This window comes from Curtobacterium sp. VKM Ac-1395 (assembly GCF_015350975.1).
Taxonomy (GTDB): domain Bacteria; phylum Actinomycetota; class Actinomycetes; order Actinomycetales; family Microbacteriaceae; genus Curtobacterium.
On sequence record NZ_JADKRX010000003.1, the window covers coordinates 348,577 to 405,868 of the forward strand.

Here is a 57,292-nt window from a genome sequence, read left to right on the forward strand (position 1 = left end):
TGGCCCACGGGGACGGAGCTGTGCGAGCGGGCGTCGGCGGCAGCGCGGGACCGAGCGCCCTCGACGGCACGTCCGACCTCGCCCATCTCGAGGCCGAGCCACCCAGCGAGTTCTCGGACGTAGCCCTGGGTGAGCGAACGGTCGCGGATGCCGGCGAGCACCGGCGCTGCCGACCGGAGTGCGGCGACGCGGCCTTCCACGGTCTCGAGGTCGTGGCCGTCGAGCGTGCGGCGGATCATGAACTCGAACATCGGACGCTTGTTCGTGACCAGCCGGCGGATCGCGTCGTCGCCCCGCGCCAGGCGGAGGTCGCACGGGTCGAGGCCGCCGGGGGCCACCGCGACGAAGGTCTGCGCGGCGAAGCGCTGCTCCTCGGCGAAGGCCCTGGACGCGGCGCGCTGGCCGGCCTCGTCCGGGTCGAAGGTGAAGACGACCTCGCCGTTGGCGTTCGGGTCGCCCCCGCTGACGTCCCCGAGCATCGGGCGCAGCACCTTGATGTGGTCGACGCCGAAGGAGGTGCCACACGTGGCGACCGCGGTGGTGATCCCGGCGAGGTGGCAGGCCATGACGTCGGTGTAGCCCTCGACGATGACGACCTGCTTCTGCTTCGAGATGTCGCGACGGGCGAGGTCGAGCCCGTAGAGCACGTGGCTCTTGTGGTAGATCGGGGTCTCGGGGGTGTTGAGGTACTTCGGGCCCTTGTCGTCGTCGAGCAGACGGCGGGCGCCGAACCCGATCGTGGCACCGGTGACGTCGCGGATCGGCCACATCAGGCGCCCACGGAAGCGGTCGTACGGGGACCGGTCACCCTGGCTGACGAGCCCGGCCGACGTGAGTTCCTCGATCGTGAAGCCCTGCCCCTTGAGGTGGTCCTTCAGCGCGTCGAAGGACTTCGGGGCGAACCCGACGCCGAAGTGCGCTGCGGCGGCCGGGTCGAAGCCGCGCTCCCCGAGGAAGCGTCGGGCGGGCTCGGCCTGCGGCGTGGTGAGCTGCGCGACGTAGTACTTCGCCGCGGCCTCGTTCGCTGCGATGAGCCGCGCACGGGTGTTGTAGTCGGTGCGGGGCCCGTCGCCCTCCTCGTAGTGGAGGGTGAACCCGATCTTGGCCGCCATCCGCTCGACGGCCTCGGAGAACGTGGTGTGGTCCTGCTTCATGATGAAGCTGAAGACGTCGCCGTCCTCACCGCAGCCGAAGCAGTGGTACCGACCGACCTGGGGGCGGACGTGGAACGACGGGGAGCGCTCGTCGTGGAAGGGGCAGAGACCCTTCAACGAGCCGACACCGGCGGACTTGAGCGTGACGAAGTCACCGACGACGTCGGCGATGTTCACGCGTGCGCGGACCTCGTCGATGTCGTTCCGCGCGATGAGTCCAGCCACCCCTCGATCCTAGTTCGCGGGGCTGACCGCGCCGACCGGTCAGGCGGGGATGTGGACGGTCTCCCGTTCACCGACGACGAGACGACGGTGCCACGCGAGCGCGCCCTGGTCGGTGAGGTTCGCGACCTGGTCCACGACGGCCCGCAGCCGCCCGGTGTCGTCGTCAGCCTGGCGCCAGTCAGCGGCGAACCCGGGCTCGAGGGCGTCGTCACCGCGGTCGGCCAGCACGTCGAGGAGCTCGGTCAGCACGCGGCGCTGGTCCTCGTACACGGGCTGCCGGTTGCCCTGGGTCATCACGAAGGCCGCGACGATGCCCTTGAGCACCGCGATCTCGCCGATGATCTCCGGCGGGGTGACGACCGACGCGGCGAAGCGCACGAGCGACCCGGAGGCGTAGGCGTCCCGCGTGGCTGTGGTGGCCGTGCGGGCGAAGCGGCCGATGAGCTGCGAGGTGAGGTTCTTCAGCCGGGCGGAGTCTCGTCGGGAGCCGTCGTAGGAGGTCATCCACAGCGGCAGTGCCCGGAGGCGGTCGAAGGCCTCGAGGAGCTCGTCACGGCTGAGGTCGTCCCCGACCCACGCGTGCATGGCGGACACGATGTCGTTCTCGCCGACCCGGTCCCCCAGCGCGGCGACGTCGATGAACCCGGCGACGACGGCGTCCTCGAAGTCGTGGACGGAGTACGCGATGTCGTCGGAGAGGTCCATCACCTGTGCCTCGATGCAGCGCTGGCGCCGGGGAGCCCCGGCGCGGAGCCACTCGAAGGCGTCGTGGTCGTCGTCGTAGAACCCGAACTTCGTGCGCCCGGAGGATGCTTCACCGACACCCTGCGACGCCGGCCACGGGTACTTGCACGAGGCGTCGAGCGACGCCCGGGTCAGGTTGAGGCCGTAGGCACGGTCCTGGTCCGGCCCGGAGCCGTAGACCTTCGGCTCGAGCCGCGTGAGCAGCCGCAGGGTCTGCGCGTTGCCCTCGAACCCGCCGATCCCGGCGGCCCAGGCGTTCACCGCGGTCTCGCCGTTGTGGCCGAAGGGAGGGTGGCCGATGTCGTGCGCCAGGCAGGCGGTGTCGACGACGTCGGGGTCGAGCCCGAGCGAGTCGGCGAGCTCGCGGCCGACCTGGGCGACCTCGAGCGAGTGCGTCAGCCGGTTCCGGGCGAAGTCGAGTCCGGTCGTCGGGCTGAGCACCTGGGTCTTGGCGGCCAGACGCCGGAGCGCGCTGGAGTGCAGCAGGCGGGCGCGGTCACGGGCGAAGTCGGAGCGGCGGTTGCCGTGCTCCTCGGGCAGCCAGCGCTCGGCGTCGGCGGGCCCGTACGAGGCGGTGGCGCTCATCCGCCGCTGTGGTGCATCTCGGCGGCGGCGAGGACCTTGCGGAACTCGGCGTCCACGTCGTGCGACTCGAGCCAGCGGTCGGGCAGTGCGGTGCGCTTCGGGTTGCCGGCACGACCGCGGGGCCCCTCGGCGTCGGCACCCGGGTAGGGCGCGGACGCGTCCAGCTGGCCGAGCAGGTCGTCGATCTCCTGCAGGCTCGACGCCATGGCGAGCCCGGAGCGGACGTCCCCGCCGATCGGGTACCCCTTGAAGTACCAGGCGACGTGCTTGCGGATGTCCCGGCAGCCGTGCTCCTCGGACTCGAAGAACTCGACGAGCAGCTCGGCGTGCCGACGGAAGCCCTCGGCCACCTCGCCGAGGGACGGCATGTAGCGCAGGCCCTCCCCGCGGAAGGCAGCGGCCAGGTCGCCGAACAGCCACGGCCGACCGAGGCACCCGCGCCCGACGACCACGCCGTCCGCGCCGGTCTGCTCGACCATGCGCAGGGCGTCGGCGGCGGACCAGACGTCGCCGTTGCCGAGCACCGGGATGTCGGTGACGGCTTCCTTCAGGGTCGCGATCGCCGACCAGTCGGCGTGCCCGGAGTAGTGCTCGTTCGCGGTGCGCGCGTGCAGCGAGACCGCGGCGACGCCGGCGTCCCGCGCGATGCGGGCGGCGTCGAGGTAGGTGAGGTGGTCGGCGTCGATGCCCTTGCGCATCTTCACCGTGACGGGGACGTCCCCGGCGGCGCGGACGGCCTTCGTCACGAGGTCGCGGAACAGGTCGGTCTTCCACGGCAGCGCTGCGCCGCCGCCCTTGCGCGTGACCTTCGGCACCGGGCACCCGAAGTTCAGGTCGATGTGGTCGGCACGGTCCTCGGACACGAGCATCGTGACGGCTTCGGCCACGGTGTTGGGCTCGACGCCGTACAGCTGGATGGACCGCGGGGTCTCGGACTCGTGGTGCTGGATGAGCCGCATCGACTCGGGCGTGCGCTCGACCAGGGCGCGGGACGTGATCATCTCGCAGACGTAGAGCCCTGCGCCGTACTCGCGGCAGAGCCGGCGGTAGGCCATGTTCGTGATCCCGGCCATCGGCGCGAGCACGACGGGCACGTCGACCTCGATCGGGCCGATGCGCAACGGCTTCGCCGGGACCCCGAGCGGGGTGCCGGCGTGCGTGTCAACGGGTGCGTGTGTGATCGTCATTGCCCTTCATTGTCCCATGCCCCTCGCGATCCCCGCGGAAGCGCGGACAGCTGTGGAGAACTAGCGTTGTCCCCATGACGACGACCGACCCCATCGCCCGCTTCGACGCCGACGCCACCGCCCGCGGGCTGCACGTCGAGGTCGTCGACCGTCCCGCCGCGGACTCGCTGGCAGAGGCCGCCGAGCTCCTCGGCATCACGGCGGGCGACGTCGTGAAGACCCTCGTCGTGAAGCGCCACGACGGGGACTTCGTGCTGGCGCTCGTCCCCGGCGGTCGGAGCATCGCCTGGAAGAAGCTCCGCGCGGTCGTCGGCGTCAACAAGCTCTCGATGCCCGACGCCGCCACGGCCCTGGCCGCGTCCGGCTACGAACGCGGCACGATCACACCGATCGGTGCGACCGGGGACCTGCCCGTCTACGCCGACGAGCGCATCCTCGGCCGCCGGGTGGCGCTCGGCGCGGGCCGTCACGGCGCGAGCGCGTTCGTCGACGCCGACGAGCTCGTCGCCGTGTACGGCGCGACCGTCGCCGACATCACCGACGAGGAACCGCAGCGCTGAGGAGCGAGCCGGACCTCAGTCCGGGTCCTCGCTCCAGTCCCCCTCGGCGCCGGGCACGAAGCACGCGTCGCCCTCGCAGACCGGCGCCCCACCGGGCGTGACGAGCGTCAGGAGCGCGGGACCAGCCTCCAGACCGGCCGGGAGGCCCGACCCACCGCCCACGGGCACGTCGAGGCCCGTCATCGGGTCGCCGCCACGTCGGCGCTCGCGTCGTCCGTCGCGCGCTCGGTCGCCGAGGCGACCTCCTCCGGCGTCGTGCCGCGGAGCGCGACGACCTGCTGCAGCACCTGCTCGAACGCTGCGGGGTCCTGGGCACCCGAGACGCCGTACTTGCCGTCGATGACGAAGAACGGCACCCCGTTGATGCCGAACGCCTGGGCCTGGGCCTGGTCGGCGCGCACGGCGGCGAGCTGGGCGTCGTCGCGGAGGGTGCGGAGCACCTCGTCCCGGTCGAGCCCGACCTCGGCGCCGAGGTCAGCCAGGGAGTCGTCCTGCCCGACGTGCTCGCCGCGCTCGAAGTAGGCGGTGAAGAGCCGCTCGACCATCTCGAGCTGCTTGCCGTGCTGCTTGGCGAGGTGGATGACCTGGTGCGCCTTGACGGTGTTGGTGTGGCGGAGGGCGTCGTAGTCGTAGTGCAGGTCGACCTGTGCGGCGATGCCGGCGACCCGGTCGATCATCTCCTGGGCCTGCTGCACCGGCAGTCCCTTGTGCTGGGAGAGGAACTCGGCCTCGGTCCCCTCGAAGTCCACCGGGGTGTCGGGGCTCAGCTCGAACGAGTGGTACTCGACCTCCACACTGTGCCCACCACCCTTGGCACCGAACGCGGCGACGCCGGCCTCGAACTTGCGCTTGCCGATGTAGCACCAGGGGCAGGCGATGTCGGACCAGACGTCCACCTTCACAGAGTCGCTCATGCTCAACGACAACGCGACCGTGCACCCGGCATTCCCGGAGTCCCGGAGTCCCGGAGTCCCGGACGCAGGACACCGGTGTTCAGCAGTCGCGCCGCGTCCTTCCGCGGCGCGACCGACGAACACCGGTGTCGTGCGGGCCCTCGGCGACCCGCGAACGACGGGTTCTCGCCCCTGACGCGCTACGCCCCGAGCAGGCGCTCGGCGAGGTACCCCTGCAGGCGGTCGAGGCCCACGCGCTCCTGGCTCATCGTGTCGCGCTCGCGCACGGTGACGGCCTGGTCCTCGAGCGTGTCGAAGTCGACGGTGATGCAGAACGGCGTGCCGATCTCGTCGTGGCGACGGTAGCGACGACCGATCGCACCGGCGTCGTCGAAGTCCACGTTCCAGACCTTGCGCAGGTCGTCGGCCAGGCCTCGGGCGACGGGCGAGAGCTGCTCGTTGCGGGACAGCGGCAGCACGGCGGCCTTGACGGGCGCCAGGCGGGGGTCGAGGCGCAGCACGGTGCGCTTGTCCACGCCGCCCTTCGCGTTGGGGGCCTCGTCCTCGTGGTACGCGTCGAGCAGGAAGGCCATGAGCGCACGGGTCAGGCCGAACGACGGCTCGATGACGTACGGCACGTACTTCTCGTTCGCCGCCTGGTCGAAGAAGCGGAGGTCCTTGCCGGAGGACTCGATGTGGTTGTTGAGGTCGAAGTCCGTGCGGTTCGCCACGCCCATGAGCTCGCCCCACTCGGTGCCCTGGAACCCGAAGCGGTACTCGATGTCGGCGGTGGCGTCGGAGTAGTGCGCGCGCTCGCCGTCCGGGACGTCGAAGCGACGGAGGTTCTCCGGGTCGATGCCGAGGTCAGTGAACCACGCGACCGAGTCGGCGATCCACTGCTCGTAGTGCTCGCCCGCGGTGGCCGGCGGGACGAAGTACTCGATCTCCATCTGCTCGAACTCGCGCGTGCGGAAGATGAAGTTGCCGGGCGTGATCTCGTTGCGGAACGCCTTGCCGACCTGGCCGATGCCGAACGGGGGCTTCATGCGGCTGGTCGTGACGACCTGCGCGAAGTCGACGAAGATGCCCTGGGCGGTCTCCGGGCGGAGGAAGTTCAGCCCCTCTTCCGACTCGACCGGGCCGAGGTAGGTCTTGAGCATGCCGGAGAACTCGCGGGGCTCGGTCCACTGGCCGCGGGTGCCGCAGTTCGAGCAGGCGATCTCCGCCATGCCGCCCTCGGGTGCGCGGCCCTTCTTGGCCTCGAAGGCCTCGATGAGGTGGTCCTCGCGGAAGCGGTGGTGGCAGTGCAGGCACTCGACGAGCGGGTCGGTGAACGTCGCGACGTGCCCGGAGGCCTCCCACACCTTGCGGGGCAGGATGACGGCGGAGTCGAGCCCGACCATGTCCCCGCGTCCGCGGACGAACCGCTGCCACCACTGGCGCTTGATGTTCTCCTTCAGCTCGACGCCGAGGGGCCCGTAGTCCCACGCGGAACGCGAACCGCCGTAGATCTCACCCGACTGGAAGACGAAGCCGCGGCCTTTCGCGAGCGCGATGACCGAGTCGAGACGGGAGGGCTGAGCCAAGGAGAACTCCATCAGTGTCGCCGAGCTGGATGCTCGGGGCGGGGAAGGGACCGGGCAAGCCTAACGGGCGAGCACCCGGGCGACGGCGTCCACGTCCGACTCGTCGTTCCAGTGGTGGAACGCGAGCCGGAGCCGCCCCGCACGGCCCGACGCGGTGATCCCCGCCGCCCGCAGCGCCGCCAGCGCTGAGCCGGACGCGTCGGGCATCGTCACTATGGCCTGCGTCTGCCGGGCCGACCCGAGGGCGTCCGTCAGCCGGTCCGCGAGACCGGTGGCGTGCCTCCAGGCCGATGGCACGTCGAGTGACGCGACGTGCCGCAGGGCGGCGACCGCCCCGGGCCAGGCCTGCCAGGCCGGGGAGACGTCGAAGCGGCGGGCGTCGTCGGCGAGCCGCATGGCCGGTCCGTAGCAGGACGCCCAGACGTCCGCGCCCGCGTACCAGCCGGCCTGGGTCGGGCGCAGCCAGCCGAGCGCGTCGTCCGAGAGCGTCATGAAGGCGACGCCGCGCGGCGCACAGAGCCACTTGTAGGCGTGGGTGACCGTCACGTCGTAGGGGTCGGCCGACACCGGCAGCACCCCGGCCGCCTGGGTGAGGTCGCAGAGCGTCCTGGCACCCACCGCGCGGGCTGCCGCCACGACGCCCGCCGAGTCCGCGACGACGCCGGTGGCCGACTGCACGGCGGACCACGCGACGAGCGCGGTGTCGGACCGCAGGCTGGTGGCCAGGGCGTCGAGCGGGACGCTCCGGACCCGGACGCCGCGGTGTGCCTGGGCGAGGAAGGGGAAGACGATCGAGCTGAAGTCGCCGTCGGGCACGACCACCTCGGCACCGTCGGGCAGCGCCGCGGCGACCACCGCGGTCATCGTCGAGGTCTGCGAACCGGTCGCGATCCGCGCCGCGGGCACGCCGACCACCTGGCTGAAGAGCTCGCGGCCCTCCTCGACGAGGCCGCCGTAGCGGACCGGGTCCACGTGGCCGCCTCCCCAGAGGTCGAGGTCGGCCCGCATCGCGGCGAGCGTCCCGCGCGTCGGGAGCCCGGCGGTGCAGGCGGCGAGGTAGCCGTGGCCGTCGACGAAGGAGTCCATGGTCGCCATCGTCGCGGCGGCACGGGCATCACACCAGGACAGCTTGCTTCGCCCTGCCATAACATCCTGTTGTGGACGACCTCGACCCGCAGCTGCTCCGGACCCTCCGTGCCGTCGCCGACGCCGGCTCCATCACCGGCGCTGCGGCGTCCCTGGGGTACAGCCAGCCCGCCGTCAGCCAGCTGCTCCAGCGCGCGGAGCAGCGACTCGGGCACGCACTCGTGCTCCGCGGCGCCCGCGGGGTGAGCCTGACCGAGGCCGGCCAGGTCCTCGCCGACCACGCGCTGCACGTGCAGGCAGCGCTGACCGCTGCCCGCGAGGACCTCGACGCCGTCGGCGGCCTCACGCGCGGGCGGGTCCGGATCGCCGGGTTCCCGAGTGCGTCGTCCACGCTCGTGCCGGCCGTGCTCGCCTGGTTGGCCGACCGCGTGCCGGGCGTCACCACGACCTACGTCGAGGTCGAGCCGCCCGAGGCGCTCGCGATGCTGCGCCGAGGGGAGGCGGACGTCGCGCTGACCTTCACCTACGTCGGCGACGAGGTCGGTGCGGTCCCGGACCCGGGGCTGCTGACGCGGTCGATCGGGCGGGACCCGCTGGCGCTGGTCACGCCCGTGGGGGTGGGGGCAGGGGCAGGAGCGGGTGCGGGGTCGGCGGTCCGGTCTGGAGGCTCGGATCGCGGTGGTCCCGTCGGTGCCGCGGGCTCCGTGGCTGGTCCCGGCGGCGCTGGCGGGTCCGGTGCTGGTCCCGGCGTCGCCGGCGGGTCCGGTGCTGGTCCCGGCGTCGTGGACCTCGCGTCGCAGCGTGACGCGCGGTGGATCGGGGGCTGCCCGCGCTGCCGGGGTCACCTGCTCGCCTCGTGCGCGAGTGCCGGGTTCACGCCGGACATCGTGCTCGAGACCGACAACGCCGCAGCGGTCGTGGGGCTCGTCGCCGCGGGACTCGGGGTGGCGCTGCTCCCCCGGCTGGCCCTCGCGACGACGGTCATCCCCGCCGGGGTGACGGTCGACCCCGTCGACGAGGACCTGGCCCGCCACGTCGAGGTCGTCGTCGCCCGCGGAGCCGAGCGCGTGCCGAGCGTCCGGGCGACGCTCGAGGCCGTCCGCGCGGCGGCCGCCCTGCTCGCCTGAGCAGCGTGGGTTCGGCGCCGCGGCGCGGCCGGTCCGCGGCGCGGGGTCGCGGTGCCGAGACTCGGCTGCGCGGACATCGTGCGGCTGCCGGAACGCGCACGATGTCCGCGGGGCCGAGACTCGGGCCCGCCTGCGCCGCGCGGGTCAGGCGGTGGGGACGTCCACCGCGCCGCCGAAGCGCCGATCGCGGCGGGCGTACTCCTCCACCGCGCCCCAGAGGTCCGTGCGCCGGAAGTCCGGCCAGAGCCGGTCGAGGAACACCATCTCCGCGTACGCCGACTGCCACAGCAGGAAGTTGCTGGTGCGCTGTTCGCCCGAGCTCCGCAGGAACAGGTCGACGTCGGGCATGTCCGGCACGTAGAGGCGGCGGGCGAGGGCCTTCTCGGTCACCTGGCTCGGCTTGAGCGTCCCGGCGGCGACGTCCTCGGCGATCGACCGGACCGCGTCGGCGATCTCGTTCCTTCCGCCGTAGTTCACGCACATCGTCAGGGTCAGGACGTCGTTGCCCGCCGTCATCCGCTCGGCGGTCTCGAGCTCGTCGATGACGCTCCGCCACAGGCGTGGGCGCCGGCCGGCCCACCGCACCCGCACGCCCCACTCGTTCAGCTGGTCGCGCCGACGCCGGATGACGTCCCGGTTGAAGCCCATCAGGAAGCGGACCTCCTCGGGGGAACGCTTCCAGTTCTCGGTCGAGAACGCGTACGCCGAGATGTGCTTGACGCCGATCTGGATCCCGCCGGCGACGACGTCGAGGAGCGAGGCCTCGCCAGCCTTGTGGCCCTCGATCCGCGTGAGCCCACGGCCGTTCGCCCACCGACCGTTGCCGTCCATCACGATCGCCACGTGCTCGGGGACGAACCGCTGCGGGATCGCCGGGGGCGTCTCGCCCGTCCAGTCGACCGGACGGAAGGGCTCGGGAGCGTCGGTGCGGCGGGGGCTCATGCGGTGCTGGTTCCTTCGTGGACGTCGGGGATGGCCGGGGCCGGCGTCGCAGCGACCGCCCGTGCCGTCGCCGCCGGGCCGTCGTGCGTGACCGGCATCGGAGCGGGGTGCTCCGTGCGGTCGACGTGCGGCAGCGACTTCAGCGATCGTTCCAGGTGCCACTGGGCGTACGCGGCGACCACGCCGGACGCCCGCGACCTGGTCCGCTCGTCGGCCGCGTCCACGGAGGCCCAGTCCCCCGCGAGCAGCGACCCGAGGATGTCGAGCGTCGTGACGTCGAGCCGCGGCGACCCGGGCGGTGCAGCCCCGTCGGCCACGACCCCGCCGAGCTGGACGACGAACGCCGAGTGCGGGCCGGGCTCACCCGTGACGGCGCAGTCCGAGAACGAGGGCGCCCACCCCGCGATGCTCATCGCCCGCAGCAGGTAGGAGTCGAGCGTGGCGGACGGCACGTGCTCGCCGCGGGACAGTGACCGGAGGGCCCCGACGAGGAGCAGGTACTGCTGCAGGCCGGCGTCCGCCTCGCTCAGACGGTCAGCGGTCTCGACCATCGCGCTGGCGGCGGTGTACGCGCTGTAGTCGGCCACGATCTGCGCGCCGTACGCGCCGAGCGACTCGGCCTGCGTGACGATGTCGAGCGAGCGGCCCTCGTAGAACTGGGCGTCGACGACCATGAACGGCTCGAGCCGGCTACCGAACTTCGACGCCGTCCGCCGCACGCCCTTCGCGACGGCGCGGATCTTGCCGTGCTGGCGGCTGAGCATGGTGACGATGCGGTCCGCCTCGCCGAGCTTGTGGGTGCGGAGCACGACGCACTCGTCCCGGTACAGCGGCATGCCCCCAGTATCCCCCGCCGCACCGACAGCCCGGCGCAGGGGTGCTGACGCACGTGGCCGGCCGTTCCGCGCGTGGCAGGTCTCCTCGAGCGTCGTAGGTCACTTCTTCCGACCCACAACGCGCGGAACCACGTGCCATCACACCCGACACGGGTGGGAACGCACCACGGCCGGGAGGCGCGGTGCGAGTCGGACCGGCACCGCGCCTCCCGGCCGTGGTCGCGCCGCCCAGCGCCCCACTCCGCACCCCGCACCCCGCACCCCGGCCCGCCGAGATCGCACTTCGTGTCGGGTCGTGGCGCCGCGAGGCGACACGAAGTGCGATCTCACCGCGGACCGCGGGATCGGGAGGTGCTACGCGGTGACGAGCTCCGGCGACGCCGCCCCGGAGGCCGCGCCCGCGCGGACCGCCCGGTTGACGGCGGAGACGATCGCCTTGAGCGACGCGGTCGCGATGTCGGCGTCGATGCCGACGCCCCACAGCCGCACGCCGTCGACGTCGAGTTCGACGTACGAGGCCGCCTTGGCGTCTCCGGAGGCGCTCATGGTGTGCTCCGAGTAGTCGTACAGCGTGACGGCGACGCCCTGCTCCCGCATCACGGTGAGGAAGGCGTCGATCGGACCGGTGCCGACGGCCTCGGCGGTGACGCTGCCGTCGTCGACGCGCATCGCGACCGACAGGTTCGTCGTGCCGTCGAAGTCGCTCGAGGTCGCCGTCTTCGTGATCTCGTAGCGACCCCACTTGTCCTCGTCGACGGGCGCCGGCAGGTACTCGTCGCGGAACAGGTCCCAGATCTTGTCCGAGCTGAACTCGCCGCCCTCGGTGTCGGTGCGCTGCTGCACGACGCCGGAGAACTCGATCTGCAGCTTGCGGGGCAGGTCGATCGCGTGGTCGGTCTTGAGCAGGTAGGCGACGCCGCCTTTGCCCGACTGGGAGTTCACGCGGATGACGGCCTCGTACGACCGGCCGATGTCCTTCGGGTCGACGGGCAGGTAGGGGACGGCCCACTCGACCTCGTCGATGGACTTGCCCGCCGCTGCGGCCTTCGCCTTCATCGCGTCGAAGCCCTTGTTGATGGCGTCCTGGTGCGAGCCGCTGAACGCCGTGTAGACGAGGTCGCCAGCCCACGGCTGGCGCTCCGGCACGGGCAGCTGGTTGCAGTACTCGACGGTGCGCTTGACCTGGTCGATGTCCGAGAAGGAGATCTCCGGGTCGATGCCCTGCGTGAACAGGTTCATGCCGAGGGCGACCAGGTCGACGTTGCCGGTGCGCTCCCCGTTGCCGAACAGGCAGCCCTCGATGCGGTCCGCGCCGGCCAGGTAGCCGAGCTCGGCGGCGGCGACGGCGGTGCCGCGGTCGTTGTGCGGGTGCAGCGAGAGGATGACGTCCTCGCGGTGCGCCAGGCGACGGGACATCCACTCGATCGAGTCGGCGTAGACGTTCGGCGTCGCCATCTCGACCGTGGCGGGCAGGTTGATGATCACCTTGCGGTCGGGCGTGGGCTCGAAGACCTCGAGCACGGCGTTGCAGATCTGCAGCGCGACCTCGAGCTCGGTGCCCGTGTACGACTCCGGCGAGTACTCGTAGTAGACCGTCGTGTCGTGCTGCAGCGACGCCTCGACCGCCTTGCACAGCTTCGCCCCGGCGACGGCGATGTCCACCACGCCCTGGACGTCGGTGCGGAAGACGACCTCGCGCTGCACGATCGACGTCGAGTTGTAGAGGTGGACGATGGCCTGCTTCGCGCCGTCGATCGCCTCGTAGGTGCGCTGGATGAGGTGCTCGCGCGCCTGGGTCAGCACCTGGATCGTCACGTCGTCGGGGATCGCGCCCTCGTCGATCAGGCTGCGGACGAAGTCGAAGTCCGTCTGCGAGGCGCTCGGGAACCCGACCTCGATCTCCTTGTAGCCCATGCCGACCAGCAGGTCGAACATCGCGCGCTTGCGCTCGGCGTCCATCGGGTCGATGAGGGCCTGGTTGCCGTCACGCAGGTCGACGGCACACCAGCGGGGGGCCTTCTCGATGCGCTTCGTCGGCCAGGTGCGGTCCGGCAGCTCGACGGCGATCTGCTCGTGGAAGGGGACGTACTTGTGGATCGGCATCCCGGAGGGGCGCTGCGTGTTCTGCATCGTTTCGTCGCTTTCGTCGTTGCGCTGGTCATCAGCACTCGCGTGTGTGCGGCCACGACGGACTCCGCGACGAGGTGGGCCGTTGAGTCAGGCCTCGTCGCGGCAGCGAAGGAGGAGGAGCGCCGAGTACATCGCATTCACCGTAGCACCGCAGGTCACCCGTGTGACAGCGCGGTCGGCGCGGGATGGCCCGCGGAACGAGGCGGGGCGGCACCGCACGACCGACATCGGCTCGAACCGCCGGAGTCCGTGGTTCGAGCCGATGTCCGTTGTGCGACGACAGGCCACGCCAGCGCCGTGCGGCGGGCGTCAGTCGACCGCGAGGGCCTCGGTCGGCGAGACCTGCATCGCCCGGCGCACTGGGGCGACGGTGGCGGCGACCGCGAGGACGAGTGCCCCGACGACCACGATGACGATCGTCAGCGGCGGCAGGACCGGCGCTCCGGGTGAACCCATCGACCCGAGCAGCGTCTGCCCGCCGACCCAGCCGTACACCGTGCCGAGCACCAGCCCGGTGACGACGGCTGCGACCACCATCTGGACGGCCTCGGTGATGATCATCCGGCGCACCTGCGCCCCGGTGAGCCCCAGCACCCGCAGGAGCCCGAGCTCCCGACGCCGCTGCAGCACGCCGAGCGCGAGGGCGTTGACGACGCCGACCGCGGCGATGACGGCGGAGAACCCGACGATGACGCTGACCACGCCGTTGACCTGCACGAAGACGTCACGGAGCTGCTCGACCTGCTGCTTGCCGCCGCCGCCGAACTGCGCCCGGAGCTGCTCCTCCAGCAGGTGCTGCATCATCCCGAGGGCGACCGCGAACGTGACCAGCAGCGTGACGCCGATGACGAGCCCGATGGTCGCCCGCGAGGCACGACCCGGCGCCCGCAGCGCGTTCCGGCCGGCGAGGAGCACGACGGGGTCCTTCGCCCCGATCCGCCCGATCAGCGACAGGACGGGCGGCATCACGATCGTCGCACCGACGGCGACCCCGGCGAACGAGATGAAACCCCCCAGTGCTGCGGGGAACACCGCGACCGGGCTGCTGGAGCTCAGGAGGAGGCCGAGCAGCATCAGCGCAGCGCCGCCGGCCATGAGCAGGACCGCCCAGACCTTCCGCGCGAGCCCGGACCTGACGTCGTCGTGACTCGGTTCGACGACGGAGGACAGCGCCTGCAGCGGCGTGACGGTGAGCACGCGGCGCGACCCGACCGCGAAGGCACCCCAGGTGGCCAGCACGACGGCCACCACCGGGAGCACGAGCTGCCACGGCACGAGCGTGTACGACGTGTCGGGCAGGAAGCCGTTGCCGCGGAGCACCGCGACGAAGAGGGCGGACAGGCCGGTGCCGACGACGACGCCGATGAGCCCGCCGATCACCCCGACCACCAGGCCGGCGCGGGTGATGCGGGAGCGCAGGGTGGCCCCGGTGGCGCCCACGAGCCGCTGGAGCGCGATGACCCGGGTCTGTCCGGCGATGAGCGTCGCGCACGTGTTGGCGGTGACGATCGCCCCGACGTACAGGGCGATGCCGAGGAAGAGCCACCCGACGACGTCGAGTACTGACTTGACCGAGGCGACGTCGGACAGCCCCGCGGCCCGGAGCGCCTCGGTGACGATCCCCGGAGCGATGACGAGTGCGGAGCCGAACGTGGTGCCGAGCGCGGCGACGAGGACGGTGGGCGAGAAGTCGCGGACGGTGTTCATGCGGCGGCCTCCATCCCGAGCATCGTGGTGGAGATGTCGGCGGCGCTCATCGCGGGCCGGTCGCCCACGATGCGGCCGTCGGCGAGGAACAGGATGCGGTCGGCGTTGGCGGCGGCGACCGGGTCGTGGGTCACCATGACGACGCTCTGGCCCCACTCGGCCACGGCGCCGCGAAGGATCCCGAGGACGTCGCGCCCGGTGCGGGAGTCCAGGGCCCCGGTCGGTTCGTCGGCCACCACGACGGCGGGACGGGACGCCAGTGCGCGGGCGATCGCGACGCGCTGCTGCTGGCCGCCGGACAGCTGGTGCGGACGGTGCGAGAGTCGGTTGCCGAGCCCGAGCATGTCGACGAGCCGGTCGATCCAGGCGTTCTCCTCGGCCGACGTCCGGTGTCCACCGAGCAGGAACGGCAGCCGGATGTTCTCGCTGACGTCGAGCGTCGGGACGAGGTTGAAGGACTGGAAGACGAAGCCGAGCCGACGACGACGGAGCTCGGTGAGGTCCTTGTCGCCGAGGCCCGTGATGTCGACGCCGTCGATCTGGATGCGGCCGGCCGACACGGTGTCGAGCCCCGCGGCGACGTGCATGAGCGTCGACTTGCCGGAACCCGACGGCCCCATCACCGCGGTGAACTCACCCGCGCCGATGTCGACGCTGACGTCGTCGAGCGCGGTGACGCGGCGGGCCGCGTCCCCGAAGTGCTTGGAGACGTGGTCGAGGCGGATGATGGGAGCGTGGCTGGTGGTCATGGTCCAACGATGACGGCCGGGAGGCCCGCCCCGCGTCCGTCGGTCGGCTCCTGTGGATGCGCCGCTCGGTGCACTTCCCGGTGGAGGACTCATCCGCTCGGATGACTCCCCGACCCCGGACGGCGGGGCCGTCAGTCCTTGGTGACGAGACCGTGCTCGTGCGCGAAGACCACCAGGCGGACCCGGTCGCGCAGGCCGAGCTTGCTGAGGACCCGGGAGATGTGGGTCTTCACGGTCGCCTCGCTCACGAACTCGTGCTGCGCGATCTCGCTGTTGCTGAACCCGCGGGCGGCGAGGTCGAAGATCTCGCGCTCGCGCGGCGTGAGGTCGTTGACGGCCGCCGGGACGTTCGCGGCACGCTCGGCGGTGTCGTCGTACCGACGGAGGAGCTCCCGTGTCGCCGACGCCGCGAAGACCGCCGTGCCCGCGTGGACGGTGCGGATCGCCGCGAGGAGGAACTCGGGGTCCGCGTCCTTGAGCACGAAGCCACTGGCACCCGCGCGGATGGCCTTCGCCGCGGCCTCGTCGAAGTCGAACGTCGTCAACACGAGGACCTTGGCGCCGTCCGTGCCGGCGTCCTCGACGATGCGCGCGGTGGCCGTGATGCCGTCCATCACGGGCATGCGGACGTCCATGAGCACGACGTCGGGTCGCCCCTGCCGGACGAGCTCGACGCCCTCGGCGCCGTTGCCGGCTTCCCCGACGAAGCGCAGGTCCGGCTGGGAGTCGATGAGCATCCGGATGCCGGTGCGGAAGAGCGCCTGGTCGTCGACGAGGGCGACGCGGATCGGGGTGTCGGTCATGGCGCGGTGCGCTCCTGGTCGGTCGAGGTGAAGAGACCGCGGGGCATCTGCCCGGTGGCGGGGTGTGCTGGCATGCGGACGGCGACGGCGAAGTCCTGCCCGCGCGGTCCGGCGGTCATGGTGCCACCGGACAGGGTCGCACGCTCCCGCATCCCGACCAGTCCGTGTCCGGTGCCGGGTCCGGCGCGGCCGTCGTCAGAGCGACGGTTCACGACGTCGATCTCGACGGTGTCCGGGCGGTAGGTCAGGGACGCGTGCACCGGTGTCCCGCGTTCGCCGTGCTTGTAGGCGTTCGTCAGGCTCTCCTGCACGATCCGGTACACCGCGAGCTGCGTGCTCGTCGGCAGGCTGCTCGGGTCGCCGTTCCGTTCGACGTCGACCTCCAGGCCGACCTCGCGCATCTCCCCGACGAGCCGCTCGATGTCGTCGATGTCCGGGGTCGGCGTGGTGCCCTGCTCGTGCCGGAGCGCCCCGAGGAGTTCACGGACGTCGCCGAGCGCTCGACGCGCCGTGCTCGAGATCGTTCCCAGCGCCTGGTCCGCCACCGCGGGGTCGGCCTTCAGCGCGTAGCGGGCCCCGTCGGCCTGCGCGATCACCACGGCGAGGGAGTGGGCGACGATGTCGTGCATGTCGCGAGCGATGCTGACCCGCTCCTGCTCGACGGCGACGGCGCGGTCGGCACGCGCGGCGTCGCGTTCGGCGAGCAACTGGGCCTCGCGGCTCATCCGTGCGGTCTGCCGCGTGCGCGCGACAACGCCACCGAGCCACGGCAGCAGCAGCAGCGCGAGGACGACGATCAGGACCACACCGATGACCCGCCCGGACTCGATCACGGGCCCGTCCTGGGTCGGTTCGTGCAGGCGGGTGATGAAGTCCGGGATCCCGACGTACAGGGCAGCCGTCACGGACCCGACGATCGCCGAGACCAGGCCGGCGACCCGGACGCGACTGCTGCCGTACGCGCTGGTCGTGTACATGACCCCGGCGATGAAGATGTTCGACGGGTCCGGCTGCTGACCGGTCACCATCTGGTAGATCGCGGTGACCCAGGCGAGCGAGAGCGCCAGCCCCGGCGACAGACGCCGGATGGCCAACGCCGCGGTCATCCCGACGACGATGAACGCCTGGTCGCTCGTGAGCAGACCTGCCGCCCCGACGAGCCCGACGAGCACGCCGAGTGCCGCGGCGACGACGACGTCGGTGACGATCTGGCTGCGCAGCATGGGACGGAACACCCGTCCACGGTACGGCTCGCGGGGCACGTGCGCGTCCGTCCGTCGGATGACGGGCGTCAGAACCCCAGGCGCCCGAGCTGCTTCGGGTCGCGCTGCCACTCCTTGGCGACCTTCACCCGGATGTTGAGGTACACGTGGCGACCACCGAGCAGCGACTCGATCTCGGCGCGCGCGCGGATGCCGACGTCCTTCAGCCGCTCGCCCTTGTGGCCGATGACGATGGACTTCTGGCTGTCCCGCTCGACGAACAGGTTCGCGAAGATCCGCAGCGGCCCGTTGGGGTCGTCGTCCGGGTCGGGTTCGACCATGTCCTCGATCAGCACGGCCAGGGAGTGCGGGAGTTCGTCGCGGACGCCTTCGAGCGCGGCTTCGCGGATGAGCTCGGAGATGCGCTCCTCGTTCGTCTCCTCGGTGATCGCGTCCGCCCCGTAGAGCGCGGGCGACTCCGGCATCAGCCGGGTGATCTCCATCAGGAGGGCGTCGAGCTGGGTGCCCTCGGTGCCGGAGGTCGGCACGATGGCGTCCCACTCGCGGAGCGCGGAGACGGCGAGGAGCTGCTGGGCGATCTTCTCCTTGCCGGCACGGTCGACCTTCGTCACGATCGCGACCTTCTTGGCACGGGGGAAGTGGTCGAGCGTTTCGTTGATGAAGCGGTCGCCCGGGCCGATCGGCTCGTTCGCCGGCACGCAGAACCCGATGACGTCGACGTCACCGAGCGTGGACTGCACGAGGTCGTTGAGCCGCTCGCCGAGGAGCGTGCGCGGGCGGTGCACACCGGGGGTGTCGACGATGATCACCTGGCCGTCGGGACGGTGCACGATGCCACGGATGGCCCGTCGGGTGGTCTGCGGCTTCGAGGACGTGATCGCGACCTTCTCGCCGACGAGCGCGTTCGTCAGCGTCGACTTGCCGACGTTCGGGCGTCCGACGAACGACACGAAGCCGGCTCGGTAGGTGATGGGGTGCTCGGTGGTGCCGTCGTCGGTGTCGCTCATGCGGAGTGGGTTCCCGTCGTGGTGGATGCGGTGCCGTCGAACGCCTGCTCGACGCGCTCGAGGGCGTCGGTGCGCTCGGCGAGCACGGAGATGAGGTGGCGGCGCTTGCCCTCGACCCGGTCGGCGGTCAGGACGACCCCGGAGACGGTGACGGACTCCCCCGCGGTGGCGAGGTGGCCGAGCTCCTTGGTGAGCAGGCCGCCGGCGGTGTCGACGTCGTCGTCGTCGAGGTCGATGCCGAACAGGTCGCCGAGGTCGTCGATCGGCATCCGGGCGGAGATCCGCCAGACGCCGTCGCCGAGGTCCACGCGGTCGACCACCGTGCGGTCGTACTCGTCGGAGATGTCCCCGACGAGCTCCTCGATGAGGTCCTCCATCGTCACGAGCCCGGCGACCCCGCCGTACTCGTCGACGACGAGCACCAGGTGGTTCTTCGCGGCCTGCATGTGGCGCAGGGTGTCGTCGGCGTGCTTGGACTCGGGGACGAACTCGGCGACGCGCAGCAGCGACGTCACCGGGCGGCCACCGGCGTCGGGGCTCTCGTAGAGGGCGCGGGCCAGGTCGCGCAGGTAGACGACGCCGAGGACGTCGTCGCTGTCGCGGCCCGTGACCGGCATGCGCGAGACCCCGGCGGCGAGGAACTGCTCCATCACCGCGGCGAGCGAGTCACCGGCGTCCGCGGTGACCATGTCCGTCCGGGGCACCATGACCTCGCGCACCAGGGTGTCGCTGAACTCGAAGACCGAGTGGATGAGCTCGCGGTCGTCGGCTTCGAGGACGTTGCTCTCGGTGGCCTCGTCGACGAGGGACAGCAGTTGCTCCTCGCTCGAGACGCTCGACGTGCTGCCGTTCCGCCCCGGCGTGACCCGGTCGCCGATCACGACGAGGAGTCCGGCGAGCGGCCCGAGCACGATGCGCACGGTGTGGATGAGGCCGCCGGTCAGCCCGACGAGCTGCTCCGGGTGTGCCCGTCCGACGCTGCGGGGGCTCGACCCGACCAGGACGAACGACACGGCCGTCATGATCGCGGCGGACACGATGAGTGCCAGCCACCAGGTGTCGAGCACGCTGAACAGCGCGATCGTGACGAGCACGGCCGCTGCGGTCTCCGCCAGCACCCGGAAGAAGTTCAGTGCGTTGACGTGGGCACCGACGTCGTCGGCAATGGCCTCGATCGCACGGCGGCGCTTGTGGCCCTTGGCGATCTCGTCGAGGTCGGCGCGGGACGACACGGCCAGCGCGGCGTCGGCGGATGCCAGCAGTCCGCCGAGGACCACGAGCACGAACGCCACCGCGAGCAGGGCGGCGACGAGGAGCACTGCCGTCACCGCCCTCGGCGCTGGGCGGCGAACCCGGCGAGGATCTCCCCCTGCAGCCCGAACATCTCGGCCTTCTCGTCGGGCTCCGCGTGGTCGAACCCGAGCAGGTGCAGGATGCCGTGGCACGTCAGCAGCAGGAGCTCGTCGGTGGTGGAGTGCCCGGCGGTCGTCGCCTGGGCCTCGGCCACCTGCGGGCAGAGCACGATGTCACCGAGCAGCCCGGCCGGGGTGGGCTCGTCCTCGGTGCCCGGGCGGAGCTCGTCCATCGGGAAGCTCAGGACGTCGGTCGGACCCGGCTCGTCCATCCACCGGATGTGCAGCTGCTCCATCGCGCCCTCGTCGACGAGCACGACGGCGAGTTCCGCGTCGGCGTGCACGTGCATGGCGTCGAGCGCGAACGCGGCGAGGCGCTGGATGGCGTCGTCGTCGACCGCGACGCCGGACTCGTTGTTGAGCTCGATGCTCACCGGGCGCCTCCTCTGGCGTCGTTCTTCGTGCTGGACTGGCGGCGCTCCGCCTGCTCGACGAGCCGCTGCTCGTCGTACACGGTGTAGGCGTCGACGATCCGACCGACGAGGGTGTGGCGGACCACGTCCTCGCTGCCGAGACGGGCGAAGTGGATGTCCTCGACCTCGGACAGGATCTGCGTGACCAGCCGCAGGCCGGAGACGTTGCCGGGCAGGTCGACCTGGGTGATGTCGCCCGTGATGACCATCCGCGACCCGAACCCGAGGCGGGTGAGGAACATCTTCATCTGCTCGGGCGTGGTGTTCTGGGCCTCGTCGAGCACCACGAACGAGTCGTTGAGCGTGCGCCCGCGCATGTACGCCAGCGGTGCGACCTCGACGGTGCCGGCGGCCAGGAGCTTCGGGACCAGCTCGGGGTCCATCATCTCGTTGAGCGCGTCGTACAGCGGCCGGAGGTACGGGTCGATCTTGTCCGTCAGCGTGCCGGGCAGGAACCCGAGCCGCTCGCCGGCCTCCACCGCGGGACGGGTCAGGATGATGCGGGTGACCTCGCGCCGCTGCAGGGCCTGGACGGCCTTGGCCATGGCGAGGTACGTCTTGCCGGTGCCGGCGGGGCCGATGCCGAACGTGATCGTGTGCTCGTCGATGGCGTCGACGTACCGGCGCTGCCCGTCCGTCTTCGGACGCACGGACTTGCCGCGGCTCGCCACGATCGGTGTGCCGTAGACGTCAGCGGGGCTGCGGGCCTCGTCGATGATGCGCGCCGACGTGGGGATGTCCGACTGGCCGATGTCCTGGCCGCGCTTGACCATGTCCACGAGCTCGTCGACCAGTGCGCGGGCACGGGCGACGTCGCGCTCCGGACCGGTCAGGGTGACCTGGTTGCCGCGGACGAGCACGCGGACGCCGGGGTACTGGCGTTCGACGGTCTTCAGCAGCCGGTCCTGTGGGCCGAGGAGCTGGACCATCGCGATCCCGTCGACGGCGAGTTCCGAGACGGCTTCGGTCTCGGTGGGTGCGGTGTCGTCAGCTGGCAAGGGTGCCTTCCTGCAGGTCGCCTGCGAGTACGTGTGCGTGCACGTGGAACACGGTCTGTCCGACGGTCTCGCCGGTGTTGAAGACGAGCCGGTACTGCCCGCCCGAGCGCTCGTCGGCGATGCGCTGGGCGGTCGCGATCACGTGCGCCAGGAGGTCCGGGTCACCGGCCGCGAGTTCGGTGACGTTCTGGTACTGCTCGGTCTTCGGGACCACGAGGACGTGGACCGGGGCCTTCGGGGCGATGTCCTCGAACGCGATGACGCGGTCGTCCTCGGCCACGATGGTCGCCGGGACGTCGCGCGTGACGATCTTCGAGAAGATGCTGCTCATGGCCCCATCGTAGGACGCCCGACCGACGCCGCGCCCTCCGGGTGCGACCGTGCTGCGCGAGGCGGTCACCAGCGGCCGAGGCGGGCCTGCAGGACCGCCAGTGCCGCGGGCCCGGCGGTGGAGGTCCGCAGGACGGTGTCACCGAGCCGGACCCGCACCGCACCGGCGGCTTCGAGACGCTCCAGCTCGGAGCCGTCGATGCCGCCTTCCGGTCCGACGACCAGGGCGATCTCGGTGGCATCGGCCGGGGGCGCCCACGTGGCGAGCCGCTCGGTCGCGGTGGGGTCGAGCAGGACGAGCACGACGCCGTCCGAGGACGCCGCCGCGAGCTGCGCGGTCGTCATCGGCAGGTCCACCGAGGGCACGCGCGACCGGATCGCCTGCTTGGCGGCCTCGTGCGCGATCGCAGCCCACCGGGCACGGCCCTTCTCGACCTTGGCGCCGTCCCAGCGGGAGACGCTGCGCGCCGCCGACCAGGGCACGACGCGGTCGACGCCGATCTCGGTCGCGGCCTGCACCGCCATCTCGTCGCGTCCGCCCTTCGCGAGCGCCTGCACGAGGGTAAGCGACGGGGACGGCGGTTCCTCGACCACCACGGACGCGACGGTCAGCACGAGGGCGTCACGACCGACGGACTCGACCGGTCCGAGCACGACGGTGCCGCGGCCGTCACCGAGGCGGAGCGTCTCCCCGACCCGCACCCGCGACACCGTGACCGCGTGGCGGCCCTCGGCGCCGTCGAGCGGGACGGAGTCCCCGACGGTCACGCCGTCGAGGGACTCCACCAGGTAGAGCGACGCCATCAGAAGTTGAAGAAGCGGTCGCGCAGCTTGCCGAACATGCCCTGCTGGAACCGGGCGAGTTGCGGTGCCGCGGACTTGTGCGACTTCGCGAGCTGCTCGACGAGCTGGCGCTCCTTGTGCGAGAGCTTCGTCGGGGTCACGACCTGCACGCCGACCCGGAGGTCACCGCGCCCGCTGCCACGCAGCTTCGTGATGCCGCGGTCCTTGATCACCAGGACGTCGGCGCTCTGCACGCCCGGTCGGACCTCGAGCTCCACGGGACCGTCGAGGCCGTCGATCGTCGTCGTGGTGCCGAGGATCGCGTCGGTCATCTGGACCTCGAGCGTGGCGAGCAGGTCGTCGCCGTCGCGGCTGAAGACGTCGTGGTGGTGCACCCGGACCTCGAGGAACAGGTCACCGGAGGGTCCACCCGCCGGGCCGACCTCGCCCTGGCCGGGCATCTGGAGGCGCAGACCGGAGTCGACGCCGGCCGGGATGTCGACCGGGATGGTGCGACGGGCGCGGACGCGACCCTGGCCCTGGCACGTCGGGCAGGGGTTCGGGATGACGGTGCCGTGGCCGCGGCAGGTGCCGCACGGCGCGCTCGTCACGACGTTGCCGAGGAGCGACCGGACCTGGCGCTGGATCGAGCCGGACCCGCCGCAGATGTCACAGGTGCGCGGGCTGGTGCCCGGTGCGCAGCAGGAGCCGCCGCACGTCTCGCAGAGCACCGCGGTGTCGACCTCGACGTCCTTGTGCGTGCCGAAGACGACCTCGTCGAGGTCGACGTCGATGCGCAGCAGGGCGTCCTGTCCGCGCTCGGCCCGGCTGCGGGGACCGCCGCCACGGCCACCACCGGCGCCGCCGCCGAAGAAGGCGTCGAAGATGTCGCTGAAGCCCGCCGCACCACCGCCGCCGCCGAAGGGGCTGTCGGCGGGGCCGGCGTCGTAGCGGCGCCGCTGCTCGGGGTCGCTCAGCACGTCGTACGCGTGCGTGACGTCCTTGAAGCGTTCGGCGGCGTCGGGGCTCGGGTTCACGTCCGGGTGGAGTTCCCGCGCGAGTCGGCGGTACGCCTTCTTGATGTCGGTGTCGGCCGCGTCGCGCGGGACACCGAGGACGTCGTAGTGGTCTGCCACGTATCCCTCAGTTGTGTTCGTCGGTGGGTCGGATGATGGGGGTCGTCAATTCTCGCCGAGGAGCCTGGAGAGGTACCGGGCGACTGCCCGCACCGCTGCCATGTTCGAGCCGTAGTCCATGCGCGTCGGTCCGAGGACGCCCAGCCGGGCGACCTCGCCGCCGGCTGCGACGTACCCGCCGGCCACGATGCTCGTGGCGTCGAGACCGTACTCCGCGTTCTCGACGCCGATTCGCGCGGTCACGGAGACGTCGTCGAGCTGCATCTCCCCGAACAACCGGAGCAGGGTCACCTGTTCCTCGATGGCTTCGAGCACGGGGAAGAGCCCGCCGGAGAAGTCCTGCTCGCTCTTGGCGAGGTTGGCGGCGCCGGCCATCAGCAGGCGGTCCTGCCGGTTGGCGGCGACCTGCTCGATGAGCGTCGCGACGACCACGCCGGCCAGGGTCTGCGAGTCCGGGCGGATCTGTGCGGGGATCGCCCGCAGCGCGGTGGGGACGTCCTGCAGCGGGAGCCCGACGGTCGCGCCGTTGAGCACCGAGCGGAGTTCGACCAGGGCGGACTCGTCGAGCCGGACGTCGGTCTCCACGACGCGCTGCTCGACCCGGGCGGTGTCGGTGATGAGCACGACCATCAGGCGGGTGTCGCCGAGCCGGACGAGTTCGACGTGCTGGACCCGGGCGCGCACCATCGACGGGTACTGCACCAGGGCGACCTGGTTCGTCAGCTGGCTGAGCAGCCGGACGGTGCGGCTGAGGACGTCGTCGAGGTCGTTGGACGCCCCGAGGAAGGTCTCGATGGCGTGGCGCTGCGCACTCGAGAGCGGCCGTGCGGCGGCGAGGTGGTCGACGAAGACGCGGTAGCCCTTGTCCGTCGGCACCCGGCCGGACGAGGTGTGCGGGGCGATGATGAGCTGCTCGTCCTCGAGCAGGGCCATGTCGTTGCGGATCGTCGCGGCGCTGACCCCGAAGGCGTGCCGGTCGACGATGGACTTCGACCCGACGGGCTCGCGCGACGAGACGTAGTCACGCACGATGGCCTTGAGGACCTCGAGGGAACGTTCACTGACCACCGGGACCCCTTCCACGCGTGCTGGCACTCGGACGTGTCGAGTGCTGATCCTACGCCTGCACACCGACACGCTCGGACTTCTCCGGGGGCCGGTCGCTACGCTGCCGCCATGAGCTACGGACACGAGCAGGACGGCGCCAGAGGCCCCGGTCAGCCCCGCCCCGGCGACTACGCCCACCAGCCCCACCCGCAGGGCTACGGGCAGCAACACGGCGGCCCGCAGTACCAGCCGCCGCAGCCGCTGACGCCCGAGGACCAGCGCCTCTGGGCAACGCTCACCCACGTGGGCGGGATCTTCCTGAGCTTCGTGGGGCCGCTCGTGGCCTACCTGGTGCTGCGGGACCGCGGCGGCTTCGTCCGCGAGCACACCCGCCAGGCGCTGAACTTCCACATCACGGCCGCGATCGCCAGCTTCGTCGCCGGCCTGCTGACGCTGCTGCTCATCGGCTTCGTGCTGCTGCCGATCATCAGCGTCCTCGTGGTCGTCTTCGCGATCATGGCTGCCGTCGCCGCCAACCAGGGGCGCTTCTACCGCTACCCGCTGACGATCGAGTTCGTGAAGGCCTAGTCGAGCAGTTCGCGGACCACCGCGTCCGCGAGCAGCCGGCCCTGCAGCGTCAGGTCGAGGCGACCCGGCGTCCCGGGGCGGCCCAGGGCACTGCGGCCGTCCACGAGACCGCGCGCGATGAGCCCGGCGACCCGGCCACGGGCCTCCTGGCGGAGTTCCTGGGTGGTGAGCTCCCCACGGACGCGCGCGGCGAGCAGCACGCGCTCGACGTAGCGGGTCTCGTCGTCGAGCGTCTCGCGACCGGCGGCCGGGGACACGTCCTGGAGCACGCGGCCCGCGTACGCGGCCGGGTGCTTGACGTTCCACCAGCGGGTGCCGGCGACGCTCGAGTGCGCGCCGGGGCCGACGCCCCACCAGTCGTGGCCCTTCCAGTAGGACAGGTTGTGCCGGCTGACGTGCTCGTCGCCGCGGGCCCAGTTCGAGACCTCGTACCAGGAGTAGCCGGCGTCGCCGAGCACCTGGTCCGCGAGCTCGTACATGTCGGCGGCGAGGTCGTCGTCCGGGGCGGGCAGCTCACCGCGGGAGACCGCGCGGCCCATCGCGGTGCCGTCCTCGACGATCAACGAGTACGCGGAGACGTGGTCGGGCTCGCATGCGAGCGCGGCGTCGAGCGAGGTGCGCCAGTCGTCGAGGGACTCCCCCGGCGTCGAGTAGATGAGGTCGAGCGAGACGTCGAGGCCGAGCTGCTTCGCGAGGTCGACGACGACCGGCACGCGCTCGGGGTCGTGGGTGCGGTCGAGGGTGGCGAGCACGTGCGGCACCGCCGACTGCATGCCGAAGCTCATCCGGTTGAACCCACCGGCGCGGAGGGTCTCGAGCGAGGCCGCGTCGACGGAGTCCGGGTTGGCCTCGGTCGTGACCTCGGCCCCCGGCAGGATGCCCCACGTGTCGTCGATCGCGCGGAGGATCATCGCGAGGTCGCTCGCCGGCAGCATCGTCGGGGTGCCACCACCGAAGAACACGGTCGACACCGGCCGACGGGGCACGCCCGAGCGGTCGAGGACCGACGCGGCCCACTCGATCTCGCGCACCGCGTGGCCGGCGTAGTCGTCACGGCGGACGCCCCGCAGCTCGGACGCCGTGTACGTGTTGAAGTCGCAGTAGCCGCAGCGCACCCGGCAGAACGGCACGTGCACGTAGACACCGAAGGGGACGTCACCCGCACCGGCCGCCGGGGTGAGCAGGCCGTCCGCGGGAGCCGGGTCAGCGATCGGGAGAGCACTCGGCATGGACTCCATTCTCCGCCATGATGGAGCCATGGAGCACCACTCGGTCCCGACCACGGTGCTGTGGGACATCGACGGCACCCTCGTCCGGAACGCCACCTCCCCCGGCAACCTGTACCACCTGGCGCTCGAGCGCGCGACGGGCCGTGACCTCCCCCTGCTCGTCGGTCACCAGCACGGGCGCACCGACGCCGGCATCATCGCCGAGCACGTCCGCGCCCACGACCTCGCCGTCGACGTGATCCCGACCGTGACCGCGCACCTCCGCGACCTGTCCGAGGAACGGCACCGCGCCGGCGAGCACCGCACGGCCGCTCCCGGAGCCCTCGCCCTGGTGACCCGCTTCGCGGCGCTCGGCTGGCGGAACGGGCTGCTCACCGGCAACTCCGCGTACCGCGCCCGCGTCAAGCTCGCCGGCGCCGGGTTCGACGTGGACGCCTTCGACTGGGACCACTCGTACTTCGGGGACGAGGAGGTCGAGCGCGCCGGGGTGACCGCCCTCGCCGCGGAGGCCCTCGCCGGCACCCGCGCGGTCATCGTCGGCGACACCCCGCGGGACGGCGAAGCGGCCGACGCGGTGGGCATCCCGTTCCTGGCCGTGGCGACGGGCGTCTACGACGTCGAGGCACTCCGGCACACGAACGCGGCGGCGATCGCGCGGGACTGCGTCGTCGACGCGGCCCTCATCGAGGACGCCATCGCCGCGCTGCCCCCGCTGCGACACGAGTAGCGGGCGTCCACCCGGGCGGTCAGTCCCCGCGCAGCGCCGCCAGGTACTTCTCGGCCATCACCCGCTGCTGCCGGCGGAGCAGCGGCGCGACGAAGCGCCACTTCGCGCTGGCCGGCTGCGAGAACTGGCGGACCTGCAGCCACACGGAGCCGTCCGCGGTGCGCTCCACCACGAAGGACTCCTCACCCGAGAGCGGGTGGCCTTCGAGCGTGCCGTACGCGAAGCCCTTGCGGTCGGGCTCGTCGATGATCGACACGACGCGCACAGGCGCCTGCACCGACCGACCGAACGCGTGCATCGTCAGCACGGCGGTGGTGCCGGCGGTCACGAGCGGGGTGCCGTCCGGTGCGAAGTGCTCGACCCGCGGCGTCCCGATGGAGGCCGGCGCGATGGGCACCCCCTGCTCGTCGAACGTGACGGGGTTGTAGCGGACGTCGTCGTCGTCGGGCGCGTCGTCCACCCGGACGCCCATCCCGCTGCGCTCCTGGATCTGCCACGTCAGCGCCTGGGTCACCGCGGTGTCGAACCGCTGGTCACCGTGCCCGATGCGGGCCCGGGACTCCGCCGGGGTGAAGCCCTCCGGCGGGTAGGTCATGAGGTCCGGCGCCTGTGTCGCACCGACCGCTCCGTAGGTCAGGGCGGTCAGGTACCCTCCGCGGCTGCTCATCCCGCCATCGTACTGGGCCTGACCGACGGGCCGGACCGCTCGGGGTCACCGGTGGAGACCCGCGTCCGGTTCCGGACAGGCACCCCGAACGGGAGGCTGCAAGTCGTTGCGTATGCATCTACCTTTGGGAGCGTGCCCCGCTCCAGTGCCCTCCCCCGTCGGTCCGTCGACCGACGCACCCGGATGGCCGGGATCGCGACGCTCGTGTGCTTCGCCGTGGCCGCTGCCGCGCGGGTCCTCGTCGACACGTCCACCGCTGGCTTCGACGCACCCGCCCGGTACACCACGGCGGCGCCGAGCGGGTGGACGGCCTTCGACACGGTGAACGTCGTCGCCGTGGCCGGTGCCAGCCTCGCCGGCGCCGCGGTCCTGCTCTTCGGCGCGACGCTCGTCTCCGCCCTGCTTCACCACCCGGGGCGCCGCCTGCCCCTCGTGATCGGGGCCGTCACGCTCGTGATGGTGCTCGGCGCCGTCCTCGCCGGGACGGTCGCGAGCGGCCGGACCGACTTCGCCGTCGTCACGGAACTCGAGCTGCTGCGGACCGCACTGGCAGGACTGGCGGTCGCGAGCCTCCCGGCGGTCGTCCTGGGCGCGGTGCGCGCCCGCGCCCGCCGCTGAGCCCTACTTCTTCTTCTCTTCGACGTCCCCGGAGAGCGCGGCGATGAAGGCCTCTTGCGGGACCTCGACGCGGCCGATCGTCTTCATGCGCTTCTTGCCCTCCTTCTGCTTCTCGAGGAGCTTGCGCTTGCGGGTGATGTCACCGCCGTAGCACTTCGCGAGGACGTCCTTGCGCATGGCGCGGATGCTCTCACGGGCGATGATGCGCGCGCCGATGGCGGCCTGGATCGGGACCTCGAACTGCTGGCGTGGGATGAGCTTGCGGAGTCGCTCGGTCATCAGCGTGCCGTACGCGTAGGCCTTGTCGCGGTGCACGATCGCGCTGAAGGCGTCGACCTGGTCGCCCTGCAGCAGGATGTCGACCTTGACGAGGTCGGCGGCCTGGTCGCCGACGGGCTCGTAGTCGAGGCTGGCGTAGCCCTGCGTCTTGCTCTTGAGCTGGTCGAAGAAGTCGAAGACGATCTCGCCGAGGGGCATCTGGTAGCGGATCTCGACGCGGTCCTCGCCGAGGTACTCCATGCCGAGCAGGGAACCGCGGCGCTGCTGGCACAGCTCCATGATCGCGCCGACGTAGTCCTTCGGTGCCAGGATCGCGGCACGGACCATCGGCTCGCGGACCTCGATGATGCGCCCGGTCGGGAACTCGGACGGGTTCGTGACCTCGGTGACCGTGTTGTCCTCGTTCGTGACCTCGTAGATCACGCTCGGGGCGGTGGTGATGAGGTCGAGGTTGAACTCGCGGGACAGGCGCTCGGTGATGATCTCGAGGTGCAGCAGGCCGAGGAAGCCGCAGCGGAACCCGAAGCCGAGCGCGACGGAGGTCTCCGGCTCGTAGACCAGCGCGGCGTCCGAGAGCTTGAGCTTGTCGAGCGCTTCGCGGAGGTCCGGGTAGTCCGAGCCGTCGATCGGGTACAGGCCCGAGAAGACCATCGGCTTCGGGTCCGTGTAGCCGGGCAGGGCCTCGGTCGCCGGGCGCTGGGCACTCGTGACGGTGTCGCCGACCTTGGACAGGCGGACGTCCTTCACCCCGGTGATGAGGTAGCCGACCTCGCCGACGGACAGGCCCTTCGTGGGGATCGGCTCCGGGCTCGACACCCCGATCTCGAGGATCTCGTGCGTCGACTTGGTCGACATCATCTGGACCTTCTCGCGCGGGGCGATCGAGCCGTCGATCATGCGGATGTACGTCACGACGCCGCGGTAGCTGTCGTAGACCGAGTCGAAGATCATCGCGCGGGGCGCGGCGTCGACCGTGCCGACCGGGGCGGGGACCGTCCGGACGACGAGGTCGAGGAGCTCCGGCACGCCGACGCCGGTCTTGCCGGAGACGCGGAGGACGTCCTCGGGCTTGCCGCCGATGAGCTGGGCGAGCTCGGCCGCGTACTTGTCGGGGTCGGCGGCGGGCAGGTCGATCTTGTTGAGGACCGGGATGATCTGCAGGTCGTTCTCGAGCGCCAGGTAGAGGTTCGCGAGCGTCTGGGCCTCGATGCCCTGGGCGGCGTCGACGAGCAGGATGGCGCCCTCGCACGCGGCGAGGGAGCGGGAGACCTCGTACGAGAAGTCGACGTGCCCGGGCGTGTCGATCATGTTCAGCGCGTAGGTCTGACCGTCGAGCTCCCACGGCATGCGGACGGCCTGCGACTTGATCGTGATGCCGCGCTCACGCTCGATGTCCATGCGGTCGAGGTACTGCGCGCGCATCGCACGGTCCTCGACGATGCCGGTGATCGAGAGCATGCGGTCGGCCAGCGTGGACTTGCCGTGGTCGATGTGCGCGATGATGCAGAAGTTGCGGATCGCGTCGGCCGGAGTCGCGGCGGGCTCGAGCGGAGCGGATGCTTGTGGGCTCACGGTTCCTCAGGTGGGTCGGACGGTCAGGAGATTGTCCCACGGTTGCGTCCCGGCAGCGTGCGGGCGGTGCGGGGCGGCCGCGCGGCTGGCGCGTGGTGCGAGGTTGACCACCTCGTGCAGCCCTGGATGCCCGCACGGGGCGACCGACCTCGCACCAGGCGGAGGAGCGCGCACGGTGCGGGGCCTGGCGGGGCCGCGCCGAGCCTCCCGGCCGGGTCCGACGGTGGGTCCGGCTCAGACGACCGCGTGCGCCGGGGCCGGCAGCGCGCCCAGGCCGCGCCGCAGGTCCTCCGGGGTCGCCGCCAGGCAGACGCGGATCCAGCCCTCGCCGCTGCGGCCGAACGCGCTGCCCGGCGCCACGGCGACCCGCTCGCGCTGCAGGAACGCCAACGCCCACGCGGCGACGTCGCCCTGGGCGGCGTGCGCGACGTCGATCCACAGGTAGAAGGAGCCGTCCGGTGCGTTGTACCGGATGCCGGCGGCGTCGAGGACCTCGGTCGCGACCTCGAGGTTGGCGCGGTAGTGCTCCCGGGCGTCGCGCACGGCGGAGTGGTCCCCCACGATCGCCGCGAGGGCCGCGTACTGGTCGGGCTCGGCGACGCAGCTGATCATCGACTCCTGCACGGTGCGCATCGTCGGGCCCAGGCCCTTCGGGGTCACGAGGTACCCGACCCGGACCCCCGTCATCGCGTACGTCTTGCTCAACGAGAAGGCGGTGAAGACGCGGTCGTCCTCGTCCAGGGCGGCCAGGCTGACGTGCCGGGCGCCGTAGGTGAAGTACTCGTAGACCTCGTCGCTGATCACCCAGAGGTCGTGTGCCTGCGCGAACGCCAGGATCCGCCGGAGCGTCGCCTCGCTGAACACGGTGCCGAGCGGGTTCGACGGCGAGTTCACCACGATGGCCCGGGTCCGCTCGGTCACGCTCGCCGCGAGCGCGTCGAGGTCCGGCTCGAACCCGTGCTCCGGCCCGAGGCGGTACGGCACCGGCGTCGCGCCGAGGATGTGGGCGTTCATCGTGAACGTCGTGTACCCGGGGTCGGGCACGAGCATCTCGTCACCCGGGCTGAGCACGAGGGTCATCGCCTGGAACAGCGCCTGCGTCGCGCCGATCGTCATCCAGATCTGCTCGAGGTCGGCCTCGATGCGGTTCTCCCGCCGGAGCTTCTCCTGCACGGCCAGGCGCAGCGGCGTGATGCCGCCGTTCGGGGTGTACCCGGTGCGGTCCTCGGTCCAGGCACGTCGGGCCGCGTCCCCGATGTGCGTGGCCACCGGGACGTCCGGCTCGCCGATGACGAGCATCGTGACGTCCACGCCGTCCGCCTGGAGCAGGGCGGCCTGCTCGAAGACGCGGCGGATGCCGGAGGCGGGGACGGTGTCGATCCGAGGTGCGAGGGACGGCATGCTCGACACGGTAACGCCAGCGTGTTTCGGGGCGGTGACACGGGCGTGGTTCGGCGCGGTGTCGCGGGCGTTGTTCCGCGCGGAGCCGCGGGAGCGGGGCGTGTCGCGCGCGTTGATCCGCACCCCTGACCCTGGTAATGTGGCTTGCTGGCTTACGCGTTCCGTCGCCCACGGGTGGAACGCGATGCGACCAAGGGCCCCTCTACCCAGCGGTCGCGACCACCCGTCCGAGACGAAGCAGGAGCAACACATGGCGAACATCAAGTCGCAGATGAAGCGCATCAAGACCAACCTCAAGGCCACCGAGCGCAACAAGGCCTACAAGTCCGAGCTGAAGACGTTCATCCGTCACACCAACGAGGCCATCGTCGCCGGCGACAAGGAGAAGGCCACCGCCGCTCTCGCCGTCGCGTCGAAGAAGCTCGACAAGGCCGTGAGCAAGGGCGTCATCCACAAGAACCAGGCCGCGAACCGCAAGTCGGCCATCGCGAAGAAGGTCAGCGCGCTCTGAGCGTCTGATCCTCTCGAAGGCTCCACACCGTTCCGGTGTGGGGCCTTCGTCGTTCGAGGGGTCGGCGCCGGCAGGCGTGGGTGGCGGCGGGCGCGCTGACGCCCGGGCGGCGGCGCGGCTGGTTCCGGATGGCGACGCACAACGGAAATCCGCTGGCGCCGCCGGAATCCGTGGTTCGGGCCGACACCAGTTGTGCGGCGTCGGCCTGGAGGCTCGGCTCACCGCACCGGGGCTCGCCGCGTCGGGCAATGGTGCGGCGTCGGCCGGGAGGCTCGGCTCAGCTCACCGGGGTTCGCCACGTCGGGCGATGGTGCGGACCATGACCTCGAGCGCGTAGTGGGCGTCGCGTGAGCCGCCCTTCACCGCGGTGTCGGCCTCGGCGATGCTGATGATCGCGTTCGCCAGCCCGGACTCACTCCACCCGGCGACGTCCCGCTGGGCACGCTGCACCTGCCACGGCGCCATGCCGAGCGCGGACGCGGCCTGACCGCTGGAGCCCCGGAAGGAACTGACCTTCGCCATGGTCCGGATCTTGCTCGCGAACGCGGCGACGATCGGCACGGGTGCCTCGCCCGTCGCCAGGGCGTGCCGCAGCTCGACGATGGCCGGAGCGGACCGCCCGGCGAGGGCGATGTCCGCGACCTTGAACGCGTTCGTCTCGACGCGGCCGCCGTAGTACTTGTCGACGACCCGGTCGGTGATCTCCTGGGCCTCGTCCGCCAGGAGCTGCCGGCACGCCGCCGCCAGCTCGGCGAGGTCGTCGGCGAACGCGGCGACCAGCGTGCGCACGGCCGAGGGTGCGATCTTGCGTCGGGCAGCGCGGAACTCCGCGTTCACGAAGTCGATGCGGTCGGTCTCCCGCTTGAGCTCGTCGCACAGGACCTCGATCCCCCCGCCGACGCCGCTGCGGATCGTGTCGAGGAGCTTCTTGCCGCGCACCCCGCCGCCGTGCCGCAGCACCAGGGTGACGTCGTCGGCCGGGGTGCCCAGGTACGAGATCGTCTCCGTGATGAAGGCGTCCGTGCACTTCTCGACGTTGGTGACCCGGACGAGCCGCGGTTCGCCGAACAGGGACGGGCTGGCGAGCGTCGCCAGCAGGCCGGGCGCGTACTGGTCGGCTTCGAGGTCGTGGACCTCGAGCGCGGGGTCCTCGCCGACGAGCAGGTCGCGGAGCATGCCGGTCGCACGCTCGGCGAGGAAGGTCTCGGGTCCGGTCACGAGGACGACGGGCGCGGGACGGATGCCCGACCACGGGACCTGGTCGATCTTCGCGGCGGCGCGCGCGGGCTTCTTGGCGGGCATGCGGTCCTTCCGACGGTGCGTGGTCGAGTCTACGGGCCGCCCCCGACGTGGGCCGTCGCAGGACGAGCGTCGCTGCAGTCCCCCGAGCAGCCGGTGTCGGTGTCCGTGTCGGCGACGGTGGTGCCGTCTGCCGTTCCGTCCAGACCTCCGGGCCGGCGACAGCACCACGGACGACGATCGTCCCCTGCCGGTCGGTGCGGAAGGGCGTCGTGCCGGCGGCGGCGAGCATCTCGAGCGCCCGCTCCGTCGGGTGCCCGTACGTGTTGTCCGCGCCCACGCCGATCAGCCCGACCGGCGCTGCGAGCTCGCGGTAGAGCGTGGGGTCCTGGTCTGCGGACCCGTGGTGCGCGACCTTCACCAGGTCGACGGGCCCGAGCGCCGTGGACGCCGGGACCGACCCACGCAGCCGTCGTTGTGCCGTGGCGTCGAGGTCCCCGAGGAACACCCCGGTCAGGCACGTCGTGCACCCCGGTGGTCGGTCCGTCCGCAGCACGATGCTCGCCTCGTTCCCGCTCGTCGGGTCCGACGCCGGCGGCCAGAGCACGTGCCAGGGCACCCGCCCGAGCACCCCGTGCACGCCGTCGTCGGCACGCCGGACGTCCACCCCCGCGGTCTCGAGCCGCCGGAGCACCCCGGCGTCGGCCGGCCGCACCGGCGGTCCGACGAGCGCCAGGTCCACGTCCCCGACGACCTCGTCCAGTGCACCGACGTGGTCCTCGTCGTAGTGGGTCAGCACGAGCAGGTCGATCCGGTCGACGCCGAGCAGGTCGAGACAGCTCCGCAGCCGAACGGGGTCGTCGCCGACGTCGACGAGCGCGGTGCTCGTGCCGTCTCGCAGGAGCACCGCATCCCCCTGCCCGACGTCGCACATCGCCACGGACCAGTCCCGCGGCAGCCCCGCGCGCGTCAGGACCGTCGGCACCACCGTGGTCGCGAGCCCGATCGCTGTCACCACCGAGGCCACGAGCACGAACGGTGTCCGGACCCCCGCCGGCGCGAGCACCATTCCGACGACCGCACCACTGACCACGACGGCGGTCACGACGCCGACCGCCCCGGCCGGCCACGGGAGCGAGGCCACGGGCAGCCCGGCCGCCGTCTGGGCGATGACCCCGATCGCGGCAGCCGGAGCCCACGCGACCGCCGCCACGACGCCGGCCGCTGCCGGCCACAGCGGCGCCAGCACGCACGCCAGCAGCCCGATGACCGTGACCACGGGGGCGAACGGCTCCGCCAGCAGGTTCGCCGGGACCGCGTACGTCGGCAGGGCGGGTGCGAGCGGGATCGTCAGCGGCCAGCACGCCACCTGCGCGGCGAACGGCACGGCGACGGCAGCGGCCACCGGTGTCCAGCAGCGCCGTGCGAGCAGTGCCGTCAGCGGTGGCCCGAGCACGACGATCCCCGAGGTCGCCAGCACCGACAGGCCGAAGGCGAACGACCGTGCGAACCACGGGTCGACGACGAGCATCACGACCGCCGCGAGCGCGATGAGCGGCACCCCACGGACCGGACGACCCGACAGGTGCACCACGAGCACGACGACGGCCATCACCGTCGCGCGGAGGATCGACGGGTCCGGGCGGACGAGCACGACGAACCCGACGAGGAGCGCCACCGCCAACGCTGCCCGGGCGCCACGGCCGAGCCCGGCGGCGCGACCGAGCAGCACCACGAGGGCCACGACCACCGCGCAGTTCGAGCCGGAGACCGCGGTCAGGTGGGTCAGGGCGCTGGCCTCCATCGCGGCCTCGGTCGCCGGGTCCAGACCGCTGCGGTCGCCGATCGCCAGCCCCCGGAGCAGCGCTCCCCCGGGCTGTGGCAGGTCCGCGGTCACGGTGGCGAAGGCCCCGCGCGCGTGGTCCGTCAGCGCGAGGAGCCCGGTCGGCGGTTCCGTGGCTGCCGGCCCGCGGAGGAATACCACGAAGGCGGTCGCGGACCCGGCCTCGTCCGGCTCGATCGCTGCCCGCGCCGTCAGCGTCGTGCCGGCTCCGAGCGAGCCCTGACGAGGAGCATCATCGTCCACAGCGGGAACCACTCGCACAGGCACGTCGAGCCCCGTCGCGGCGCCGACCGCACGCAGGGTCGCCACGACCGACCGGTCCGCCCCGGCGAGGTCCCGGTCGAGCACCACCGTCACGGACGCCGACCGCCCGGCCAGGGCCTCGAGTGCCGCGGGGCTCCGGCGGGGGTCCCCGACGGCGACGGCGACCGCGACGAGGGAGACGAACGCGGCGGACGTCACCACGAACGCCGCGACGACCGGCACGCGCTCGCCGGACGGCCGCACCCACAGCAGGGCCGTCCCCGTGAGGAGCACCCCGCCGGCGACCGCTGCCACCGCCCATGCCGCCGACGTGGACCCGACGAGCACGGCGGCGACGATCCACGCGACCGCGACGGGCACCGCGATGCGCAGGTCAGCTCGCGCGGGAGTGACGTTCACACGCGCACCCGGTCCTGCAGCTCGGCGAAGCGGCCGTCGCCGATCCCGCTGACGTCGAGCAGGTCCTCGACCGCGGAGAACCGACCGTGCTCGTCCCGCCAGGCGAGGATCCGCTGCGCCAGCCCCGGACCGATGCCGGGCAGGGTCTCGAGGGCGGCCTGGTCCGCAGTGTTCAGGTCGACGACGTCCGACGCTGCAGACCCGTCTGAGCCCGCGGCCCCGGACACCCCAGACCCAGGACCGGGATCAGCCCCAGCGGACCCAGCAGGACCAGCAGGACCAGCAGTGCCACCGCTGTCGGCCCCGAGCGCCTGCGGCACGTCGTCCTCACCGACCCGCGGCACGTAGAGCCGCTCACCGTCGACGAGCGGCCGCGCCAGGTTGAGCCGGGCGAGGTCCGCGTCCCCGGACGCACCGCCCGCGGCCTCGAGCGCATCGGTGACCCGGCCACCGCCTGGCACCGTCACCACCCCGGCGTGCGCCACGGCCCCGAGCACGTGCACGACCACGGACGGCGCGGCGGACGCCGACGACGCTGACGGTCCGGCACGCCCAGCCGAGGCCGAGGCCGACGCCGCCCCAGCACCAGCAGCAGCACCCCCAGCCCCAGCAGCACCAGCCCCAGCCCCAGCACCAGCCGCGCCTCCTGCCGGAGCGGACGCCCCCACCGACGCCGCTCCCGTCACCGACGTCACCCCGCCGGCGCCGCTCCCCCGCGAGCCGACCACGATGACGACCAGCGCGACGACGACCACCACGGCAGCGACGACGAGCGCCGCGCGGGGCGAGAGCGTGAACCGTGACATGGCCGGAACGCTACGGGGCCCGGTCCGACGACCGGGCCCCGACGAGCGACACCGTGGACGAACGACGCCGCCCTGCGCATGTGGAGGAGTGGACTACCCCTTGATGGCGATGTTCACGAGCTTCGGTGCCCGCACGATGACCTTGACGACCTCCCGGTCGCCGATGTACCGCTGCACCGACTTCGACGCGCGCGCGAGCCGTTCGAGCTCGTCGGCCTCGATCGACTTCGACACCTCGAACGAGTCACGCACCTTGCCGTTGACCTGGACCACCGCGGTCAGGGTCTCCTGCACGAGCAGCGTCGGGTCGGCCTTGCGCCACCCGTACGTGGCGACCGAGGCGTCGTAGCCCAGCGTCTGCCACATCTCCTCGCCGGTGTACGGCGCGAAGACGCTCAGCCCGAGGGCCACGGTCTCCGCGGCCTCGCGCACGGCGGGGTCGCAGGCACCGGGGCCGCTGTCGATGGCCTTGCGCGTGACGTTCACCAGGTCCATCAGCCGCGCGATCACGACGTTGAACTTGAACGACTCCATCAGCCCGGGGGCGTCGGAGAGGAACCGGTGGGTGACCTGGCGGACGGCTCGGTCGCCCTCGGCCCACACGGCGTCGGGCGTCGAGGTGACGTCCGTCGCCAGGCGGTACGCACGCGCCAGGAACCGTGCCGAGGCGGCCGGGGAGACGTCCTCCCAGTTGATGTCGTCCTCCGGCGGACCGGCGAAGCCCATCACCAGGCGGATGGCGTCGACGCCGTGCGCGTCGAGCTCGTCACCGAGGGAGACGCCGCCCTTCGACTTCGACATCTTCGAGCCGCCGGAGAGCACCATGCCCTGGTTCAGCAGCGCCGAGAACGGCTCGGTGAAGTCGAGGTAGCCGAGGTCGAACAGGACCTTCGTGACGAAGCGCGCGTACAGCAGGTGCAGGATCGCGTGCTCGACGCCGCCGATGTACTGGTCGACGGGTGCCCACTTGTTCACGAGCGCCGGGTCGAAGGCCTGGGTGTCGTCGTTCGCGGACAGGAAGCGCAGGAAGTACCACGACGAGTCGACGAACGTGTCCATCGTGTCGGCGTCGCGCTTGGCGGGGGTGCCGTCGACCGGGTTCGGTACGTTCACCCAGTCGGTCGCACCGCCCAGGGGCGACGTGCCCTTCGGCTTCAGGTCGAGGCCCTCGGTGGGGGGCAGCACGACGGGCAGCTGGTCCTCCGGCACCGGGTACTCGGTGCCGTCCTCGCCGTGGATGATCGGGATCGGGGTGCCCCAGAAGCGCTGCCGGGAGATCAGCCAGTCGCGCAGACGGTACGTCTTCGCTGCACGACCGGTCCCGCGCTCGTCGAGGAGCTTGATGGCCGCGGTGATCGCGTGCTGCTTGCTCATGCCGTCGAGCGGTCCGGAGTTGATCATCCGACCGGTGCCGGTCAGCGCCTGGCCGGTGCTGACCGGGTCGAGCGAGGGGATGTCGAAGTCGTCGAGCGTCGCGCCCTCGGGGATCACCGGGATGGCACCGGTCACGGCCGCGTTCGTGTCGACGACGACCTTCACGGGCAGGTCGAACGTCCGCGCGAAGTCGAGGTCGCGCTGGTCGTGCGCCGGGACCGCCATGACGGCGCCGTGGCCGTAGTCGGCGAGGACGTAGTCGGCGGCCCAGATCGGCAGGCGCTCCCCCGTCAGCGGGTGGATCGCGAACCGGTCGAGCGGCACGCCGGTCTTCGGGCGGTCCGCGTTCTGTCGGTCGATCTCGGAGGTCTTCTGCGTGGCGACGAGGTAGTCCTCGAACGCGGCGCGGGTGTCGTCACCGACAGTTGCGACCAGCTCAGCCGCCAGGTCCGAGTCCGGCGCCACGACCAGGAACGTCACGCCGTGGATGGTGTCCGGCCGGGTGGTGAAGACGGTCACGGGCTCGTCGCGGCCCTCGATCACGAAGTCGACGTCGGCACCGACCGAGCGGCCGATCCAGTTGCGCTGCATCGCGATGACCTTGGCGGGCCAGCGGCCCTCGAGCTGGTTCAGGTCGTCGAGCAGCCGGTCGGCGTACTCGGTGATCCCGAAGTACCACTGCGTCAGCTTCTTCTTGACGACGACGGCGCCGGAGCGGTCCGAGGTGCCGTCGGGCAGGACCTGCTCGTTCGCCAGCACGGTCTGGTCCACCGGGTCCCAGTTGACCCAGCTGTCCTTGCGGTAGGCCAGGCCCTTCTCGTACATCTTCAGGAACAGCCACTGGTTCCACTTGTAGTACTCGGGGTCCGAGGTGTGGATCTCCGTGGACCAGTCGAACGACGGCGCGTAGCGCTTGAACGACGCCTTCTGCTGCGCGATGTTCGCGTAGGTCCAGTCCTTGGGGTCGACGCCGCGCTTGATCGCCGCGTTCTCCGCGGGCAGGCCGAACGAGTCCCACCCGATCGGGTGCAGGACGTTGAAGCCCTGCTGCCGCCAGTAGCGCGCCACGAAGTCGCCGAGCGCCCAGTTCTCCGCGTGGCCCATGTGCAGGTCGCCCGACGGGTACGGGAACATCTCGAGGATGTACTTCCGCGGACGACGGTCGTCGGGGTCGGCGGTGAAGAGGCCGAGCTCTTCCCAGCGCCCCTGCCACTTGTCCTGGATGCGACGGAAGTCGTAGGCGTTCGGGTCCTCGACGTGCTGCTCGTTGGTCACGGAACTCTCAATCGGTCTGGAGGCGCGGTGCAGGTCGCGCGGACGTGCACCGGTCCCCAAGATTACAAGGCCGGTGCGACGGTGCGGGACACGCATGTGCTCACGCCGCGACGCGGCCGTCCCGCATCCGGATGGTCCTGGTCACCAGGGCAGCCGGCACCGGCACGTGCGACACGACGAGGACGGTCCGCCCGGCGGACTGGGCCGTGGCGACGAGGTCGCGGAGCAGCGCGTCGCCGAGGTCCGGGTCGATGTCGGCCGTCGGTTCGTCGAGGACGAGCACCGGGAACGCGTGCAGCAGCGCCCGCGCCAGTGCCAGCCGGTGCGCCTGCCCGCCGGACAGCAGCCCACCGCGCTCCCCCACGCCGGCGTCGAGCCCACCCCGCCGCTCGACCCAGTCGCCGAGGCCGACGCGCGCCAGGACCGCGAGGAGCTCGTCGTCGGTGGCCGACTCCTTCGCGAAGAGCAGGTTCTGCCGGACCGACTGGTCGAACACGAACGGGTCCTGCTCGATCAGGCCGACGCGGGCGCGGACGGCGTCGGGGTGCATCGTGCGGGCCTCGACGCCGTCGAGCGTGTACGACCCGTCGTGGTCGACGAACCGGACCAGGGCGTCCACCAGGGTCGACTTCCCCGCGCCGCTCGGCCCCTCGAGGACGACGACCTCGCCCGGCGCCAGGGTGAACGAGACACCGTCGACCGCGGCGACCTGGGACCCGGGCCAGCGCACGGTCAGGTCCCGCACTGCGAGCGTGACCGCACCGTCGACGACCAGGTCCTCCGGGGTGGCGTCGGCGTCGGGCTCCGGCACGACGCCGACGGGCGTGGTCCCCGGGACGACACGCTCCACGCGGTCAGCGGCTGCCCGGACCCGCCGCAGCGTGAGCACCGCGAGCGGGACGGTTCCGACGACCTCGAACAGGGCGAGCGGCACGAAGACCGCTAGTGCCCAGAGCGGACCGTCGAGCGCACCGGACACGACCGCCGGAGCTCCGACGGCGAGGACCCCCACGACGGCGCCGCCACCGATGAGCCCGACGAGCGCCCCGACGAGGGCCTCGACGCTGGCACGACGCCGGACGGCCCGTGTCACCCGGGCATCGAGGGCGTCGATGTGGGCGAGTCGCTCGTCGAGCGTGCCGTACGCGGCGAAGACGTCGAGCGTCCGCACGGTGTCGAGCACCAGGTCCGCGACCCGGCCCCGGTCCGCCGCGGTCTCGGCGTCGCTCCGCCGGGCGATCGACGCCGTCACGACGGACCCGAGCGCCGCGGCGACGACCAGCGCGACGAGCAGGACGAGCGCTGCCGGCACCGACACCAGGCTGACCGCCACGACCGACAGCAGCGCGGTGACGCCGGCGGACACGAGCGGCCCGACGACCCGGATCGGCAGGTCCTGCAGCCGGTCCGTGTCGGTGACGAGCCGTGTCAGCAGGTCGCCGCGGCCGGTGGAGCCGAGCCCCGCTGGCGCGACCGAGGCGAGCCGTCGGTACGTCTCCGTCCGGACGACGGCCAGCTGCCGGAACGACGCGTCGTGCCCCGCGAGCCGGTCCACGTACCGCAGCGCTGCCCGGCCGAGCGCGAACGCGCGCACCCCGACCATCACGAGCGTCAGGTACAGGATCGGCGGGTGTTCCGCCGCACGGGTGATGAGGTAGCCGCTCGCCGCGAGCAGCGCCACCGCGCAGAGCGCACTCAGCGCGCCGGCGGCGACGGCACGGCCCCACACCGGACCACGGGGCATGGCGAGCCGGAGGACGGAGCCGACCCGGGCCTCCCGGCTGGTGACGCGGCTCATGCGCGCGCCCCCTCGACCGGTGCGGGGCTGCCGACGTCGATGCGGACGTCGGCGGCCGCGATGACGGCGGGACGGTGGCTGGCGACCACGACGACGGCGCCGTCGTCGGCGAGCAGCCGGATGGTCTGCAGGACGCGGGCCTCGGCCTCGGCGTCCAGGGCGGACGTCGGTTCGTCCAGCAGCACGAGCCGGGTGCCGGAGCGGTGGTGCCGGTACAGCGCCCGCGCCAGGGCGACCCGCTGGGCCTGCCCGCCGGAGAGACCGGCTCCGCCGGACCCGACCTGGAGGCCCGGGTCGACTCCCAGCCCCGCCGCACCGAGTGCGCGTGCCACGGCCTCGGGCACGGGGGTCGCGCTGAGCGCGACGTTCTCGGCGACCGTCCCGCGGACGAGCCGGGGGCGCTGGTCGGACCAGCTGATGCGCTCGTCCCGCGTCGTGCCGGCGTCGCCCGGCACGACGACCGTGCCGTCGTGGGGCAGGACCCCGCGGATCGCTGCGATGAGGCTCGACTTGCCGGAGCCGCTCGGCCCGGCGAGGACGACGACCGTGCCGGGGGCGGCGCGCAGGTCGACGGGGCCGACGACGACGTCGGGACGCCGCACGGTGACGCCGTCGAGCACCAGGGCGTCGGCGGACGAGCGGTCCTCGTCGTCGTGTCCGTCGTGTGTGTCGTGCTCGTGGTCGTCGTCGAGGACGTCGAGGACGGCGGTGGAGGCCTCGACGCCGTCCTGGGCGGCGTGGAAGTCGGCGCCGACCTGGCGGATCGGCGCGAAGGCCTCCGGGGCCAGGACCAGCACGAACATGGCGGCGCCGAGGCCGAGCGAGCCATCTACCAGCCGGATGCCGATCGTCACGGCGACCAGGGCGACGGACAGGCTGGCGGCGAGCTCCAGCGCGAAACCGCTGACGAACGACAGCCGCAGGACGCCGAGGGTGCCACGACGGTGCTCGTCCGTGACCGTGGCGATGCGGCCGACCTGCCGCCGTGCACGCCCGAAGACCTTCAGGGTCGCCAGGCCCTCGACGGCCTCGGTGAACGCCCCGCCGAGCCGTGCCAGAGCGTCGGACTGTCGGCGCTGCAGGCTCTGCGTGGCCAGGCCGATGAGGACCATGAACACCGGGACCACGGGCAGGGCGCAGAGGACGATCACGCCGCTCGTCAGGTCGCCGACCCCGATCGCCAGGAGCAGCACCGGCGTGGCGACCGCGGTCAGGGCGAGCTGGGGCAGGTAGCGCCCGAAGTAGGCGTCGAGCGCGTCGAGCCCGGGGCCGAGCGTCGTCGCGAACCCGGCGCTCGAACGCGCGGCGAGCCAGGCGGGTCCCCGTTCGGCCGCGCGCGCCAGGACGGTCCGACGCAGTTCGCGCTTCACCGTCGCGGCGGCCCGGCCGGCGAGGTCGTCGGTCGCCCAGGCGGCGACGGCGCGGAGTGCGACGGCGCCGCCGAGCAGCCAGAGCGTCGGGACGAACGCCCCGGGGACGACACCGCCGTGGTGCACGGCGTCGACCACCTCGGTGACCGCGGCCGCGATCCCCCACGCGATGGCGACGGTGGCGACGGTCCGGAGCAGACCGGTGGCGGCGGCGGCCGCGATGAAGCCGCGCGCGGAGCGCGACAGGCGGAGCAGGCGCGGGTCGAGCGGCTTCATCGCGGACCGGCCTAGTGTGCCGAGGCGGTGACGTGCGCTCGGGAGACGCGCTTGCGGAAGACCCAGTAGGTCCAGGCCTGGTAGGCGAACACGAGCGGCACGAAGACCAGCGCCACCCAGCTCATCACCGTCAGCGTGTAGGTGCCGGACGAGGCGTTGGTCACCGTCAGGCTGTTCGCCGGGTCGACCGAGTCGGGCATCACGTCCGGGAAGATCGCGGTGAACATGGCCAGCACCACCGCGGCGATCGTCACGGCCATCAGCGTGAACGCCCGACCCTCGCGGCCCCAGGCGTTGCAGAGCACCGCCAGCACCAGGGCCACCGCGGCGACGACGGAGCACACGAGCGACGCCGGGGTCGCCCGGACCGAGGCCATCGCGACGAGGAACACGGCCGCCACGACGATCGTCACGATGCCGGCGCGGGTCGCCAGGCGCTTGGCCCGCTCGCGGATGTCGCCCTCGGTCTTCAGCGCGATGAACACGACGCCGTGCGTGAAGAACACGAGCAGCGTCGCCGCGCCGGTCAGCAGCGCGAAGGGGTTGAGCAGGTCGAACAGCGTGCCGGTGTAGTTGTGCCCGCTGTCCATCGGGATGCCGCGGACGACGTTGCCGAACGCGACGCCCCAGAGGAACGACGGGACCGCGCTGCCGACGATGATCATCAGGTCGAACCGGCGCTTCCACGAGCGCTGCTTGTCCTGGTGGCGGTACTCGAACGAGACGCCGCGGAGGATGAGCGCCGCCAGGATGAGCAGCAGCGCCAAGTAGAAGCCGGAGAACATCGTGGCGTACCACTCCGGGAACGCCGCGAAGAGACAGGCACCGGCGACGATCACCCAGGTCTCGTTGAGGTCCCAGACCGGGCCGATCGTGTTGATCATGACGCGCCGGTCGGTGTCGTCCTTCCCGAGGAAGGGCAGCGCCATGCCGACACCGAAGTCGAAGCCGTCGAGGACGAAGTAGCCGACGAAGAAGAGTCCGACGATCGCGAACCAGAGAACGGGCAGGTCCATCTCAGTACACCGTCACTTCGTGCTTGACCTCGCCGGTCGTCTCGTCGACCTCGGCCGGTGCGGCCGGGCCCTCCTGGGCGACCTTCTTGATGAGCCGGAACTCGACCACCGCGAGGGACCCGTAGATGAGCGTGAAGACGACCAGCGAGATGAGGACCTCGAGTCCGGTCACGTTCGGCGAGACGCCGTCGCTCGTCCGGAGCAGCCCGAACACGAGCCACGGCTGACGGCCCATCTCGGTGAAGACCCAACCCATGATCATCGCGGCCATCGGCAGCGGCACCGCCCAGGTGGCGACCCGCCACACCCACCGCTGCTGGGGGAATCGCCCCTTCCGGGTCAGCCACAGCCCGGCCAGTGAGACCATGACCGCGCCGACGCCGAGGGCGATCATCCAGCGGAACGACCAGTACGTGACCCAGATGACGGGCTTGTAGTTGCCCGGACCGTAGACCTGCGTGTACTGGGCCTGCAGGTCGTTGATGCCCTCCACCGTGCCGTTGAACGTGTGGGTGGAGAGGAACGAGAGCAGGTAGGGCACCCGGATCGAGAAGAGCTCGTGGACCCCGTCCGGCGTGCCCAGCGTGAAGACCGAGAACGAGGCGTCCTTGCCGGTCGCCGTGTTGTAGAGCGCCTCGGCCGCGGCCATCTTCATCGGCTGGGTGTCGACCATCGTCAGGCCGAGCTGGTCGCCGGTGAGGACCGTGAGCGCCCCGGCCGCGACCATCGTCCACAGGCCGAACTTCAGTGCCGGCATCATCGTCTCGAGGTTCTGGTTGCGGGCCAGGTGCCAGCTCGCCACCGCGATGACGACGCCGGCGGCGACCATGAAGCAGGCGAACAGGGTGTGCGGGAAGGCCGCGAGGGCGACCTTGTTCGTCAGCACGGCCCAGATGTCGGTGAGTTCCGCGCGGCCCTTGGCCTCGTTGATGACGTAGCCGACCGGGTGCTGCATGAACGCGTTCGCGGCGATGATGAAGTACGCCGACATGATCGTGCCGGCACTGACGCACCACATGCTCGCGAGGTGCAGGCCCTTCGGCAGCCGGTCCCACCCGAAGATCCAGACGCCGATGAAGGCCGCCTCGAAGAAGAACGCCAGGATGCCCTCGAGTGCAAGCGGAGCGCCGAACACGTCCCCGACGAAGCGGGAGTAGTTCGACCAGTTCATGCCGAACTGGAACTCCTGCACGATGCCGGTGACGACCCCCATCGCGAAGTTGATGAGGAACACGCGACCGAAGAACCGGGTGAGCTGCAGGTAGTGCGCCCGGCCGGTCCGGTACCACGCGGTCTGGAACGTCGCCACGACGACGGCCATGCCGATCGTCAGCGGGACGAACAGGAAGTGGTAGATCGTCGTGAGGCCGAACTGCCACCGCGACAGGATCAGGGGATCGAGGATGTCGTTCATGCGGCGGTACCGGTTCGGAACGCCGCGCGCTGTTGAGGCACGTCAGTTGCTTCCTGTGGAGGGGGTACTTCTGGTTCGTGTCACGCCCTCGGGACACCTCCACGCTAGCGCTCCTGCCACCGCTTCGACAAGTTGTAGAACCCTCGACTGCACGAACGTGCAACGCCCCTGATCGGCACAACCGTGCGGAACAGATGTCGCCCCGGGAACGACGACAGGCGCCGGGCTGATGCCCGACGCCTGCCGTGTGGAGGAAGCGATCTGCTGGTTACAGCAGGCCCTTGTCCGTGAGGAACTCCTTGGCGATGGTCGACGCCTTCTCCTTGTCGGCCGTGCTCTTGGCGTTCAGCGAGATGAGCTCGTCCGTCGTCAGGACCTTGCTCACCTTGTCGATGTCGGCGGCGGCCTTCTCGCTCACCTTGCTCGACACGACGGGCGTGACGTTCTGCGGCAGGATCAGGTTCTTCGGGTCCTTCAGGGAGACGAAGTCGTTCGCCTTGATGCTCGGGTCCGCGCTGTAGATGTCGGCGAGCTGGACGGTGTCGTCCTTGAGCGCCTTCACCGTCAGTGCCCCGCCGGAGTCCTCGACCGCCTTGAAGTCGACGTCCACGCCGTACTCGGACTTCAGGCCCTCGGGGCCGTACGGCCGGGTCTGGAACTCGGAGTTCGCACCCACGGTGAGTGAGTCCTTGACCTTGGACAGGTCGGACAGGCTCGTGACGTCGTACTTCTCCGAGAACGCCTTGGTGACCGTGTAGCTGTCCTGGTCGGTGGCCTCGGCAGAATCGAGGGCACGGAGCCCCTTCGGCAGCGCGTCCTTGAGCCCGGACGCGATCTCGGACGCGGTCTTCGCGGTCGACTTCTTGTCGTAGTACTGCAGCAGGTTGCCGCTGTACTCGGGCATCACGTCGATGGCGCCCTTCTGCAGCTGCGGGAGGTACACCTCGCGCTGGCCGATGTTGTAGTTGCGCTTGACGTCGAAGCCGTCCTTCTCGAGGACCTGGGCGTAGAGCTCGGCGATGATCTCGTTCGAGTAGTACTGCTGCGAGCCGATGACGATGGTCTTCGAGTCGGACGAGGCGCTCGAACCGCTGTCGAGCGGGTCGCTGGACGCGCAGCCGGCGAGGGCGGCGACGACGCCGACCGCCAGCGCGGCTGCGACGCCGACGCGGATCTTGGGTGCTGTGATCACGAGGGGTTTCCTTCCGGGAGGGGATTGCGGGCTCGCTCGCGCGATCCCTTGCGTCGCCCGGCTTCCCGGCCGGAGACGCCCGCGGGCACCACCACCCGTTGCAGCAGGGAGAAGACGATCTCGAACGCGATCGCGAGGGCGATCACGAGGATGGAGGCGCCGAGCATCATGGCGTAGTCCTGGGTCTTGAGCCCGAGGAACACGTACCCGCCGAGCCCGCCGGAACCGACGTAGGCGGCGAGCGTCGCGGTGGCCACGACCTGGAGCACGGCGGCGCGGATGCCGCCGATGAGCAGCGGGAGTCCGAGCGGGATCTCGACCTTGGTCAGGATCTGCCACCCGGTCATGCCCTGCGCGCGGGCGGCGTCGACCGTGACGGGGTCGACGGACTCGATGCCGGCGTAGGCCCCGGCGAGCACCGACGGGATCGCCAGGACGACGAGCGCCAGGAGCGGTGCCTGCAGGTTCACGCCGAGCAGCAGCCCGAACAGGGTCAGCACGCCGAGGGTCGGCAGGGCGCGGATGCCACCGGACAGCGCGATCGCGAGACCACGAGCGCGGCCGGTGTGGCCGATCAGGTAGCCGAGCGGCACCGCGATGACCGAGGCGATGAGCACCGCGAGCAGCGAGATCCAGACGTGCTCCCACAGCCGCGCGGGGATGGGGTTGAAGCCGGTGTAGTTGGCGGGGTCGAACACCCAGCCGAAGGCCTGTCCGATGATCACGAGGTGGCCTCCGCTGCCTGGAGCACGCGACGGGCCTGACGCCGGGACACGGAGGTTTTCCGGGTCCACGGCATGACCACGCGGCCGAGCAGCACGAGCAGGCCGTCGACCGCGAAGGCCAGCACGAGCACCATCACGATGCCGGCGACGATCTCCTCGGTGATGCCGCGGCCGATGCCGTCGGTGAAGAGCGACCCGAGGCTGGTGATCCCGAGGACCGCGCCGACCGTGGTGAGCGAAATCGTCGAGACCGACACGACCCGGAGGCCCGCGAGCAGCACCGGTCCGGCCAGGGGCAGGTCGACGCGGAAGAACCGCTGGACGCCTGAGTACCCCATGGCGGTGGCGGCGCCCGTCGTCGCGCTGTCGACGGATTCGAGCCCGTCCACCGTCGACCGGACCATGAGCGCCAGGCCGTACAGCGTCAGGCCGATGACGACGTTGGCCGGGTCCTGCAGGCCGGTGCCGATGAGGCTGGGCAGGGCGATGAACAGCGGCAGCGACGGGATCGCGTAGAGGAGACCGGCGAAGGTCACGATGCCGCCGCCGAGGCCGCGGGTGACCTGCTTGCCGCCGGGCCGCCGGAGACGCACGACGAGCCAGCCGATCGGGATCGACAGCAGGAAGCTGATGACGATGGGCGGCAGGGCGATCGCCAGGTGCGCCACGGTGTCGTCCCTGATCGTGTCGAGGTTCGACAGCACCCAGTTCACCGCAGACCTCCACCCTGCGCCGGAGCACCCGGGGCGTCGTGGGACGCTCCGGCCTCGTCGGTCGCGGGCAGGGTGGACGGCACGGCAGCGGCGGCGTCGACCACCGCCACGGGACCGGTCAGGACACCGGCGGCACGGCCGTCACCGTCGACGACGATCGGGCCGGTCGGCGTCTGCTCGATGCGCAGTGCGCGTCGGCCACGGCCGGCCCCGATGAAGTTGGCGACGAAGTCGTCGGCCGGCTCGGAGAGGATCTCGGCGGGCGTGCCCATCTGGGCGATCTCGCCGCCCTTCTTGAGGATGACGACCTGGTCGCCGAGCTTGAAGGCCTCGTCGATGTCGTGCGTGACGAAGACGACGGTCTTGCCGAGTTCGCGCTGCAGCCGGATGAGCTCGTCCTGCAGGTCGCTGCGGACCAGCGGGTCGACGGCGCCGAACGGTTCGTCCATCAGCAGGATGTTCGGGTCGACGGCCAGGCCGCGCGCGACACCGACACGCTGCTGCTGTCCGCCCGAGAGCTGCGAGGGGTACCGGTCCGCGAAGGCGCGGTCGAGGCCGACGGTGTCCATCAGCTCGAGCGCACGCTGGCGGGCGTCCTGCTTGGACACGCCGGTCAGGAGCGGCACCGTGGCGATGTTGTCGGCGACCTTGCGGTGCGGCAGCAGTCCGGCGTTCTGCATCACGTAGCCGATGCTGCGCCGGAGCTTGACCGGGTCGACACCGGCGACGTCGTCGCCGTCGATCGACACGGAGCCCGACGACGGGTCGACCATGCGGTTGATCATGCGGAGCAACGTCGTCTTGCCACAGCCGCTGGACCCGACGAAGACCGTCGTGGTGCGGGAGGGGATGACGAGGTCGAACCGCTCGACGGCGTTGGTGCCGTCCGGGTACGTCTTGCGCACCGAGCGGAATTCGATCATGGGGTGGGTGCCCTTCTGGTAGGAGGTAGCCCGACTCCGAGGAGAGTACCCGTCAGGACCGACACTGGCCGCCTGTGGTGACGAACCGTGACCGAAAAACCGGTCGTCGCCCCGATCTGGGGGCGACCGCGGTGCCCCCGGAGGCCGCAGGAACGACGCCACCCGCGCCTCCTGGCAGGAGACGCGGGTGGCGGGTGGTCCGGTTGACGCGCGGCGTGTCGGACGGGCGGGTCGACGGTCAGGAGGCCGCGATCACCGACTCCATGTAGCCGCGGGTCATCGTGCGGTAGGCCTCGATCAGGGCCTGGTCCGGGTGGTCCCGGTCCCGGTGGGCGCGTGCCAGGACGGCGTGGCCGGACTCGGCCAGGACGACCCAGGCGCGGGCGACCGCCTCGTTCTCCGGGACGCCGAAGCGCTCGCGCATGATGCCGCCGACGGCGCCACCGAGGGCGGCCATGCGGTCCTCGTCGTCGCCGACGCCGGACTCGGTGGCGTCACCGAAGCGGATCGCGCGGAAGCCGGGCTCCGTGCGGTACATCTCCGACGTCATCGCGATGAAGGCGTCGCAGGCGGCCTGCCACGTGGTGGCGCCGGAGGTCTCGAGGGCTTCGAGGAACTTCTCGGCGAGCCGCTGGGTGCAGCGGATCGCGAGGGCCTCGACGACCGCGATGCGGTCCGGGAAGTAGCGGTAGACGGTGCCGATCGACGCCCCTGCTCGTTCGGCGACCATGGCGGTCGTGAGCCGTTCGAACCCGATCTCGTCGATGACCGCAGCGGCGGCGTCGAGGAGTCCGGCGAGGCGCGCCGAACTGCGGGCTTGGACCGGCTCGTTCCTGAGCAGTGATGATCCCCCCGGCAGTGCGTTCGTGACCTCGGTGACGAGCACGTGTTCTCCTTCTCGCGGTGACCGCGGGCTGATTGTCCGACGGGGGCAACTCTCGCAGAGACCGGCTGGAACATCCCTGCGATTCCCGGGGTGTCGAACTCCGTCCGACGACAACCGGACAGTGGCGCATGGGATGATGGCCCGATGCCCGACCCGAGGTCCCATGAGCTGTCGCTCCCCGAGCCGATCCTCCACCGGGCCGCTCGCATCGAGGACGCCGTCCAGGAGTTCCGTGAACAGCGCGCCAGACGGCACGGTCTCGTGCCCACCGTCATCCCGTACACCGGCTACGGCGCGCCCGGATGGATCCGAGTTCTCTGCCGGGTGCTGCTGACCCGTCGCGGGTTGGCCTCCGACGCGTCGTTCACCGGTGTCCGCGGTTGGAAGACCTTCACGAGCGTCGCGGTGGACCACGCCGAGGTCACCGTGACCGCCGGCGGTTCGACGCACACGGTGCAGTCCGACCGCGGCGGCGTCGTCGACACGATCGTGCCGATCGACCTCGAGCCCGGCTGGCACACGATCCGGCTGTCGGCTGGTGGGCAACGCGAGGCCGAGGCGGACGTCTTCGTCGTGCACCCGGACACCCGCTTCGGCCTGCTCTCCGACATCGACGACACCGTGATGGTCACGTCGCTCCCCCGCCCGATGCTCGCGGCGTGGAACTCCTTCGTCGTCACCGAGCACGCACGACGACCCGTCCCCGGCATGAGCGTGCTGTACGAACGCGTCCTCGCGCAGCACCCCGGCTCCCCCTCGGTGTACCTGTCCACCGGTGCCTGGAACGTCGCGCCCACGCTGCAGCGCTTCCTGACCAGGAACATGTACCCGTCCGGCACCCTGCTGCTCACCGACTGGGGCCCCACGCACGACCGCTTCTTCCGGAGCGGACAGCTGCACAAGCACGACAACCTGCGGCGCCTGGCGCGGGACTTCCCCGACGTCCGGTGGCTGCTCGTCGGTGACGACGGCCAGCACGACGAGGCGTTGTACGGCGACTTCGCCCGCGAACACCCGGAGAACGTGGCCGGCGTCGCGATCCGCCAGCTCTCCACGAGCGAGGCCGTCCTCGCCGGTGGTCGCTCCCGCGCGCAGGAACGCTCCCGCGACTCGTCGGCGCCGTGGGTGTACGCCCCGGACGGCGCCGGACTGTGGGCGGAGCTCGCGCGGGTCGGGCTCGTCGAGCTCGACTGAGCTCGCGCGGGCCGGGCGCGACCGGACTCGCTCGGGTCGGGCGCGACTGAACTCGCTCGGGTCGGGCGCGACTGAACTCGCGCTGGTCGGGCGCGACTGCGCCAGCGCGGGTCGGGCCGACTGAGCCGATCCTCAGCGCGCGGGCACGGAGACGGGTGGACGCGCGGCGTCGGGTGGTTCGATCGACCCATGACACAGCGCATCGAGGACCACGCGATGATCGGGGACTGCTACACCGCCGCCCTGGTCGACCGAGCCGGGACCATCGACTGGATGTGTCTGCCGCGCTTCGACAGCTCGTCCACCTTCGCGGCCCTGCTCGGTGACGAGCACGACGGGCACTGGACGCTCCACCCGACCGACCCCGACGCCACCGCCGAACGGCGCTACGAGCAGGACACCCTCGTCCTCACCACGATCTGGACCACCGCGTCCGGCATCGTCGAGGTCACCGACTTCATGCCGATCGACGCGCGCCGCGCCGCGGTCGTCCGCCGGGTCCGCGGCCTGCAGGGGTCCGTCGAGATGCGCCAGACGCTGCGCATCCGCTTCGACTACGCCTCGGCGCTCCCCTGGGTGCGGCAGATCGGGGACGACGACGACCCCGCCCTCGTCGCCACCGCCGGGCCGGGATCGGTCATCGTGCGCGGCGTCCGGTTCCACGCCGACGACCACCGGCACGTCGCGACCACGACCATCCACGACGGCGACGTGCTCGACGCCGAGCTCACCTGGTACCCGTCGCACCGCGAGCCGCCGGAGCCTCTCGACGTGACACCGGCCCTGGCGGCGACGAGCGCCTGGTGGCGTGCGTGGGCCGGCAAGACCCGCGTCGAGGGGCCGTACGCGGACGCCACGCGACGCTCCCTGCTGCTGCTCCGCGCGATGACCCACGCCGAGACCGGTGGGGTCGTCGCTGCCGTGACCACGAGCCTCCCGGAGGACCCCGGCGGTGAACGCAACTGGGACTACCGCTACGTGTGGCTCCGTGACGCATCGCTCGCCCTGGCGTCCCTGATCGCGCACGGGTACCGCGACGAGGCCACCCACTGGCGCGGCTGGCTGCTCCGGGCCATCGCGGGCGACCCGGCCGACGTGCAGATCATGTACGGCATCGCCGGTGAGCGCGAACTCGCCGAGCGGGAGCTCCCCCACCTGGCCGGGTACGCACACTCCACCCCGGTGCGGATCGGCAACGGCGCGTCGACGCAGTACCAGGGCGACGTCTTCGGCGAGGTCCTGGCGGCGTTGCACGACGCGCGGGAGCTCGGCGTCGAGGAGAACGCCGACTCGTGGGCCCTCCAGCGCGCCCTGCTCGGCTTCGTCGAACAGCACTGGCAGGAGCCCGACAACGGCATCTGGGAAATGCGCGGGCCCCGGCGCTCGTTCACGCACTCACGCGCGATGATCTGGGCGGCCTTCGACCGTGGAGTCGCCGCCGTGGAGGAGTTCGGGCTCGAGGGCCCTGTCGAACGCTGGCGGGAACTCCGCAGTGCCGTCCGCGCCGAGATCGACGAGCACGGCTGGAACGCCGAGCGCGGTGCCTTCCGGCAGCACTACGACACCGACGAGGTCGACGCGAGCCTGCTCGTGCTGCCGCAGATCGGGTACTGCAAGGCGACGGACCCGCGGATGCTCGGCACGGTCGCCGCGATCGAGGAGGACCTCCGCGTGGGGACCGACGGCCTCGTGCTGCGCTACCGCACGTCGGCCGGGTTCGACGGCCTGAGCGGCAGCGAGCACCCGTTCCTCGCCTGCTCGTTCTGGCTCGTGGAGCAGTACGCCGCCTCGGGCCGGGTCGAGGACGCCGAACGCCTGATGGACATGCTCGTCGGGTACGCCAACGACGTCGGGATGCTGTCGGAGGAGGTCGACGTCGCGACGGGGCACCACATCGGCAACACCCCGCAGGCGTTGAGCCACCTGACGCTCGTGTCGGCCGCCGACGCCATCCAGCGGGCACGGGGCGCCGTCTCCGGGCACCGCACGCGCGTCCCCCAGCACGACGGCGGCACGCGCGCCGCGGCCGGCGTGGGCGGCTTCGCCGGCACGCCCGCCTGAGCGGGGGTGGGCGGCGCGCAACGGACGGAACGTCGCCGCCGCTGACGTCTGCACTGACAGACGGGAGGCCCGGTGCCAGCTGGCACCGGGCCTCCCGTCCGTCAGTGTGACCAGAACCGCGACCAGAGCCGCGACCAGAGCCGCGACCAGAGCCGCGACCGAGCGCTACACCAGGTCCGGCGAGTCCAGCATCTCCGTCACCAGCGCCGCGATCGCCGAGCGCTCCGACCGGGTCAACGTGACGTGCGCGAACAGCGGGTGTCCCTTCAGCCGCTCGATCACCGAGGCGACCCCGTCGTGCCGACCGACGCGCAGGTTGTCGCGCTGGGCGACGTCGTGGGTCAGGACCACGCGCGAGTTCTGGCCGATGCGGGAGAGCATCGTCAGGAGCACGTTGCGCTCGAGGGACTGGGCCTCGTCGACGATCACGAAGGCGTCGTGCAGGGAGCGGCCACGGATGTGGGTCAGCGGGAGCACCTCGAGCATGCCGCGCTCGACCACCTCGTCCAGCACGTTGTCGGAGACCAGCGCGCCGAGGGTGTCGTAGACCGCCTGCGCCCACGGGTTCATCTTCTCGTTGGCGTCGCCGGGCAGGAAGCCGAGCTCCTGGCCACCGACGGCGTAGAGCGGGCGGAACACCATGATCTTCTTGTGCTGCTGCCGTTCGAGCACGGCCTCCAGTCCGGCGCACAGGGCCAGGGCGGACTTGCCGGTGCCCGCGCTGCCGCCGAGCGAGACGATGCCGATCTCCGGGTCGAGCAGGGCGTCGATGGCCAGGCGCTGCTCGGCGGAACGGCCCCGCAGGCCGAAGACCTCGCGGTCGCCCCGGACCAGGGCGACGGCTCCGGGTGTGTGCACGCGTCCGAGTGCTGATCCGCGCTCGGAGTGGATGACGACGCCGGTGTTGACCGGGACGCCCTCGAGCGCGGCGGAGGTGATCTCCTCCTGCTCGTAGAGGTGGGTCATCTCGCTGCCCGAGACCTGCAGGTCGGTGATGCCGGTGTACCCGGAGTCGACGGCGAGCTCGGCGCGGTACTCCTGGGCGGCCAGCCCGACCGAGGCAGCCTTGACGCGGAGCGGGAGGTCCTTCGACACGACGACCACGTCGAGGCCGTCGTTCGCCAGGTTCATCGCGACGGCGAGGATGCGGGAGTCGTTGTCGCCGAGCTGCAGCCCGGACGGCAGCACCGACTGGTTCGAGTGGTTCAGCTCGACGCGGAGCGAGCCGCCGTCACCGACCGCGACGGGGAAGTCGAGCCGCTCGTGCTCGACCCGGAGCTCGTCGAGGATCCGGAGCGCCTGGCGGGCGAAGTAGCCGATCTCCGGGTCGTTGCGCTTCGACTCGAGCTCGCTGACGACCACGACGGGCAGCACCACGGCGTGCTCGTCGAACCGGAACAGGGCTCGCGGATCACTCAGCAGCACCGAGGTGTCCAGCACGTAGGTGCGCTGGGCGGTGCTGGTCGACCGGTCGGCCGACGCCGAGGTCGACGCTGCTGACGAGGTTCCGCGGGAGACGTTCTGAGAGGTCACGACCACTCCATCCCCGGGCCGCGAACGACCCGGTCCTTGTCCTCACGCGGCCACGGAGCGGGTCTCGAAGCACCGACTGTGGCCGCTTCGATCGGGCTCGGTGCCCGATGGCGCTGACGCTACGACGAGCCCGTGTCGGCGTCGAGATCGACACGCGGATTCCTCGGTTACGGTCGCGTGAACAGCCCCTGGGTGCGCGCTCCGGACGTCAGAACGACGTGGCGTAGGAGATGCAGGCGTCCCGGAACATGTCGAGCGTCTCGTCGGTGGTCGACGCGAACACCGAGACCCGCACGGTCCCGAGTCGCGCGCTCACGGTGACCCCGTGGTTGTGCAGCGCGGCCGACAGTGCCGTGAGGCGTCCCTCGGCGGGGCGCAGCACGACGATGCCCGCGCGCTCGGCGGGGTCGCGGCTGGACTCGACCTCGAGCCCGAACTCGTCGGCGATGTCGAAGACGCGCTCGACCCGGTCGGCGACGCGCTCCTGCACGGCCGCGACACCGACGGCGGTGAGCCGCTCGAGCGACACCGCCATGCGGGCCTGCGCCACCGGGTCGATCCGGCTCATCGTGAAACCGGCGGCGCCCGGACGCACGGACGGCACCTCGAGGGGCCACCCCGTCGTGCCGTGCGGGCCGGAGAGCGCGGGACGGAGCCGCTCGAGCGCGCGGTCGCTGAACGCCGTGAAACCGGTGCCCCACCCGGCGTGCAGCCACTTCTGGCCCCCCGTGGCGACGACGTCCGCGAGCTCATAGGGGGCGTCCACGACGCCGAAGCCCTGGATCGCGTCGACGATGAGCAGCCGGTCGCCGATGACCTCGCGGAGGCCGGCGAGGTCGGTGCGGTACCCGGTGCGCCAGTCGACCAGGGACACGGCGACGGCGGTGACCTCGTCCTGCGCGTCCGCGAGCCGGGACGCGACGAGCGACGGCGTGACCCAGCCAGCACCCGACTCGATGACGACCGGACGGACGCGCCCGCCGGTGGCCGACGCGGCGCTGGCGAGGGCGAGGGGCATCGACGGGTACTCGTCCGCGGCGACGAGGACCCCTCCGGTGATGCCGAAGGCGGTGTGCAGCAGGCCGGGGGTGGTGGCCGACTGGGACACGACCTGGTCCTCCCGGCGTCCGACCATGCGGGCGGCGACGGCACGGACGCGGGCGTCCTGCTCGTCGAGGGTCTCCATCGCACCGAACCGCATGTGCGCCTGGATGGTGCCGAGGACCCGCTGCTCCTCGAGCACGGCGGTCTGCACCGGGCCGAAGGCGGCGTGGTCGAGGTAGCCGGGCTCCTCGGCGAAGCCGGCGGCGTACTCGTCGATCGTGGTCACGGGGTGCACCTTTCACAGGAACAGAACCCTGAGAGACTACTGGGACGACCGGGTGGTCGCGAATGCACGCCTCGGCCTCAGCCGATCGACGCAGTGGTTCAGCCGCCGAACCGCCGTGAGCGGAGCCCGAAGTCGCGGACCGCGCGCAGGAAGTCGACCTCGCGCAGGTCGGGGTAGAAGGCCTCGACGAAGTAGAACTCGCTGTGGGCGCTCTGCCACAGCATGAAGTCCGACAGGCGCTGCTCGCCCGAGGTCCGGATCATCAGGTCCGGGTCCGGCTGCCCCTGCGTGTACAGGTGGTCGCCGATGAGCTCCGGGGTCAGGACCTCGGCCAGGGTGTCGAGCGTGCCGCCGCCCTCGCCGTGTGCTCGGACGATGCTGCGCATGGCGTCCGCGATCTCCCGCCGACCGCCGTACCCGACGGCGAGGTTGATGTGCAGCCCGGTGTGCCCGGCGCTCCGGGCCGCGGCGTCCGCGAGCGTCGTGACGAGCCCGTCCGGCAGTCCGTCGTTCGACCCGACGTGCTGCACGCGCCACTGCTTGTGGTCGGCCAGCCGGTCGGCCAGGTCGGCGATGATGCTGATGAGCTGCTCGAGCTCGTCGCCCCCGCGGCCCTTGAGGTTGTCCGCCGACAGCAGGTACAGCGTGACGACCTGCACGTCGAGGTCGTCACACCACGACAGGAACTCGGGGATCTTCGCGGCGCCGGCTCGGTGTCCGTGCGCGGCGGTCTCGAGGCCGAGCTGCTTCGCCCAGCGGCGGTTCCCGTCGACGATCATGGCGACGTGCTTCGGCGTCGGCGCTCCGTCGATCTGCTTCCGGATGCGCTTCTGGTAGGCGCGGTAGAGGATCCCGCGTCCCGCCCATCCCAGCCTGCCCGTCACGCGACGAGCGTAGTGCACCCGTGCTCGGCGCCGACTCCCAGCCGGCGGTGTGGTGACCCGGCGATATCGTCGGAGCATGCACCAGGACAGGGACACCGGCACCCTCCCCCACGTCCCCTTCACGGAAGAGGCAGCCACCGCAGCCGACGAACGTCCGGCCTGGCGCGGCTGGATCCACCTCGGCACGTTCCCGTTCGCCCTCGCGATGGGGATCGTCCTCGTGAGCCTCGCGGCGACCCCGGCGGCGAAGGCCGGCACCGCGGTGTTCATGGCGACGTCGCTCGTCATGTTCGGCGTCTCCGCGACCTACCACCGCTTCCCCTGGGGCCCGGTCGTCAAGCGGGTCCTCAAGCGGATCGACCACACGAACATCTTCCTGCTCATCGCGGGGACGTACACACCCGTGGCCGTCTGCGCCCTGCCGCACACGCTGATGGTCGTGGTGCTCTGGGTGATGTGGGGCGGCGCCCTGCTCGGCATCGCGTTCCGCGTCTTCTGGATCGGGGCGCCACGCTGGCTGTA

General features: G+C 71.6%; 50 protein-coding genes and 1 pseudogene (2 of these 51 running past the window's edge). 9 read left to right on the forward strand and 42 right to left on the reverse strand.

Annotated features, from left to right (window positions below):
- The 3 genes in view from dnaG to dusB are tightly spaced (at most 39 nt apart) and all read right to left on the reverse strand, a layout consistent with a single transcriptional unit that may run on beyond the window.
- Nucleotides 1-1,379, reverse strand: partial view of a DNA primase gene (gene dnaG / locus ITJ68_RS10280; RefSeq protein ID WP_194661163.1) — the 5' portion only. Its footprint begins 532 nt before the window's first position; 1,379 of the gene's 1,911 nt are visible here — the first part of the coding sequence; it begins with the start codon at nt 1,377-1,379; its stop codon lies off the left edge, out of view.
- A gap of 39 nt (nt 1,380-1,418) precedes the next feature.
- Nucleotides 1,419-2,708: a deoxyguanosinetriphosphate triphosphohydrolase gene (locus ITJ68_RS10285; RefSeq protein WP_194661164.1), complete on the reverse strand. Its 1,290-nt coding sequence runs from the start codon at nt 2,706-2,708 to the stop codon at nt 1,419-1,421.
- Complete coding sequence (gene dusB / locus ITJ68_RS10290) at nt 2,705-3,895, reverse strand: tRNA dihydrouridine synthase DusB (protein WP_228505214.1); 1,191 nt, start codon at nt 3,893-3,895, stop codon at nt 2,705-2,707. The genes ITJ68_RS10285 and dusB overlap by 4 nt, the downstream gene beginning before the upstream one ends.
- Nucleotides 3,896-3,969: 74 nt before the next feature.
- Here dusB and ITJ68_RS10295 point away from each other — a divergent pair, with 74 nt between their 5' ends.
- On the forward strand, nt 3,970-4,455 hold the full coding sequence (locus ITJ68_RS10295; RefSeq protein WP_194661165.1) for an aminoacyl-tRNA deacylase: 486 nt from the start codon (nt 3,970-3,972) through the stop codon (nt 4,453-4,455).
- Between the two features lie 15 nt (nt 4,456-4,470).
- On the opposite strand, the gene ITJ68_RS10300 is transcribed toward ITJ68_RS10295, so the two are convergent.
- The 4 genes from ITJ68_RS10300 to ITJ68_RS10315 all read right to left on the reverse strand — a co-directional run bounded on the left by ITJ68_RS10300 (nt 4,471) and on the right by ITJ68_RS10315 (nt 8,020).
- Nucleotides 4,471-4,638 carry a hypothetical protein gene (locus tag ITJ68_RS10300; protein WP_194661166.1) on the reverse strand — a complete coding sequence of 56 codons (168 nt, stop codon included), beginning with the start codon at nt 4,636-4,638 and terminating at the stop codon, nt 4,471-4,473.
- The gene (locus ITJ68_RS10305) at nt 4,635-5,369 is read right to left on the reverse strand and encodes a DsbA family oxidoreductase (RefSeq protein WP_194661167.1); all 735 of its coding nucleotides are present in this window, start codon (nt 5,367-5,369) and stop codon (nt 4,635-4,637) included. The genes ITJ68_RS10300 and ITJ68_RS10305 overlap by 4 nt, the downstream gene beginning before the upstream one ends.
- Nucleotides 5,370-5,548: 179 nt before the next feature.
- Nucleotides 5,549-6,934: a glycine--tRNA ligase gene (locus ITJ68_RS10310; RefSeq protein ID WP_228505216.1), complete on the reverse strand. Its 1,386-nt coding sequence runs from the start codon at nt 6,932-6,934 to the stop codon at nt 5,549-5,551.
- A 60-nt stretch (nt 6,935-6,994) separates the two neighbouring features.
- Complete coding sequence (locus ITJ68_RS10315) at nt 6,995-8,020, reverse strand: aminotransferase class V-fold PLP-dependent enzyme (RefSeq protein ID WP_194661169.1); 1,026 nt, start codon at nt 8,018-8,020, stop codon at nt 6,995-6,997.
- A gap of 71 nt (nt 8,021-8,091) precedes the next feature.
- Here ITJ68_RS10315 and ITJ68_RS10320 point away from each other — a divergent pair, with 71 nt between their 5' ends.
- Nucleotides 8,092-9,147: a LysR family transcriptional regulator gene (locus ITJ68_RS10320; protein WP_194661170.1), complete on the forward strand. Its 1,056-nt coding sequence runs from the start codon at nt 8,092-8,094 to the stop codon at nt 9,145-9,147.
- Nucleotides 9,148-9,291: 144 nt separating this feature from the next.
- On the opposite strand, the gene ITJ68_RS10325 is transcribed toward ITJ68_RS10320, so the two are convergent.
- The 15 genes from ITJ68_RS10325 to hrcA form a co-directional block, all read right to left on the reverse strand.
- Nucleotides 9,292-10,089 carry an isoprenyl transferase gene (locus ITJ68_RS10325; RefSeq protein WP_194661171.1) on the reverse strand — a complete coding sequence of 266 codons (798 nt, stop codon included), beginning with the start codon at nt 10,087-10,089 and terminating at the stop codon, nt 9,292-9,294.
- Nucleotides 10,086-10,925: a DNA repair protein RecO gene (gene recO, locus ITJ68_RS10330; RefSeq protein ID WP_194661172.1), complete on the reverse strand. Its 840-nt coding sequence runs from the start codon at nt 10,923-10,925 to the stop codon at nt 10,086-10,088. The genes ITJ68_RS10325 and recO overlap by 4 nt, the downstream gene beginning before the upstream one ends.
- Before the next feature lie 354 nt (nt 10,926-11,279).
- Nucleotides 11,280-13,055 carry a 2-isopropylmalate synthase gene (gene leuA, locus ITJ68_RS10335; protein ID WP_194661173.1) on the reverse strand — a complete coding sequence of 592 codons (1,776 nt, stop codon included), beginning with the start codon at nt 13,053-13,055 and terminating at the stop codon, nt 11,280-11,282.
- A 309-nt stretch (nt 13,056-13,364) separates the two neighbouring features.
- Nucleotides 13,365-14,762, reverse strand: coding sequence for an ABC transporter permease (locus ITJ68_RS10340; RefSeq protein ID WP_194661174.1), 1,398 nt, complete (start codon nt 14,760-14,762; stop codon nt 13,365-13,367).
- On the reverse strand, nt 14,759-15,511 hold the full coding sequence (locus tag ITJ68_RS10345) for an ABC transporter ATP-binding protein (protein WP_194661175.1): 753 nt from the start codon (nt 15,509-15,511) through the stop codon (nt 14,759-14,761). The genes ITJ68_RS10340 and ITJ68_RS10345 overlap by 4 nt, the downstream gene beginning before the upstream one ends.
- 131 nt (nt 15,512-15,642) lie before the next feature.
- The gene (locus tag ITJ68_RS10350; RefSeq protein WP_194661176.1) at nt 15,643-16,314 is read right to left on the reverse strand and encodes a response regulator; all 672 of its coding nucleotides are present in this window, start codon (nt 16,312-16,314) and stop codon (nt 15,643-15,645) included.
- The gene (locus ITJ68_RS10355; RefSeq protein ID WP_323743279.1) at nt 16,311-17,549 is read right to left on the reverse strand and encodes a sensor histidine kinase; all 1,239 of its coding nucleotides are present in this window, start codon (nt 17,547-17,549) and stop codon (nt 16,311-16,313) included. Before ITJ68_RS10355 ends, ITJ68_RS10350 begins: the two co-directional genes overlap by 4 nt.
- A gap of 56 nt (nt 17,550-17,605) precedes the next feature.
- Nucleotides 17,606-18,544 carry a GTPase Era gene (gene era, locus ITJ68_RS10360; RefSeq protein ID WP_194661177.1) on the reverse strand — a complete coding sequence of 313 codons (939 nt, stop codon included), beginning with the start codon at nt 18,542-18,544 and terminating at the stop codon, nt 17,606-17,608.
- Nucleotides 18,541-19,863 carry a hemolysin family protein gene (locus tag ITJ68_RS10365; RefSeq protein WP_194661419.1) on the reverse strand — a complete coding sequence of 441 codons (1,323 nt, stop codon included), beginning with the start codon at nt 19,861-19,863 and terminating at the stop codon, nt 18,541-18,543. Before ITJ68_RS10365 ends, era begins: the two co-directional genes overlap by 4 nt.
- 5 nt (nt 19,864-19,868) lie before the next feature.
- Nucleotides 19,869-20,330 (reverse strand): rRNA maturation RNase YbeY, encoded by a 462-nt coding sequence (ybeY, locus tag ITJ68_RS10370; RefSeq protein ID WP_194661178.1) that lies wholly within the window; start codon nt 20,328-20,330, stop codon nt 19,869-19,871.
- Nucleotides 20,327-21,298: a PhoH family protein gene (locus ITJ68_RS10375; protein ID WP_194661420.1), complete on the reverse strand. Its 972-nt coding sequence runs from the start codon at nt 21,296-21,298 to the stop codon at nt 20,327-20,329. The genes ybeY and ITJ68_RS10375 overlap by 4 nt, the downstream gene beginning before the upstream one ends.
- A 58-nt stretch (nt 21,299-21,356) precedes the next feature.
- Complete coding sequence (locus ITJ68_RS10380; RefSeq protein WP_194661179.1) at nt 21,357-21,698, reverse strand: histidine triad nucleotide-binding protein; 342 nt, start codon at nt 21,696-21,698, stop codon at nt 21,357-21,359.
- 65 nt (nt 21,699-21,763) lie between these two features.
- The gene (locus ITJ68_RS10385; RefSeq protein WP_194661180.1) at nt 21,764-22,501 is read right to left on the reverse strand and encodes a 16S rRNA (uracil(1498)-N(3))-methyltransferase; all 738 of its coding nucleotides are present in this window, start codon (nt 22,499-22,501) and stop codon (nt 21,764-21,766) included.
- Nucleotides 22,501-23,616: a molecular chaperone DnaJ gene (dnaJ, locus tag ITJ68_RS10390; protein WP_194661181.1), complete on the reverse strand. Its 1,116-nt coding sequence runs from the start codon at nt 23,614-23,616 to the stop codon at nt 22,501-22,503. The genes ITJ68_RS10385 and dnaJ overlap by 1 nt, the downstream gene beginning before the upstream one ends.
- Nucleotides 23,617-23,661: 45 nt before the next feature.
- Nucleotides 23,662-24,684, reverse strand: coding sequence for a heat-inducible transcriptional repressor HrcA (gene hrcA, locus ITJ68_RS10395; protein ID WP_194661182.1), 1,023 nt, complete (start codon nt 24,682-24,684; stop codon nt 23,662-23,664).
- 108 nt (nt 24,685-24,792) lie between these two features.
- On the opposite strand from hrcA, the gene ITJ68_RS10400 reads away from it, so the two are divergent.
- On the forward strand, nt 24,793-25,251 hold the full coding sequence (locus tag ITJ68_RS10400; protein WP_228505218.1) for a DUF4870 domain-containing protein: 459 nt from the start codon (nt 24,793-24,795) through the stop codon (nt 25,249-25,251).
- On the opposite strand, the gene hemW is transcribed toward ITJ68_RS10400, so the two are convergent.
- On the reverse strand, nt 25,248-26,480 hold the full coding sequence (gene hemW / locus ITJ68_RS10405) for a radical SAM family heme chaperone HemW (RefSeq protein WP_194661183.1): 1,233 nt from the start codon (nt 26,478-26,480) through the stop codon (nt 25,248-25,250). The two genes, ITJ68_RS10400 and hemW, sit on opposite strands and share 4 nt — an antisense overlap.
- 28 nt (nt 26,481-26,508) lie before the next feature.
- Here hemW and ITJ68_RS10410 point away from each other — a divergent pair, with 28 nt between their 5' ends.
- On the forward strand, nt 26,509-27,207 hold the full coding sequence (locus tag ITJ68_RS10410) for an HAD family hydrolase (RefSeq protein WP_194661184.1): 699 nt from the start codon (nt 26,509-26,511) through the stop codon (nt 27,205-27,207).
- Between the two features lie 19 nt (nt 27,208-27,226).
- On the opposite strand, the gene ITJ68_RS10415 is transcribed toward ITJ68_RS10410, so the two are convergent.
- Nucleotides 27,227-27,874, reverse strand: coding sequence for a DUF1990 family protein (locus ITJ68_RS10415; RefSeq protein WP_071276033.1), 648 nt, complete (start codon nt 27,872-27,874; stop codon nt 27,227-27,229).
- A gap of 132 nt (nt 27,875-28,006) precedes the next feature.
- On the opposite strand from ITJ68_RS10415, the gene ITJ68_RS10420 reads away from it, so the two are divergent.
- Entirely contained in the window at nt 28,007-28,492 is a 486-nt protein-coding gene (locus ITJ68_RS10420) for a hypothetical protein (protein ID WP_194661185.1), read from the forward strand.
- Nucleotides 28,493-28,495: 3 nt separating this feature from the next.
- Here the strand turns inward: ITJ68_RS10420 and lepA are convergent, their stop codons facing one another.
- A complete protein-coding gene (lepA, locus tag ITJ68_RS10425) occupies nt 28,496-30,343 on the reverse strand; it encodes a translation elongation factor 4 (protein WP_194661186.1) in 1,848 nt (615 codons plus the stop codon).
- Nucleotides 30,344-30,577: 234 nt separating this feature from the next.
- Entirely contained in the window at nt 30,578-31,744 is a 1,167-nt protein-coding gene (locus tag ITJ68_RS10430; RefSeq protein ID WP_194661187.1) for a pyridoxal phosphate-dependent aminotransferase, read from the reverse strand.
- A 250-nt stretch (nt 31,745-31,994) separates the two neighbouring features.
- Here ITJ68_RS10430 and rpsT point away from each other — a divergent pair, with 250 nt between their 5' ends.
- The gene (gene rpsT / locus ITJ68_RS10435; protein WP_071276041.1) at nt 31,995-32,255 is read left to right on the forward strand and encodes a 30S ribosomal protein S20; all 261 of its coding nucleotides are present in this window, start codon (nt 31,995-31,997) and stop codon (nt 32,253-32,255) included.
- A gap of 282 nt (nt 32,256-32,537) precedes the next feature.
- Here rpsT and holA read toward each other — a convergent pair whose 3' ends face one another.
- The 13 genes and pseudogenes from holA to ITJ68_RS10505 all read right to left on the reverse strand — a co-directional run bounded on the left by holA (nt 32,538) and on the right by ITJ68_RS10505 (nt 49,768).
- The gene (gene holA, locus ITJ68_RS10440; RefSeq protein WP_194661188.1) at nt 32,538-33,557 is read right to left on the reverse strand and encodes a DNA polymerase III subunit delta; all 1,020 of its coding nucleotides are present in this window, start codon (nt 33,555-33,557) and stop codon (nt 32,538-32,540) included.
- Nucleotides 33,558-34,125: 568 nt separating this feature from the next.
- Nucleotides 34,126-35,298: pseudogene (locus tag ITJ68_RS19720) on the reverse strand (ComEC/Rec2 family competence protein); the annotation flags it as partial.
- Between the two features lie 698 nt (nt 35,299-35,996).
- Nucleotides 35,997-36,806, reverse strand: coding sequence for a helix-hairpin-helix domain-containing protein (locus tag ITJ68_RS10455; RefSeq protein ID WP_194661189.1), 810 nt, complete (start codon nt 36,804-36,806; stop codon nt 35,997-35,999).
- A gap of 93 nt (nt 36,807-36,899) precedes the next feature.
- A complete protein-coding gene (gene leuS, locus ITJ68_RS10460; RefSeq protein WP_194661190.1) occupies nt 36,900-39,455 on the reverse strand; it encodes a leucine--tRNA ligase in 2,556 nt (851 codons plus the stop codon).
- 100 nt (nt 39,456-39,555) lie between these two features.
- Nucleotides 39,556-41,253, reverse strand: coding sequence for a thiol reductant ABC exporter subunit CydC (cydC, locus tag ITJ68_RS10465; RefSeq protein ID WP_228505221.1), 1,698 nt, complete (start codon nt 41,251-41,253; stop codon nt 39,556-39,558).
- Nucleotides 41,250-42,899, reverse strand: a complete 1,650-nt coding sequence (gene cydD, locus ITJ68_RS10470) for a thiol reductant ABC exporter subunit CydD (protein WP_194661191.1) — start codon at nt 42,897-42,899, stop codon at nt 41,250-41,252. The genes cydC and cydD overlap by 4 nt, the downstream gene beginning before the upstream one ends.
- Nucleotides 42,900-42,910: 11 nt before the next feature.
- On the reverse strand, nt 42,911-43,915 hold the full coding sequence (gene cydB / locus ITJ68_RS10475; RefSeq protein WP_194661192.1) for a cytochrome d ubiquinol oxidase subunit II: 1,005 nt from the start codon (nt 43,913-43,915) through the stop codon (nt 42,911-42,913).
- 1 nt (nt 43,916) lies between these two features.
- Nucleotides 43,917-45,329: a cytochrome ubiquinol oxidase subunit I gene (locus ITJ68_RS10480; RefSeq protein ID WP_194626006.1), complete on the reverse strand. Its 1,413-nt coding sequence runs from the start codon at nt 45,327-45,329 to the stop codon at nt 43,917-43,919.
- A 268-nt stretch (nt 45,330-45,597) separates the two neighbouring features.
- Nucleotides 45,598-46,521, reverse strand: coding sequence for an ABC transporter substrate-binding protein (locus tag ITJ68_RS10485; protein ID WP_194661193.1), 924 nt, complete (start codon nt 46,519-46,521; stop codon nt 45,598-45,600).
- Nucleotides 46,518-47,246: an ABC transporter permease gene (locus tag ITJ68_RS10490; protein ID WP_194661194.1), complete on the reverse strand. Its 729-nt coding sequence runs from the start codon at nt 47,244-47,246 to the stop codon at nt 46,518-46,520. The genes ITJ68_RS10485 and ITJ68_RS10490 overlap by 4 nt, the downstream gene beginning before the upstream one ends.
- Nucleotides 47,243-47,959 carry an ABC transporter permease gene (locus ITJ68_RS10495; protein WP_194661195.1) on the reverse strand — a complete coding sequence of 239 codons (717 nt, stop codon included), beginning with the start codon at nt 47,957-47,959 and terminating at the stop codon, nt 47,243-47,245. Before ITJ68_RS10495 ends, ITJ68_RS10490 begins: the two co-directional genes overlap by 4 nt.
- Nucleotides 47,956-48,882 (reverse strand): ABC transporter ATP-binding protein, encoded by a 927-nt coding sequence (locus ITJ68_RS10500; RefSeq protein WP_194661196.1) that lies wholly within the window; start codon nt 48,880-48,882, stop codon nt 47,956-47,958. The genes ITJ68_RS10495 and ITJ68_RS10500 overlap by 4 nt, the downstream gene beginning before the upstream one ends.
- Before the next feature lie 238 nt (nt 48,883-49,120).
- Complete coding sequence (locus ITJ68_RS10505) at nt 49,121-49,768, reverse strand: TetR/AcrR family transcriptional regulator (protein ID WP_194661197.1); 648 nt, start codon at nt 49,766-49,768, stop codon at nt 49,121-49,123.
- A gap of 144 nt (nt 49,769-49,912) precedes the next feature.
- On the opposite strand from ITJ68_RS10505, the gene ITJ68_RS10510 reads away from it, so the two are divergent.
- Both ITJ68_RS10510 and ITJ68_RS10515 read left to right on the forward strand, forming a co-directional pair.
- Nucleotides 49,913-50,962 (forward strand): App1 family protein, encoded by a 1,050-nt coding sequence (locus ITJ68_RS10510; RefSeq protein ID WP_194661198.1) that lies wholly within the window; start codon nt 49,913-49,915, stop codon nt 50,960-50,962.
- A gap of 120 nt (nt 50,963-51,082) precedes the next feature.
- On the forward strand, nt 51,083-53,023 hold the full coding sequence (locus tag ITJ68_RS10515; protein WP_267238475.1) for a glycoside hydrolase family 15 protein: 1,941 nt from the start codon (nt 51,083-51,085) through the stop codon (nt 53,021-53,023).
- A 165-nt stretch (nt 53,024-53,188) separates the two neighbouring features.
- On the opposite strand, the gene ITJ68_RS10520 is transcribed toward ITJ68_RS10515, so the two are convergent.
- The 3 genes from ITJ68_RS10520 to ITJ68_RS10530 all read right to left on the reverse strand — a co-directional run bounded on the left by ITJ68_RS10520 (nt 53,189) and on the right by ITJ68_RS10530 (nt 56,770).
- Nucleotides 53,189-54,562: a PhoH family protein gene (locus ITJ68_RS10520; protein WP_268096593.1), complete on the reverse strand. Its 1,374-nt coding sequence runs from the start codon at nt 54,560-54,562 to the stop codon at nt 53,189-53,191.
- A gap of 202 nt (nt 54,563-54,764) precedes the next feature.
- Nucleotides 54,765-55,886 (reverse strand): aminotransferase class V-fold PLP-dependent enzyme, encoded by a 1,122-nt coding sequence (locus ITJ68_RS10525; RefSeq protein ID WP_194661200.1) that lies wholly within the window; start codon nt 55,884-55,886, stop codon nt 54,765-54,767.
- A gap of 98 nt (nt 55,887-55,984) precedes the next feature.
- The gene (locus ITJ68_RS10530; protein ID WP_268096590.1) at nt 55,985-56,770 is read right to left on the reverse strand and encodes an isoprenyl transferase; all 786 of its coding nucleotides are present in this window, start codon (nt 56,768-56,770) and stop codon (nt 55,985-55,987) included.
- A 76-nt stretch (nt 56,771-56,846) separates the two neighbouring features.
- Here ITJ68_RS10530 and trhA point away from each other — a divergent pair, with 76 nt between their 5' ends.
- On the forward strand, nt 56,847-57,292 hold the 5' portion of the coding sequence (gene trhA, locus ITJ68_RS10535; protein WP_194661202.1) for a PAQR family membrane homeostasis protein TrhA. The gene runs 259 nt beyond the window's last position; only the first 446 of its 705 coding nucleotides appear in the window; the start codon lies at nt 56,847-56,849; its stop codon lies off the right edge, out of view.

Excerpts from the sequence above, each read along its gene's own strand:
- ITJ68_RS10285 (WP_194661164.1), bottom strand. The coding sequence starts at position 2,708 with ATGAGCGCCACCGCCTCGTACGGGCCCGCCGACGCCGAGCGCTGGCTG.
- dusB (WP_228505214.1), bottom strand. The coding sequence starts at position 3,895 with ATGACGATCACACACGCACCCGTTGACACGCACGCCGGCACCCCGCTC.
- ITJ68_RS10295 (WP_194661165.1), top strand. The coding sequence starts at position 3,970 with ATGACGACGACCGACCCCATCGCCCGCTTCGACGCCGACGCCACCGCC.
- ITJ68_RS10300 (WP_194661166.1), bottom strand. The coding sequence starts at position 4,638 with ATGACGGGCCTCGACGTGCCCGTGGGCGGTGGGTCGGGCCTCCCGGCC.
- ITJ68_RS10305 (WP_194661167.1), bottom strand. The coding sequence starts at position 5,369 with ATGAGCGACTCTGTGAAGGTGGACGTCTGGTCCGACATCGCCTGCCCC.
- ITJ68_RS10315 (WP_194661169.1), bottom strand. The coding sequence starts at position 8,020 with ATGGACTCCTTCGTCGACGGCCACGGCTACCTCGCCGCCTGCACCGCC.
- ITJ68_RS10325 (WP_194661171.1), bottom strand. The coding sequence starts at position 10,089 with ATGAGCCCCCGCCGCACCGACGCTCCCGAGCCCTTCCGTCCGGTCGAC.
- recO (WP_194661172.1), bottom strand. The coding sequence starts at position 10,925 with ATGCCGCTGTACCGGGACGAGTGCGTCGTGCTCCGCACCCACAAGCTC.
- leuA (WP_194661173.1), bottom strand. The coding sequence starts at position 13,055 with ATGCAGAACACGCAGCGCCCCTCCGGGATGCCGATCCACAAGTACGTC.
- ITJ68_RS10340 (WP_194661174.1), bottom strand. The coding sequence starts at position 14,762 with ATGAACACCGTCCGCGACTTCTCGCCCACCGTCCTCGTCGCCGCGCTC.
- ITJ68_RS10345 (WP_194661175.1), bottom strand. The coding sequence starts at position 15,511 with ATGACCACCAGCCACGCTCCCATCATCCGCCTCGACCACGTCTCCAAG.
- ITJ68_RS10350 (WP_194661176.1), bottom strand. The coding sequence starts at position 16,314 with ATGACCGACACCCCGATCCGCGTCGCCCTCGTCGACGACCAGGCGCTC.
- era (WP_194661177.1), bottom strand. The coding sequence starts at position 18,544 with ATGAGCGACACCGACGACGGCACCACCGAGCACCCCATCACCTACCGA.
- ITJ68_RS10375 (WP_194661420.1), bottom strand. The coding sequence starts at position 21,298 with ATGGTCCAGCTCCTCGGCCCACAGGACCGGCTGCTGAAGACCGTCGAA.
- ITJ68_RS10380 (WP_194661179.1), bottom strand. The coding sequence starts at position 21,698 with ATGAGCAGCATCTTCTCGAAGATCGTCACGCGCGACGTCCCGGCGACC.
- ITJ68_RS10385 (WP_194661180.1), bottom strand. The coding sequence starts at position 22,501 with ATGGCGTCGCTCTACCTGGTGGAGTCCCTCGACGGCGTGACCGTCGGG.
- ITJ68_RS10400 (WP_228505218.1), top strand. The coding sequence starts at position 24,793 with ATGAGCTACGGACACGAGCAGGACGGCGCCAGAGGCCCCGGTCAGCCC.
- hemW (WP_194661183.1), bottom strand. The coding sequence starts at position 26,480 with ATGCCGAGTGCTCTCCCGATCGCTGACCCGGCTCCCGCGGACGGCCTG.
- ITJ68_RS10410 (WP_194661184.1), top strand. The coding sequence starts at position 26,509 with ATGGAGCACCACTCGGTCCCGACCACGGTGCTGTGGGACATCGACGGC.
- ITJ68_RS10415 (WP_071276033.1), bottom strand. The coding sequence starts at position 27,874 with ATGAGCAGCCGCGGAGGGTACCTGACCGCCCTGACCTACGGAGCGGTC.
- ITJ68_RS10430 (WP_194661187.1), bottom strand. The coding sequence starts at position 31,744 with ATGCCGTCCCTCGCACCTCGGATCGACACCGTCCCCGCCTCCGGCATC.
- rpsT (WP_071276041.1), top strand. The coding sequence starts at position 31,995 with ATGGCGAACATCAAGTCGCAGATGAAGCGCATCAAGACCAACCTCAAG.
- holA (WP_194661188.1), bottom strand. The coding sequence starts at position 33,557 with ATGCCCGCCAAGAAGCCCGCGCGCGCCGCCGCGAAGATCGACCAGGTC.
- ITJ68_RS10455 (WP_194661189.1), bottom strand. The coding sequence starts at position 36,806 with ATGTCACGGTTCACGCTCTCGCCCCGCGCGGCGCTCGTCGTCGCTGCC.
- cydC (WP_228505221.1), bottom strand. The coding sequence starts at position 41,253 with ATGAGCCGCGTCACCAGCCGGGAGGCCCGGGTCGGCTCCGTCCTCCGG.
- cydD (WP_194661191.1), bottom strand. The coding sequence starts at position 42,899 with ATGAAGCCGCTCGACCCGCGCCTGCTCCGCCTGTCGCGCTCCGCGCGC.
- cydB (WP_194661192.1), bottom strand. The coding sequence starts at position 43,915 with ATGGACCTGCCCGTTCTCTGGTTCGCGATCGTCGGACTCTTCTTCGTC.
- ITJ68_RS10480 (WP_194626006.1), bottom strand. The coding sequence starts at position 45,329 with ATGAACGACATCCTCGATCCCCTGATCCTGTCGCGGTGGCAGTTCGGC.
- ITJ68_RS10500 (WP_194661196.1), bottom strand. The coding sequence starts at position 48,882 with ATGATCGAATTCCGCTCGGTGCGCAAGACGTACCCGGACGGCACCAAC.
- ITJ68_RS10510 (WP_194661198.1), top strand. The coding sequence starts at position 49,913 with ATGCCCGACCCGAGGTCCCATGAGCTGTCGCTCCCCGAGCCGATCCTC.